Annotated in this window: 53 protein-coding genes (1 of these 53 running past the window's edge); 16 read left to right on the top strand and 37 right to left on the bottom strand. The window is 33.3% G+C overall.

Going from position 1 to position 57,671, the window contains the following annotated elements; genetic code table 11:
- Window positions 1-176 precede the first annotated feature (176 nt).
- Window positions 177-737 carry an HTH-type transcriptional regulator Hpr gene (locus ACFCYN_RS09610; RefSeq protein WP_056472088.1) on the top strand — a complete coding sequence of 187 codons (561 nt, stop codon included), beginning with the start codon at window positions 177-179 and terminating at the stop codon, window positions 735-737.
- Window positions 738-1,016: 279 nt separating this feature from the next.
- Here the strand turns inward: ACFCYN_RS09610 and ACFCYN_RS09615 are convergent, their stop codons facing one another.
- Window positions 1,017-1,106: a YjcZ family sporulation protein gene (locus ACFCYN_RS09615; RefSeq protein WP_097973758.1), complete on the bottom strand. Its 90-nt coding sequence runs from the start codon at window positions 1,104-1,106 to the stop codon at window positions 1,017-1,019.
- A 98-nt stretch (window positions 1,107-1,204) separates the two neighbouring features.
- Window positions 1,205-1,288: a YjcZ family sporulation protein gene (locus ACFCYN_RS09620; protein ID WP_098117180.1), complete on the bottom strand. Its 84-nt coding sequence runs from the start codon at window positions 1,286-1,288 to the stop codon at window positions 1,205-1,207.
- A 449-nt stretch (window positions 1,289-1,737) separates the two neighbouring features.
- On the opposite strand from ACFCYN_RS09620, the gene ACFCYN_RS09625 reads away from it, so the two are divergent.
- Window positions 1,738-2,559 carry a peptidylprolyl isomerase gene (locus tag ACFCYN_RS09625; protein ID WP_375948963.1) on the top strand — a complete coding sequence of 274 codons (822 nt, stop codon included), beginning with the start codon at window positions 1,738-1,740 and terminating at the stop codon, window positions 2,557-2,559.
- A 27-nt stretch (window positions 2,560-2,586) separates the two neighbouring features.
- On the opposite strand, the gene ACFCYN_RS09630 is transcribed toward ACFCYN_RS09625, so the two are convergent.
- The gene (locus ACFCYN_RS09630) at window positions 2,587-2,790 is read right to left on the bottom strand and encodes a sporulation YhaL family protein (RefSeq protein ID WP_056472082.1); all 204 of its coding nucleotides are present in this window, start codon (window positions 2,788-2,790) and stop codon (window positions 2,587-2,589) included.
- Window positions 2,791-2,858: 68 nt separating this feature from the next.
- Window positions 2,859-3,797 carry a 3'-5' exoribonuclease YhaM gene (yhaM, locus tag ACFCYN_RS09635; RefSeq protein WP_172445690.1) on the bottom strand — a complete coding sequence of 313 codons (939 nt, stop codon included), beginning with the start codon at window positions 3,795-3,797 and terminating at the stop codon, window positions 2,859-2,861.
- A 357-nt stretch (window positions 3,798-4,154) separates the two neighbouring features.
- Between yhaM and ACFCYN_RS09640 the strand changes: the two genes are divergently transcribed.
- Together ACFCYN_RS09640 and ACFCYN_RS09645 are read left to right on the top strand one after the other, a co-directional pair.
- Complete coding sequence (locus tag ACFCYN_RS09640; protein WP_098117177.1) at window positions 4,155-4,340, top strand: YhzD family protein; 186 nt, start codon at window positions 4,155-4,157, stop codon at window positions 4,338-4,340.
- A gap of 81 nt (window positions 4,341-4,421) precedes the next feature.
- Entirely contained in the window at window positions 4,422-5,717 is a 1,296-nt protein-coding gene (locus ACFCYN_RS09645) for an HNH endonuclease (RefSeq protein ID WP_375948966.1), read from the top strand.
- Window positions 5,718-5,956: 239 nt separating this feature from the next.
- On the opposite strand, the gene ACFCYN_RS09650 is transcribed toward ACFCYN_RS09645, so the two are convergent.
- The 4 genes from ACFCYN_RS09650 to ACFCYN_RS09665 all read right to left on the bottom strand — a co-directional run bounded on the left by ACFCYN_RS09650 (window position 5,957) and on the right by ACFCYN_RS09665 (window position 9,870).
- Window positions 5,957-6,745 (bottom strand): enoyl-CoA hydratase, encoded by a 789-nt coding sequence (locus ACFCYN_RS09650; RefSeq protein WP_375948968.1) that lies wholly within the window; start codon window positions 6,743-6,745, stop codon window positions 5,957-5,959.
- Window positions 6,746-6,817: 72 nt separating this feature from the next.
- The gene (locus tag ACFCYN_RS09655; protein ID WP_375948970.1) at window positions 6,818-8,305 is read right to left on the bottom strand and encodes a coproporphyrinogen III oxidase; all 1,488 of its coding nucleotides are present in this window, start codon (window positions 8,303-8,305) and stop codon (window positions 6,818-6,820) included.
- 168 nt (window positions 8,306-8,473) lie between these two features.
- On the bottom strand, window positions 8,474-9,343 hold the full coding sequence (locus tag ACFCYN_RS09660; protein WP_375948972.1) for a Cof-type HAD-IIB family hydrolase: 870 nt from the start codon (window positions 9,341-9,343) through the stop codon (window positions 8,474-8,476).
- A gap of 170 nt (window positions 9,344-9,513) precedes the next feature.
- Entirely contained in the window at window positions 9,514-9,870 is a 357-nt protein-coding gene (locus ACFCYN_RS09665) for a YlbF/YmcA family competence regulator (protein ID WP_172445695.1), read from the bottom strand.
- 173 nt (window positions 9,871-10,043) lie between these two features.
- On the opposite strand from ACFCYN_RS09665, the gene ACFCYN_RS09670 reads away from it, so the two are divergent.
- From ACFCYN_RS09670 to ACFCYN_RS09695, 6 genes are all read left to right on the top strand, one after another.
- A complete protein-coding gene (locus tag ACFCYN_RS09670; RefSeq protein WP_375948974.1) occupies window positions 10,044-11,138 on the top strand; it encodes a YheC/YheD family endospore coat-associated protein in 1,095 nt (364 codons plus the stop codon).
- An 18-nt stretch (window positions 11,139-11,156) separates the two neighbouring features.
- Window positions 11,157-12,242: a YheC/YheD family endospore coat-associated protein gene (locus ACFCYN_RS09675; RefSeq protein WP_375948976.1), complete on the top strand. Its 1,086-nt coding sequence runs from the start codon at window positions 11,157-11,159 to the stop codon at window positions 12,240-12,242.
- A complete protein-coding gene (locus tag ACFCYN_RS09680) occupies window positions 12,242-13,597 on the top strand; it encodes a YheC/YheD family endospore coat-associated protein (protein WP_216854220.1) in 1,356 nt (451 codons plus the stop codon). Before ACFCYN_RS09675 ends, ACFCYN_RS09680 begins: the two co-directional genes overlap by 1 nt.
- A complete protein-coding gene (locus ACFCYN_RS09685; RefSeq protein ID WP_375948978.1) occupies window positions 13,594-14,769 on the top strand; it encodes a YheC/YheD family protein in 1,176 nt (391 codons plus the stop codon). Before ACFCYN_RS09680 ends, ACFCYN_RS09685 begins: the two co-directional genes overlap by 4 nt.
- A gap of 77 nt (window positions 14,770-14,846) precedes the next feature.
- Complete coding sequence (locus ACFCYN_RS09690) at window positions 14,847-15,770, top strand: PucR family transcriptional regulator (protein WP_375948980.1); 924 nt, start codon at window positions 14,847-14,849, stop codon at window positions 15,768-15,770.
- A 131-nt stretch (window positions 15,771-15,901) separates the two neighbouring features.
- Window positions 15,902-16,999, top strand: a complete 1,098-nt coding sequence (locus tag ACFCYN_RS09695; RefSeq protein WP_172445700.1) for an ABC transporter ATP-binding protein — start codon at window positions 15,902-15,904, stop codon at window positions 16,997-16,999.
- A gap of 42 nt (window positions 17,000-17,041) precedes the next feature.
- On the opposite strand, the gene ACFCYN_RS09700 is transcribed toward ACFCYN_RS09695, so the two are convergent.
- The 8 genes from ACFCYN_RS09700 to ACFCYN_RS09735 form a co-directional block, all read right to left on the bottom strand.
- Window positions 17,042-17,293 carry a hypothetical protein gene (locus ACFCYN_RS09700; RefSeq protein WP_098117166.1) on the bottom strand — a complete coding sequence of 84 codons (252 nt, stop codon included), beginning with the start codon at window positions 17,291-17,293 and terminating at the stop codon, window positions 17,042-17,044.
- Window positions 17,294-17,367: 74 nt separating this feature from the next.
- Window positions 17,368-17,562 carry an alpha/beta-type small acid-soluble spore protein gene (locus ACFCYN_RS09705; protein WP_056472044.1) on the bottom strand — a complete coding sequence of 65 codons (195 nt, stop codon included), beginning with the start codon at window positions 17,560-17,562 and terminating at the stop codon, window positions 17,368-17,370.
- Between the two features lie 172 nt (window positions 17,563-17,734).
- Window positions 17,735-18,469, bottom strand: coding sequence for an amino acid ABC transporter ATP-binding protein (locus tag ACFCYN_RS09710; RefSeq protein ID WP_172445702.1), 735 nt, complete (start codon window positions 18,467-18,469; stop codon window positions 17,735-17,737).
- Between the two features lie 14 nt (window positions 18,470-18,483).
- Window positions 18,484-19,179 carry an amino acid ABC transporter permease gene (locus ACFCYN_RS09715; protein ID WP_098117164.1) on the bottom strand — a complete coding sequence of 232 codons (696 nt, stop codon included), beginning with the start codon at window positions 19,177-19,179 and terminating at the stop codon, window positions 18,484-18,486.
- The gene (locus ACFCYN_RS09720; protein ID WP_375949123.1) at window positions 19,166-19,963 is read right to left on the bottom strand and encodes an amino acid ABC transporter substrate-binding protein; all 798 of its coding nucleotides are present in this window, start codon (window positions 19,961-19,963) and stop codon (window positions 19,166-19,168) included. Before ACFCYN_RS09720 ends, ACFCYN_RS09715 begins: the two co-directional genes overlap by 14 nt.
- Window positions 19,964-20,253: 290 nt before the next feature.
- On the bottom strand, window positions 20,254-21,117 hold the full coding sequence (locus ACFCYN_RS09725) for a hemolysin family protein (RefSeq protein WP_375948984.1): 864 nt from the start codon (window positions 21,115-21,117) through the stop codon (window positions 20,254-20,256).
- Between the two features lie 398 nt (window positions 21,118-21,515).
- Window positions 21,516-22,829, bottom strand: a complete 1,314-nt coding sequence (locus ACFCYN_RS09730) for a hemolysin family protein (protein ID WP_375948986.1) — start codon at window positions 22,827-22,829, stop codon at window positions 21,516-21,518.
- Window positions 22,830-22,993: 164 nt separating this feature from the next.
- A complete protein-coding gene (locus tag ACFCYN_RS09735; protein WP_375948988.1) occupies window positions 22,994-23,410 on the bottom strand; it encodes a MerR family transcriptional regulator in 417 nt (138 codons plus the stop codon).
- Between the two features lie 304 nt (window positions 23,411-23,714).
- On the opposite strand from ACFCYN_RS09735, the gene ACFCYN_RS09740 reads away from it, so the two are divergent.
- The 3 genes from ACFCYN_RS09740 to ACFCYN_RS09750 all read left to right on the top strand — a co-directional run bounded on the left by ACFCYN_RS09740 (window position 23,715) and on the right by ACFCYN_RS09750 (window position 27,526).
- Window positions 23,715-24,647, top strand: coding sequence for an aminoglycoside phosphotransferase family protein (locus ACFCYN_RS09740; protein ID WP_375948990.1), 933 nt, complete (start codon window positions 23,715-23,717; stop codon window positions 24,645-24,647).
- 627 nt (window positions 24,648-25,274) lie between these two features.
- Window positions 25,275-26,369 (top strand): 3-phosphoserine/phosphohydroxythreonine transaminase, encoded by a 1,095-nt coding sequence (gene serC, locus ACFCYN_RS09745; protein ID WP_375948992.1) that lies wholly within the window; start codon window positions 25,275-25,277, stop codon window positions 26,367-26,369.
- Window positions 26,366-27,526 carry a phosphoglycerate dehydrogenase gene (locus ACFCYN_RS09750; RefSeq protein WP_375948994.1) on the top strand — a complete coding sequence of 387 codons (1,161 nt, stop codon included), beginning with the start codon at window positions 26,366-26,368 and terminating at the stop codon, window positions 27,524-27,526. The genes serC and ACFCYN_RS09750 overlap by 4 nt, the downstream gene beginning before the upstream one ends.
- Before the next feature lie 46 nt (window positions 27,527-27,572).
- Here the strand turns inward: ACFCYN_RS09750 and ACFCYN_RS09755 are convergent, their stop codons facing one another.
- From ACFCYN_RS09755 to ACFCYN_RS09800, 10 genes are all read right to left on the bottom strand, one after another.
- The gene (locus tag ACFCYN_RS09755) at window positions 27,573-28,763 is read right to left on the bottom strand and encodes an acetyl-CoA C-acetyltransferase (protein WP_375948996.1); all 1,191 of its coding nucleotides are present in this window, start codon (window positions 28,761-28,763) and stop codon (window positions 27,573-27,575) included.
- A gap of 51 nt (window positions 28,764-28,814) precedes the next feature.
- Window positions 28,815-30,233, bottom strand: a complete 1,419-nt coding sequence (locus tag ACFCYN_RS09760) for a sigma-54 interaction domain-containing protein (RefSeq protein WP_375948998.1) — start codon at window positions 30,231-30,233, stop codon at window positions 28,815-28,817.
- A gap of 81 nt (window positions 30,234-30,314) precedes the next feature.
- Window positions 30,315-31,091, bottom strand: a complete 777-nt coding sequence (locus tag ACFCYN_RS09765) for a 3-hydroxybutyrate dehydrogenase (RefSeq protein ID WP_375949125.1) — start codon at window positions 31,089-31,091, stop codon at window positions 30,315-30,317.
- A 30-nt stretch (window positions 31,092-31,121) separates the two neighbouring features.
- Window positions 31,122-31,778 (bottom strand): 3-oxoacid CoA-transferase subunit B, encoded by a 657-nt coding sequence (locus tag ACFCYN_RS09770; RefSeq protein ID WP_375949000.1) that lies wholly within the window; start codon window positions 31,776-31,778, stop codon window positions 31,122-31,124.
- Between the two features lie 12 nt (window positions 31,779-31,790).
- A complete protein-coding gene (locus ACFCYN_RS09775) occupies window positions 31,791-32,492 on the bottom strand; it encodes a CoA transferase subunit A (protein WP_172445712.1) in 702 nt (233 codons plus the stop codon).
- 42 nt (window positions 32,493-32,534) lie between these two features.
- Window positions 32,535-33,965 carry a GntP family permease gene (locus ACFCYN_RS09780; protein ID WP_375949002.1) on the bottom strand — a complete coding sequence of 477 codons (1,431 nt, stop codon included), beginning with the start codon at window positions 33,963-33,965 and terminating at the stop codon, window positions 32,535-32,537.
- Between the two features lie 361 nt (window positions 33,966-34,326).
- Window positions 34,327-35,202 (bottom strand): NAD-dependent epimerase/dehydratase family protein, encoded by an 876-nt coding sequence (locus ACFCYN_RS09785; RefSeq protein ID WP_375949004.1) that lies wholly within the window; start codon window positions 35,200-35,202, stop codon window positions 34,327-34,329.
- Between the two features lie 365 nt (window positions 35,203-35,567).
- A complete protein-coding gene (locus ACFCYN_RS09790) occupies window positions 35,568-42,497 on the bottom strand; it encodes an Ig-like domain-containing protein (RefSeq protein WP_375949006.1) in 6,930 nt (2,309 codons plus the stop codon).
- Window positions 42,498-42,850: 353 nt separating this feature from the next.
- The gene (locus ACFCYN_RS09795) at window positions 42,851-43,612 is read right to left on the bottom strand and encodes a metallophosphoesterase (protein WP_375949008.1); all 762 of its coding nucleotides are present in this window, start codon (window positions 43,610-43,612) and stop codon (window positions 42,851-42,853) included.
- A gap of 74 nt (window positions 43,613-43,686) precedes the next feature.
- The gene (locus ACFCYN_RS09800; RefSeq protein WP_375949127.1) at window positions 43,687-44,223 is read right to left on the bottom strand and encodes a maltose acetyltransferase domain-containing protein; all 537 of its coding nucleotides are present in this window, start codon (window positions 44,221-44,223) and stop codon (window positions 43,687-43,689) included.
- A 224-nt stretch (window positions 44,224-44,447) separates the two neighbouring features.
- Between ACFCYN_RS09800 and ACFCYN_RS09805 the strand changes: the two genes are divergently transcribed.
- Complete coding sequence (locus ACFCYN_RS09805) at window positions 44,448-45,071, top strand: LysE family translocator (RefSeq protein WP_375949010.1); 624 nt, start codon at window positions 44,448-44,450, stop codon at window positions 45,069-45,071.
- 304 nt (window positions 45,072-45,375) lie between these two features.
- Here the strand turns inward: ACFCYN_RS09805 and ACFCYN_RS09810 are convergent, their stop codons facing one another.
- From ACFCYN_RS09810 to ACFCYN_RS09835, 6 genes are all read right to left on the bottom strand, one after another.
- On the bottom strand, window positions 45,376-46,383 hold the full coding sequence (locus ACFCYN_RS09810; RefSeq protein ID WP_375949012.1) for a PTS sugar transporter subunit IIC: 1,008 nt from the start codon (window positions 46,381-46,383) through the stop codon (window positions 45,376-45,378).
- Between the two features lie 118 nt (window positions 46,384-46,501).
- Entirely contained in the window at window positions 46,502-47,893 is a 1,392-nt protein-coding gene (argH, locus tag ACFCYN_RS09815) for an argininosuccinate lyase (RefSeq protein WP_172445719.1), read from the bottom strand.
- Window positions 47,894-47,919: 26 nt separating this feature from the next.
- The gene (locus ACFCYN_RS09820; protein ID WP_375949014.1) at window positions 47,920-49,134 is read right to left on the bottom strand and encodes an argininosuccinate synthase; all 1,215 of its coding nucleotides are present in this window, start codon (window positions 49,132-49,134) and stop codon (window positions 47,920-47,922) included.
- A gap of 49 nt (window positions 49,135-49,183) precedes the next feature.
- On the bottom strand, window positions 49,184-50,170 hold the full coding sequence (gene argF, locus ACFCYN_RS09825) for an ornithine carbamoyltransferase (RefSeq protein ID WP_172447691.1): 987 nt from the start codon (window positions 50,168-50,170) through the stop codon (window positions 49,184-49,186).
- A gap of 303 nt (window positions 50,171-50,473) precedes the next feature.
- Window positions 50,474-50,911: a Dps family protein gene (locus ACFCYN_RS09830; protein ID WP_172445721.1), complete on the bottom strand. Its 438-nt coding sequence runs from the start codon at window positions 50,909-50,911 to the stop codon at window positions 50,474-50,476.
- 75 nt (window positions 50,912-50,986) lie between these two features.
- On the bottom strand, window positions 50,987-51,760 hold the full coding sequence (locus tag ACFCYN_RS09835; RefSeq protein WP_375949016.1) for a nucleotidyltransferase domain-containing protein: 774 nt from the start codon (window positions 51,758-51,760) through the stop codon (window positions 50,987-50,989).
- A 60-nt stretch (window positions 51,761-51,820) separates the two neighbouring features.
- Between ACFCYN_RS09835 and ACFCYN_RS09840 the strand changes: the two genes are divergently transcribed.
- The gene (locus ACFCYN_RS09840) at window positions 51,821-52,105 is read left to right on the top strand and encodes a YciI family protein (RefSeq protein WP_375949018.1); all 285 of its coding nucleotides are present in this window, start codon (window positions 51,821-51,823) and stop codon (window positions 52,103-52,105) included.
- 50 nt (window positions 52,106-52,155) lie between these two features.
- On the opposite strand, the gene ACFCYN_RS09845 is transcribed toward ACFCYN_RS09840, so the two are convergent.
- The 4 genes from ACFCYN_RS09845 to ACFCYN_RS09860 all read right to left on the bottom strand — a co-directional run bounded on the left by ACFCYN_RS09845 (window position 52,156) and on the right by ACFCYN_RS09860 (window position 55,184).
- Window positions 52,156-53,106 (bottom strand): aminoglycoside phosphotransferase family protein, encoded by a 951-nt coding sequence (locus tag ACFCYN_RS09845; protein WP_375949020.1) that lies wholly within the window; start codon window positions 53,104-53,106, stop codon window positions 52,156-52,158.
- Window positions 53,107-53,211: 105 nt separating this feature from the next.
- Window positions 53,212-54,150 carry an MFS transporter gene (locus ACFCYN_RS09850; RefSeq protein ID WP_375949129.1) on the bottom strand — a complete coding sequence of 313 codons (939 nt, stop codon included), beginning with the start codon at window positions 54,148-54,150 and terminating at the stop codon, window positions 53,212-53,214.
- 6 nt (window positions 54,151-54,156) lie between these two features.
- The gene (locus tag ACFCYN_RS09855; RefSeq protein ID WP_375949022.1) at window positions 54,157-54,474 is read right to left on the bottom strand and encodes an MFS transporter; all 318 of its coding nucleotides are present in this window, start codon (window positions 54,472-54,474) and stop codon (window positions 54,157-54,159) included.
- A gap of 164 nt (window positions 54,475-54,638) precedes the next feature.
- Window positions 54,639-55,184, bottom strand: a complete 546-nt coding sequence (locus ACFCYN_RS09860) for a GNAT family N-acetyltransferase (RefSeq protein WP_375949024.1) — start codon at window positions 55,182-55,184, stop codon at window positions 54,639-54,641.
- Between the two features lie 457 nt (window positions 55,185-55,641).
- Between ACFCYN_RS09860 and ACFCYN_RS09865 the strand changes: the two genes are divergently transcribed.
- Window positions 55,642-56,256 carry a DedA family protein gene (locus tag ACFCYN_RS09865; RefSeq protein ID WP_375949026.1) on the top strand — a complete coding sequence of 205 codons (615 nt, stop codon included), beginning with the start codon at window positions 55,642-55,644 and terminating at the stop codon, window positions 56,254-56,256.
- Window positions 56,257-56,312: 56 nt separating this feature from the next.
- On the opposite strand, the gene ACFCYN_RS09870 is transcribed toward ACFCYN_RS09865, so the two are convergent.
- Window positions 56,313-57,671: the 3' portion of a heavy metal translocating P-type ATPase gene (locus ACFCYN_RS09870; protein WP_375949028.1), read on the bottom strand. The gene runs 768 nt beyond the window's last position; only the last 1,359 of its 2,127 coding nucleotides appear in the window; its start codon lies beyond the right edge, outside the window; its stop codon occupies window positions 56,313-56,315.

Consider the following 57,671-nt stretch of genomic DNA (forward strand, 5'->3'; position numbering starts at 1 on the left):
ATATTATATGAGCATATCTTTTTTAAAGCCTAACACTTAATTATAATATAAAATTGTAGAATTTTATCAATGACTTTGTGAAAATTTTTAAAAATTCTAACTAAAAGTTCTTTATTTCTTCACATATTATTGGCATAATAATAAATAGATAGTTAAATAGAAAAGAAGGTGAATTGATGAAAACTGAACAAAAATTATACACAATGAAAGAAGCTTTGATTTTTAGTCAAAGAATTGCCCAAATTTCTAAAGCATTATGGAAGTCAGTTGAGAAAGACTGGCAACAATGGATTAAGCCCTATGATTTAAATATCAATGAACATCATATTTTAATGATCGCCTTCCACTTAAAGGGTGCCTCTATTTCTGAAATTGCTAAGTTTGGTGTAATGCATGTTTCTACAGCTTTTAATTTTTCGAAAAAGCTTGAAGAGCGTGGTTTATTAGTGTTTTCTAAGAAAGTAGAAGATAAGCGAAATACTTATATTGAATTAACAGAAAAAGGTAAGAATATGCTATTAGAAATACTAGGAGAATTTGATCCGGAAACAAATTCAGTTTTCCAAGGTACTCTGCCATTAAAAGAATTTTATGGTAAATTCCCAGAAAATATGGAAATTATGGCTATCTTACGTAATATTTACGGAAAAGATTTCATGGATATTTTTGAAACAACTTTAGGTAACATAGATAAAGAATTTATCGAAGAAGATAACCGTTTAATAAAAAAACCTTAATATCTTCTTAAATTGTTACAACCTGCGAGTTGATTTGTCCTTGTAGTTGTAAAATAAACTCAAATAGAAGCGGGGCAAGATTAAAAATCCTTCCGCTTTTTATTTCAACCATTTTTGTTCAAAACTTCACATAAAAAACCTCAATTATGCCTCTAACTCAGTCCAATTTATTTCAATTTTTATTATCTAATTATGTACAAATGTATCTATTTTATATCTGTAATAAAAACTCAACCGGAGGTACAATACCTCCGGTTGAATAATTGTCTTATTTACAAATTAGATGCAAGCTGCTCCTACGATAATTAATAAGATGAACAATACAACGATTAACGCAAATCCTCCACCATGGAATCCTACGCCCATCATTCACACCTCCTTTAGCTACATATCTTATCTTATGCGTGTAGTAAAAAATGGTCTGGGCAAATGTATAATAAACCTTCATTTTCGAAGATTTGTACTAACTACAAACATGAGCACCCAATAATGATTAGCAAAATAAACAGGATCACAATTAAAATAAATTCACGCGATGCTTTCCCTTCCATTTTTCCAACCCCCCTAAAGTAATTCTTAATAATATATAGACGAATGCCTTAAATGATTGGGCGAATGTCATGGTTGACTAGCCAATTTTAAAAAATAAATACATTCTATTGGTATGTCTTGGGAAAAATAAATTAATAAAGTTTTATTAAAATTTTTTCGTATTTCTTCAGTCTCATTACTTAACCTTGCTCTTATAAATACCTATTTTTTATTTAAAACTAGTTCAAGATTCCTTTAATTAGATTAATTTTTTATTAAAAAACATTCCAAATTATTCTTTTTTTGGATAAACTTTGTCACATTGTAGAAAAATATGTTATATTAAGTGAAGTAATTTCCAGTAAAAGGTATGTCTAAATACAGGAAAAATTAAGATTTATGCTCCATACTTAAATAAGTAAATTTTTTTTATAAAAAACAATTTAAATTATTATTAGGAGATGTTTAAATGAAAAAGATAATCGTATCTGCAGTTTTAGCTACCTCAGTATTCGGACTAGCGGCATGTGGTTCAGCTGGTATTAGTAATGATGTAGTTGCTACATCTAATGCGGGAGATATCACTTCAAAAGATTTATATGACAAAATGAAGGATACAGCAGGATTAGCAATGCTTAAGCAAATGGCTATTGAAGATTATTTAAAGAAAAACTTCAAAGTTAGCGATAAAGACGTTGATAAAAAATTCAATGATTACAAAACACAAAATGGTGACCAATTCAAATCATTTTTAGCTCAATACGGATTTAAAGATGAAGCAGCATTTAAAGATCGCGTTAAAGTTGATTTATTAACTGAAAAAGCTGCTGAAGCTTCAGTTACACAAGCTGATATTGCAAAATATAAACCTGAAATTAGAGCTAGTCATATTTTAGTAAAAGATGAAGCTACAGCTAATAAAGTAGAAAAAGACTTAGCGGATGGTGCAGATTTTGCGCAAGAAGCTAAAAAATATTCTACTGACACTGGTTCAAAAGATAAAGGTGGAGATTTAGGCTATTTTGGAGAAGGTGCTATGGTAGCTGAATTTGAATCAGCTGCATACGCTCTAAAAGTTGGAGAAATTAGCAAACCAGTTAAATCACAATTTGGATACCATATCATTAAATTAACTGGTAAAAAGACTGCTAACGAAAAAGACGCTCGCCAAAAGATTGCTGAGACTAAATTAAGCCAAGATAACTTCTCTGCATTTTCAGATGAACTTCTTAAAAAAGCTAAATTTAAAGTTAAAGACAAAGATTTAAAAAACCAAGATAAAAAATCATAAAAAAAACCTGCCATAATGGCAGGTTTTTTAATTTGAAGAAATCTCAGAGTTAATAAGTAACTGCTCTCTTCTTTCTCGTTCCTCTTTAATACGTTGTAAGTAAATCTCTCCCTCTTTTTCGATGAAAGCTTCATCTGCGTCTCTTTCTTGTTTAGAGGTGTATAGTACCATAAATCCACTTACAAAAATTCCTAATATAACAATGTACATCCAAAATGGTAAGATCGGCATTGATTTTCCTCCTTAGTAGACAAGCATTTGCTTCATTATATGGCTATTAAGGAGAAAGTATGATTATTTTAAAATTTTGGTTTATAAAAACTACGATTTTCTAGTGGGAAAATGCGCTCAGTATATTCACCTGGTTCAACTCTTTCAAGCGCACGATCTAACATATTCATTTTCGCATCAATATTGTCAATATAATGTAATATTTCCGCTTCTTTAATTAAAGGTAGCTTTGGACTACCATATTCATATTTACCATGATGGCTTAAAATAAGATGCTGAAGTACAGTAACTTCTTCTCCCTCAATTCCTAATTCAATCGAGGCATTACCAATTTCAATTGCCATTAGTGAAATATGACCTAGCAAATTACCTTCAACAGTATATTTTGTTGAAACCGGACCCGATAACTCTCTTACTTTGCCTAAATCATGCAATATAATTCCAGCGTATAGTAAATCTTTATTAAGCGAAGGATATAAATTCGCTATAGATTCACCTAATTGCAGCATACAAAAAACATGATAAGCTAATCCAGAAACAAATTCGTGATGATTTTTAGTTGCTGCTGGAAAATCAAGGAATTCTTCTTGATTTTTTAATACTAGATATTCAGTTAGTTTCTTAAGTTTTTCATTCGTCATATTATTGATGTAAGAAGTAATTTTCTCATACAATACTTCTTTCGAAACTGGTGCTCTCGCAAAAAAGTCTTCTGGATTTACCTCATCTGTGTCTTTTACTGGACGAATTTGGCGTAATTTAAGCTGAAGTTTCCCTCTATAATCGTGTAGCTCACCTTCAACCTTTACAATTGTTCCCTCGGCATAGGATGCTTCTTGCTCTGAAGAAATATCCCAAAGCTTCGCCTCTATATCTCCACTTTGATCTTGTAAAGTTAATGATAAAAAGGATTTTTGATTACTTGCTACACCTTTAGTAACTGCTTTAACAAATAAATACGTCACAAAACGTTCGCCAACTTCATGATCATATACTTTTTTATCCATAAGTACCTCCACTATGTATATGCTTCCTTCGCCATACTAAACAAAATTTACAAATTGTATAAATAGCTTAAAATATTTTGGAAAACCATTTTCTCCAAAATAAGAAAAAGGAAAATCAATTTATGTATTAGTCGTTTTACTTATCCTATTATACGTTAAAATAGCTACTTAGCCCAACAATGATCATACAAAAATTAAGACATATTCTAACAATTCTCAAGAACTTTCTATGAAAGGTGTATTTCAGAACTTTAAATTATCGCAGAATTTTTTTGCAATTCAAATTATTACTTTACATGCCTTTTCAATCTATGCCAAAATAGTAATATAGCAACTATTTAAGGGGAGGACTAGAACATGGGAACGTATCGAATTACTGCTTTTGAAAAAAGTGGAGAATCAATTGTCGATGAACAATTTGAAGCTAATTCTGACTTAGAAGCAAAAGATATTGGTAAAGAAAAACTTTCAGTAATTGGTGCACTTGATAAGACACACCGTTGCATAAGTCAAACTGGTAAACTCCTATTATTTCATCCGTAATAAGAAGCTGCGAAATAATGTTCGCAGTTTTTTTTTTATGTCATTTTTACTTAAGACAGAATATAATAGGAGTTTTCGTAAATGAAGAACAACAAATATCCATTCGTTGATGACATTCAAGATGTAATTAAAAACATAAAGCAATTTAATGAAGACATTAAAATAGATGTAAACCTTCAAATGAAGTTATCTCAATTTTCTCAATGGTATTATGTAAAAGAAATCGATTTGTTCGGCCCAAGTTCTTTTATTGCGTACAAGGATATGTGTTCAGATACTTATTTTAATTCAGATTTTCTTACAGAGATTGACCATAAAAAAACCGAAAATATATTAAAGCAGTGGTTTGTAAAACATCAAGTCAAATCTCTGTCAAATAGTCTCAAAGAAAATTTCTTTGACTACTCTATATTAAGAACTAACCACGAAATGAGTATATTAAAGACAGAAGCCAATGAACTATTGGACGAAATGTACGAAGAACTTTCTATATTAGATGATACCCCACCTATTAGAATATTCCCTATTTCATGTGAAAATCTCGAATTTAGATATGAGAGCATCGAAGAATTACAGGAGTGGTTTTTAGACGAATTACCTGTTAGGGGTTATCAATTTAAAAAAGGATTGAACACACCAAAAGGAGCAATCTTATTATTTCAATTCAAAGACCAAATAATTGCTTCTAGTAAATTATCTTCAATATTTGAGCGTTCTAATAAAGATAAAGAATATATCGGAACATTTGTATTCGATCCATCATCAATCTGTATTTTTAACCCTCTAAACTTGAATGATATGAAATTAATTTGGGAAGAATTTATTAATTTTTCAGAAGTACCACAAAATCTAGATAAACATAAATATGATGATTTCATGAACTTTCTTTATAGTAAAAATATAAGATACGCTTTAGACAATGAAATGGATGAGGAAACTTTTACTATTGAAGTTGAAAAAACATACGTTGATTCGCAAACTCCTGTTAAGGATGAGCCTAAAGCTAAATACAATTGTACAGTCATTACGAATATATCTAATCGTAATCGAACCGTTACAAAAAGAGCGATTGTTGAAGCAAATTTCAAATGTGAAATCGATGAATCTCATTCATTCTTTCGATCTAAACAAACTGGAGAAAATTATGTTGAAGGACATCATTTAATACCATTGGAATTCGAGGAAATGTTCGATTATAACTTAGATGTTGAAGCGAATGTTATAAGCCTATGTCCTATCTGCCATAAAAAAATCCATCATGCACCGATTGAAACAATTGAAAAACTGATTAAAAAATTATACAAAAACCGTAAAGAACGATTAAAGAATTCTGGTATAGAGATCAAACCTAAGACTTTATTAAGCTTTTATACTTAATAGTAACAGTACGTTTTTAAAGCTGCGATGACTGATCGCAGTTTTTTCTTTATTACTCCTCCTTACATCCATAAAGAAAACTCGCCGATTCGTGAGCCTTTAGGCGAAGACAGAGGGGTAGTTGCACTTATACTTATACCTAAAATTGGCATCTACGTCGACTGATCTCCACCGCCTTCCAATTTATACTTTCTTAATGTGCAAAAAAACCGACTATAATATAGTCGGCTTTTCAATCCTTATTTACCAGTAAAAATCGGTAATCTTTTCTGTAAAAACGCTTGAACACCTTCTTGATGATCAGCAGTTCTTCTCATAGCACTTTGTCCTTCTTTTTCAGCTAATAGCACTCTCTTTAAAACATCTAAATTTCCATTGCTGTAAATTTGTTTAGTTTGAATCATCGCACTCACTGGCTTTTGAAGGATACTCTTTACACGTTTGTTAATTTCTTGTTCGAAGTCACCGCTAATAACTTCATCAATTAAGCCAATTTCTAATGCTTGTGCTGAGTTTAGTTTTTTACCTTCCCAAATCAGTTGCTTAGCTTTTGTTTCACCTAAGCGTTTTTCTAAGAAGTAATGTGCACCACCATCAGGTATTAAACCAATACCGATAAAGTTCATTGCTAGAATTCCTGATTCATGAGCAAGAACAAAATCACTTGCTAAAGCAAAACTTAGTCCTATACCTGCAGCAGGTCCATGAATTGCACTAATAACGATTTTAGGTAAAGTGTATAATCTGACTACTACTTCTGAAATTAAATCCATTATCGGACCAAAAGCGGACTCATCAGTATTGCTTAGCATTGATTTTAAATCTCCACCTGAAGAGAAACCTTTGCCATTTCCACATAGTACGACTACGTCAACTTCTGAGCTTGCGATTTCATCCAATACATCTCGAAATTGTCTGAATGTATCTTCATTCATTGCATTTAAAACTTCAGGTCGATTAAATACTACAGTTGCAACTCGCCCCTCTTTTTTTAACAATACGTGTTCTACAGTGTTCGAAATAGACATAAAAAAATCCCCCTTAATTTCATAGTTAATGTAAACATTAAACATTGAAAGGGGATTTTCCTTTATTTTTCATTAATTTGATTGATTACTTTTCGAAAATAACTCATCTAAAATTTTAATTTTAGCATTCGTGTAATGCTCATAACCATCATTATATGATTTAGGATCCTTTGCATTTGCGAATCGAGTAATTTGACGAGTATTTGGATTGACAAACTTACTTGAAGCACCACAGCCTAGCCCAATTATTGTTTGTTCTTCTTCCATAATTAAAATATTATATAAACTTTCTTGTCCATCTACAGAATACCCAATGTTTTCAAGATTACCTAATATATTTTTTTGACGATATAAATAGTAAGGATGATAGTTATGTTTTTCTGTCCATACTGTTGCCTCGTTCATCATTTGTTGTACTTCATCACGATCAGCAACTTTGTATTTCTGCTTGTTTTGCGTCATTTCTGATGCTCTTTTAAATGATAGTGTATGAACAGTTAACGATTCAGGCATTAGCTTTTCAGTTTCATCTAAAGTATACTGAAATTCTTTTAAGCCCTCGCCAGGTAATCCAATAATTAAATCCATATTAATATTATTCATACCCATTTCACGAGCTAGATGGAATTTTGTTACTGTTTCTTCAACTGTGTGATGTCTTCCAATCGCTTTTAAAGTTTCTTGAATATACGATTGTGGATTAATACTAATTCGGTCAATATTCCATTTATTTAAAACATCTAATTTATCTGGTGTAATTGTATCTGGTCTTCCTGCCTCAACTGTAATTTCACGAACCTGCTTCATATTTGGAAATGATTCGTGCATTTTAGCGTACAGTAAATCCATTTCTTCAGCTGTAATACTAGTAGGCGTACCTCCACCATAATAAATCGTTGTAATGTTTATTCCACGCTCTTTTAAGAATTCACCGACTTTTTCCATTTCATAATGTAATCCATATAAGAATGAATCAACTGCGCCTTGTTTACCTTGAATCGCATAGGCTGGGAATGTACAATAAGCACATTTTGTCGGGCAATATGGAATTCCAATATAAATACTTACTTCATTTTGCAAATTATATAAATCAGGAATTACTTTTAATTGACGATCAACGATTGATTGCATTAAATCTATCTTTTCATCATGAATCAAGTAATCATTTCGTAACTCTTCATGTGCCATTTCCTTTGCCATACCAGACTTAAGCTTCGAATGAAGAAGCTTCGTTGGTCTAATCCCAGTTAAAATTCCCCACTTTTGCTGAATGCCAGTATACTCTTGTAGTAATGATAAAAAGACAAAATTAACAGCCTTCTTTTTAAATTTGAACGATTCTTTTTCGTCTTTACCGTTTACATAGCTCGTATTTGCTTGAAAATCAGATCCTAATTCACCTGAGACCTGTTTATTTACTTCATCTAAATCAAAACTTACTTCAATATCAGCATCTATTTTTTCTAACGATACATCACAGTCTTCAAAGAATAGTTGAGCTAATAGCTCCAACGGCCTTTGAAAACGACTATCCTCTAAACCTTTTATATATATTTTCATTTTTTATCACCTTTTTAAGTTATCACTTAAGTATAGAATTAAAGAGATAAGAGGTCAATATTTAGGACAAGGACAATGTATTATGTTTAAGTAAATAGTCGATAAAAAATAAACGTAATAAAAGCCTGATTTTCAAAGAGAAGTCTCCATGAAAGCCAGGCTTAATATCTATTTTTCAATTTTTAAATGTGTTTTTAAGAAAGGAAGTGGGAATTGTTTCCTGAAATGTTCTTTAATCATATATGGAACACCATTTTGATCATTTGATCTTGTAATCCAGTCTGCAACCTTTTTAATCTCCACAGGAGCATTTGACATTGCAACACCTAAGCCCGCATGCTCGATTAATGGTAAATCACTATAATTATCGCCTATTACAACCATTTCATGATAGGAAATTCCTAAGTGTTCACCTAATCGTTTTAAACCTGTATATTTAGAGATTCCTTTGCGAACAATTTCAATTTTTTCATCTTCCTCACAGAGACAATCTAGATGTGGATATTTCGTATTTAATTCACTTTTCACTTTGCTTTTCTCTACTTCATCAGAGAAATAACATTCTATTTTTAATGGAGAAATTGAATTTTCCAGAATACTATCTGAAAGGGATTCAACAAATTGAATCGGATAAAATACTGGATCTGCATTTGATAAAACTGCTTTCGCAACTAAATTTGATTGCAATTTTTTTCGATTTCCAATTGAAAAATGCTCATGTGACAATCGAATATTACAATCATACTTTTCTAGTTTTTTTACAATGTCATAAGCTTCTTCTTCTTCAATCCTTTTTTCAAAAAGCGGCTCATCAAGCTTAGAAGAAATAAAGGCGCCTGAGTGCGAAATCAAAAGATTATTAACCTTTAATGCTTTTGCAATCTTTTTTGTAGCTTGGAAATTTCTACTTGTAAATAAGGTTACGTAAATCCCTTTATCTTGAACGTATTCAATAGCTTCTTTCGTTTCTTTTGAGAGTTTTCCGTTTGATTGTAATAAAGTACCATCTATATTAATTGCAAGTAACTTATAAATCACTTAATCTCCCCCATTTCGCGAAGAAATACCTTACTAGAATATATGACATGCTTCGTTCAATTAGAACATTGCAGATTGTTATTATACCCTTCCTTATACTAAAAAAGACTCCATAAATATGAAGTCTCTCTTATATTCAGAACAGTAATCTCCCTGTTCTTCCTCTCGTCTTACATTTCCATTAATGATTTATAAAATTCTTCTAATGGATTCATGACGATTTTATTTACATCTTGAATAACTAAATTTAATCTTTGTTCCGTTTGCATTAAGTTTGCAATTAATGGATTTTGAGACACTCTTGCAACTATTTCTTGGCCTTTTGCATTTTCTTCAGGTGTTACTGCTTCACCTTGATACATTTTTTGTTGCATAGTTTTTTGGAAATTTTGAAATTCCATAAATAATGGTTTCGCAGTTGGATCAGCTAATACTTGTGAGTATAGTGATTGTAAATTTTTAAATTCTGGTTGCTCCTTAAAAGCGTTTTGTAGTGAGTATGCAATATCATAAATGTTTACTGCCATGTTAACTACCTCCTATAAACTTTTGTATCTCCACTATAGCAAACATTCTATTATATGTCAGTCTTTCAAAAAACAAATCAAACTTTCTACCTTAAAATTTCTTAAAGACATTCACCAACTGGGCGAATATCACATAGTATACAACGACATTATTTTGGAAAGGAGGAGAATCATTGCAATCTTTTCCTAAAAATCAAGAACCTCAATCTTTCGTAGTAGTAACTGATTCGATCAATGAAGAATCATTAAATCCGCTCGGCTCCATTACAACACTTTGCGAGGAGTTATCAGAGTTATGCGGGGAATCTGAGATCGATTTTTATGTAACTACTTTCAAAAAGCTATTTACGAATGAATTAAAAGGTTATAAACGCTCAGAAGATGGCTGGACTTTAATGAATGTACCTCCCGCATCAATCATTCATAATCGCATTCATTCGAGGAAGCTTGAGCGTTCTAAAGAATTTAAATTACTAAATTCTTCTCTAACAACTCAGCAAATACCTTTTTTTAATGCACGTTTCTTAAATAAACTTGAAGTTTTTAAAGCATTAATTGACTCTGCCTATATAAAACCATATGTACCGTACACTGAGGAATGTATTTCAGCAGAACAATTAGAACATTTCATCCAAAAATATGAAACAGTTTTTATTAAGCCGATCCACGGCAGTCAAGGAAGAAATATTCTTAGGGTCACAAAAGAAAAGGAACTATTTCGGTTAAAAAATAGTCAGAACTCTGAAGTAGAACTAGAATTTCAATCAATACATGAAGTATTTCAAATCATTAAACAGCAATTAAGTAAGCGTAGTTGTATTATTCAAGAAGGCTTACCTTTAATCAGTAAAGATAATCGACTTGTTGATTTTAGATTTTTATGCCACAAAAATAAATTCAATAATTGGGAAGTAACTTCAACTGTAGCAAGGATTGGTCATCCAACTCAGTTTGTCAGTAATTTAGCTCGAGGCGGAGACCTTCAAAAAATTGATGAATTTTTAAGTCAATATTTACCCAAAAAAGAGCGCGTTCACTTTAAAAAATTATTAGTTGAATTAGCGATTGAATGTTGTAGGTGTATAGACTCCTCCTTTGATGGATTATTCGCTGAGTTTGGAGTGGATCTTGCTATTGATAACCAATTCAATCCTTGGGTCATTGAATTAAATTCAAAGCCATCTAAGGATTTACATTTAACGGACCCAATTCAAAAAATTAGACCTTCAACAAAGGCTATTTTTTCTCTTGTTCAATCATATTTATAAGTACAAGGAGTGAAAAGAATGAGAATAGGTTATTTATCTCTTAAAGAAAGACAAGAAGGTGAATACGTACAGCACATGGCAAAGGAAGCAAGTAAACTAGGTTATGAATTCGTTCAATTTACCCCTTTTAGTATTCAACCAGCTTCAGAAGAAATACTTGGCTGGAAGTATATTGCAGAAACAGAACAATGGGAGAAAACAACATTTGAAATTCCAAATTATATTTATGATCGTTGTTTTTACTCTCCTAACATTAAAAGTAAGCAAGCAAAACCAATTGTTGATTGGCTAAAGAAACGTAAAGACATCACCTTTTTAGGATATGGACTACCGGGAAAATGGGAAACTTATCAGGCGCTTGCAACTGATGAAAGTCTAAATCCATATATACCAAAAACAAAAAAGTTATTGCATTTAGCGGTATTTTTTGAAGAGCTTAGAAAAACACGTAAGCTAGTTATTAAACCAATACATGGATCAAGAGGAATAAATATTTACTTTGTTACTTTAAGTCCATATTCAATTAGCGTTTCAACTCAAAAACAAAATGAAGTTGTTGAAACAGTATACGATACAAGAGATGAATTTTTTGAATGGCTACAACCTCTTGTCGAATCAAAAAACTATGTTTATCAAAACTATTTAGACCTTCAAACAAAATCACGCGAAGCATTTGATTTACGCGTTCTTTTACAAAAAAACGAAAAAGGCGAGTGGCAAGTTGTTGGTAAAGGCATCCGAGTAGGAAAAGCAAATTCAATTATTGCAAACTTAAGTGCTGGCAGTAATGCAGTTCCATTTGATGAGTGGATTACTCAATTTAGTCAAAGAACTGCACTAATTTTACAACAAGATATTGAAACAATTTGTAATCAATTACCGATTGTACTTGAGAAGAATTTTCTTCCATTATTTGAAATAGGATTAGATTTAGGAATTGATTCAAATCAAGCAATCTGGATTTTAGATGTTAATTCAAAACCAGGAAGAAAAGTTTTAATCCAAACTGATCCTTCCATTCAACAAAAGCTCTATTCGGCACCAATTCAGTATTGTCTACACTTACAATCGAAATCTAAAAGTGAAAGAAGTGAAATTAAATAATGAATGAAGTTTATAAAATCGTTACTCATCGACAGAGTAAAAACCTAGTATGTATACCTGAAAAACTTACAACATCAAGAAATATTGAATATATTGCTTTTGGTCAAAAAAAATACCCTTGTCAACTAGTTACGATGAATACACTTCAAAATACCATTTCAATATCAGAGCATTTAATTGAAATGCTCTGTATCCCTTTTGAAGGAACTATTGAGCCTATTATTATTGGGAATACGCTGCAGCTCGGTCCACTAGTTGGAATTTTTACAGCTGGCTTTACTGAGTCCCTCCTTCGCCCAATTGGCGATCGAAGCTTTATGTTTGCAAATTTAATAGCCGAAAATAATCAAAAAAACAGCTTCATATTTGTATTTGGCACACATGGAATTGACTGGGAAACAGAAACAATTCAAGGTTATTTCTTTACAAATAAAAGATGGATTAAAGAAGTAGTTCCTTTTCCAACCGTGATTTATAATAGGCTTCCGAATAGGAAAGTCGAAGTTCATAAATCAATTAAACGAGTGCGCCAAAAACTAGAAAAAGAATATAAAATCCCTTGGTTTAACCCAGGATTCTTCAATAAATGGGATTTATATTTAAAATTAAGAAATGACGATTCAGTTGCACAGTACTTACCTAAAACATTAAAGTTTAATAATTTCGATACAATTGAAGAGTTATTATCCAAATATCATTTTGTGTATGTTAAACCCGAAAACGGTAGCCTCGGATCGAGAGTAATTTTAATACGCTACCAGCGTGAAGAAGGTATTTATTATTGTAGGTATCGTGATTTTGAAACAAACAGACTTCAAAAATTCTCGACACTTCAATCCTTAATTAATCATGTTTTCCGTAATATGAAAATACATGATTTTATCGTTCAACAAGGTATTTCATTAATTCGATATGAGCATCAACCTGTTGATTTTCGAGTTCATACAAACAAAGATGCTTTAGGAAAATGGCATGTAACTGTAATTGCTGGGAAAATAGCAGGAAAAGGTAGTACTACTACTCACTTAAATAATGGTGGTCGCGTGAAAACTCTTGAAGAATTATTTGATCAAGAAAAAGCTAAAAGGATTCATGAAAAATTATCTACTGCAGCTTTAAAAATTAGTGAATCTTTAGATCGTCAAGTTGACGGTCACATCGGAGAAATTGGATTTGATATCGGTGTTGATAAAGATGAAACAATTTGGCTTTTTGAAGCGAACTCTAAGCCTGGTAGATCAATTTTTTCAAATCCAAGCTTCCAAGAAAATGACAAACAAATAAAAAAACTTTTTTTAGAATATGCTACTCATTTGTCCAAACAGGGAAATGAACTCGAGGCTTCAATGAAATGATTTCTGTTTTTTACCATCTTGATACAAATACTTGGTCGCATGATCACTTAGAATCAAAGTTTTCGATTGGACACAACCACCTTCCTATTTTAGCATTGCAAGATAACGCTTCAAATTCCATTCAATTTCATGTTAAAAAAAATGGATCACATTTAGGCCCAATTATCGGCATTTTAACGAATGAAGAACGACTACCTTTTAGCGGAAATATTAAAACATTTAAACGAATTTGCAAGAAGGTATTAAATAACGGCGGTATTCCAGTTATCTTAACGCCTACCGCCTTTTCTAATCATTCAGTTACATGTTATACATTTTGTTTTAAAACAAAAAAATGGATTAAACTATTTTCCCCTTTACCAGACGTAATTTACAATCGAATTCCATCTGTACAATATGAATACAATGATGATTATAAAGAATTTCGAGAAAAAATTTCTGAGTTAAACATCCCTTTTTTTAATGAATCATATCTTTCAAAAATACAAACAACTGCAATCTTATCCACTAACGAATTTTTAAAAACATATATTCCGAAAACAATTGAATTAATAAACGAAAAAGATTTGTTTTTCTATTTAAAAAAATGGAAATTCCTTTATATTAAAAAGCATAATTCTTCAAGAGGATTTGGCGTGTTTAAGCTTTCCTTGAAAAGTGATAATGAAGTCATCATCCGAAATGCTTTTCATGTAGAATTAGTAAAATCAATTAGTGATTGTTGGAAATTTCTTAGCTCTTTAAATGAGGATTTTATTTGCCAACAAGGTATAATAAGCGAATTACCAGATGGTAGAAAGTTTGATCTACGAATTCTTGCACACAAAAAAGAAAATAATTTCATTCTTTCTGGTATCGGAGTAAGAGTTGGTACATTTAATGGCATTACAACTCATGTACCTAGAGGTGGCAGCATTATTTCAATCGAAGAACTACCAATTAAATTAAACTATGAATTATTACAGGAAATCGTTAGACAAACAGGAATTGCATTAAATAATAAAGAGGCACATTTTTATGAATTCTCAATGGATATCGGTATTCAAAATAACCAATATTATATTTTTGAAATAAACTCTAAACCAATGGTATTTGACGAAATCTCGATAAAAGAACAAGGACTTGAAAACTTAATTCATCTATTTTATGAACTTTCAAATTTCAAACAGTAGTTTGTATACTACTGTTCTTTTTTATTTTAAATAACAATGTTAAACTTAAATGAAAAATGCTTTGAAAGGTAAATATTATGATTGATAAAATTAAGATGTTATTTGGAAGTGAGTCCGTTTCGGTCACACCAGATCAGCATACATATATGGATTACTTGTGGTTTTCTACAGAAAATCAAGAAATTTTTGGGATTAAACAAAGTTCTATATCTGAGGAACAACATAACCTATTGGAATGTCTTTTTACAAAATTAGAATCCGATGCAATTATGATGCCATCTGCACAAAGCGAGTGGTTTCAATATTTATATTTCAATAAAGGACATAATCCTTTATTATTCGAAAATGAAAACACTCTCCCTTCCTCCATTCGATTTATTCATTTTTACAGCAATCAACTTTTTACAAATAAAATTGAGTTTGAAGATGCAATCAATGCTTTTTTTCATAAAGATGTAATAGTCGTTTGGAATTCTGCAAAGGAAGGGGTTATTATTGAAAAAATAATTGATCAACCATTTAATAAAGAATTTCTAGAGCATATGCAAGAAATCATTGCAGCTGACTTATACCATGATGTAACTTTTCTTGTTGGAAAACCCTACTCACCATTAGCGAATTTATTTCTTTATTTTGACATAGAACACCAATGTTTTAAAAAAGCTTTATCTGTAAAAAAACAAAAACATATACTCTGGTTTTCAAAAGAGATGCTTTACTATATCCTTTCCTTTTTGCCAGATGATTTACAGAAAGAATTACCTAATCTATTTTTGAATGATATGAAAATTGATGATCCAATTCTTTCAACTGTAAAAATTTATCTTCAACAAAATCTAAATGTTACGGCTACTTCAAAAAAAGCTTTTTTACATCGGAATACTGTTCAATACCGTCTTGATAAATTTTCAGAACAAACAGGAATAGATTTAAAGCATTTTGAGGATGGTCTTGTTATATTTCTAGCTATTCGCCTACTTGAGTTAACAAATGAAAATTAACAAAAGCTTTTTTTGTGCACCTTGTACAAATGAAGCTATTTTTTTTGTGTACCTTTGCCATTGTTGGAAAACGTTTAAATGTTTACAATTTAATTAATGAAACCGATTACAAATATTTGGAGGTAGTAACAATGGCAGAATTAAAATTAGATCATATTTATAAAATTTATGACAATAACGTAACGGCTGTAAAAGATTTTAATCTTCATATTGAAGACAAAGAATTTATCGTATTCGTTGGTCCTTCTGGATGTGGTAAATCAACAACACTTCGTATGATTGCTGGTTTAGAAGATATTTCAAAAGGTGATTTCTTTATTGATGGGCTTCGTGTAAATGACGTTCAACCAAAAGATCGTGACATCGCTATGGTATTCCAAAACTATGCTCTTTATCCGCATATGACTGTATATGACAACATGGCTTTCGGATTAAAATTACGTAAATTTGATAAAGCTGAAATCGATCGACGCGTAAAAGACGCTGCTCGAATTTTAGGACTTGAAGAATATTTAAGTCGTAAACCAAAAGCACTATCTGGTGGACAACGTCAACGTGTTGCTCTAGGACGTGCTATTGTACGTGATGCAAAAGTATTCTTAATGGATGAGCCATTATCTAACTTAGATGCTAAATTACGTGTTGCAATGCGTTCTGAGATTTCTAAATTACATCAACGTCTACAAACAACTACTATCTATGTAACACATGATCAAACTGAAGCAATGACAATGGCTACGCGCTTAGTTGTAATGAAAGATGGTATTATTCAACAAGTTGGTACGCCTAAAGAAGTTTACGATCGTCCTGAAAACGTATTCGTTGGTGGATTCATCGGTTCACCTGCAATGAACTTTGTTTCTGGTAAAGTTGAAGATGGTCACTTTAACTTAGGAAGCAAAAAAATTGCTATACCTGAAGGAAAAATGAAAACATTACGCGATAATGGATATATTGGAAAAGAAGTTACTTTAGGTGTTCGACCAGAAGATTTACATGATGAGCCAGTGTTTATCGAAGCATCTCAAGGTACAGTTCTTGATTTAAAAATTGAAGTAGCTGAGCTTCTAGGAGCTGAATCAATGCTTTACACTAACTATGAAGGCCATACTTTAGTCGCAAGATTAGATGCACGCTCAACATTTACACATGGTCAAATTATTAAATTAGCCGTAGACATGAACAAAGTTCATTTCTTTGATAAAGAAACTGAATCACGTATTCGATAAAAATAAATAAAATAACGCAGTACCGTTTGAATCGGTACTGCGTTATTTTATTTTCTCTATAATTTTTAAAAAGCCCTCGTTACAATCTGGACAATTAAACATATGGGTACAATACTGATTTGAATTTTGCTCAGTTAATCCATCAGATTTTGCTGAAATATCATAATCTAAGTATGGACTGTATTTATCTTCGTAATCAACTGCTCTTCCTTTATCTTCACAATGATTTTCACAAATAGGACATTTTAATTTATATTGCTCAATTCCATTACATAGTGGACAAATACCATCCATTATTAACACTCCTATTATGTATTCTTCATTAAGAAAGGATGGAGATTAATCTCCATCCTTATTAGCCATAGATATTATTTTGAATAACCACCTAAGCTTTGCTCAGCCATTTGAACTAAACGTTTAGTGATTTCTCCTCCTACAGAACCGTTAGCACGAGCTGTAGAATCAGGACCTAAAGTTACTCCAAACTCAGAAGCGATTTCATACTTCATAGAATCTAATGCTTGTTGTGCACCATTTACTACTAAGCTGTTGTTGTTTGCCATGTTGTCTCACCTCCTTATGTAAGTGTAATGATAGTATGACTCTAATCGATTAACATATGTATGTTTAGCTAATGTAAATTTTGGAAAAAATTTTTTTATTTGTTTATCGGCTTTTTCACATAAAAAAAGCACTAGAAAGCGCTCTAGTGCTGGGTTTCTCTTAATTCTTGGATTACTGTATTAATTGTAAAAATTGTTTTGTTCTTGCATGCTTAGGATTTTCTAATACATCACTTGGATGACCTTGCTCAATAATGTATCCACCGTCCATAAAAATAACTTCATCTGCAACATTACGAGCAAATTTCATTTCGTGTGTAACTACAATCATTGTCATACCATCTTCAGCTAATTCCTTCATTACTTTCAATACTTCTTGTACAAGCTCAGGATCAAGCGCTGAAGTTGGTTCATCAAACAAGATAACTGTTGGCTCTAAAGCCAATGCTCTAGCGATACCTACTCGTTGCTGTTGACCACCTGAAAGCTGATGTGGTAATAGATTGATTTTTTCTTCTAAGCCCACTTTTGTAAGTAAATCAATAGCTTTCTTTTTCGCTACATCCCTTTTTACTTTTTGTACCGTTACTAGCCCTTCCATTACGTTTTCCAACGCTGTTAAATGTGGAAATAAATGATGCTGTTGAAAAACCATACCTGTTTTACTTCTTAATGAGATAATTTCTTTTTTAGTCACTTTATTCGAAAAGTCAATTGATTGGTCGTCAATTGTGATTTTCCCATCAGTTGGATGCTCTAAAACATTTATACATCTTAAAAATGTAGTTTTTCCAGATCCAGAAGGACCAATAATTGCCGTAACCGTACCTTTTTCTACATTTAAGCTAACATCTTTTAATACTTCTAGTTCGCCAAAGCTTTTTTTAATATTTTCTAGTTTTATCATCTACTCTTCCTCCATTACTTAGCAACATAGCGTTCAACTCGAGCTTCTAATCGACCTTGAATGACTGAAAGGAAGAAGCATACGATCCAATAGATTATTGCAGCTTCTGTATAAACAACTAAAAATTTATAGTTAGTTGCAGCTATTTCCTGAGCTGTTCTAAACATCTCAGTTACTAATATTAATGAGGCCAAAGACGTGTCTTTTACTAAACTAATAAAAGTATTTGACAATGGTGGTAATGAAACTCTCGCAGCCTGCGGAATAATAATACGTTTCAACGTTTGATTATATGTCATGCCTATTGAATAAGCAGCTTCCCATTGGCCTTTATCAATAGACTGGATAGATCCTCTTATAATTTCAGAAGCATATGCCCCAACACTTAATGAAAAACCAATAATTGCAGAAATATAAGGTGATATTGTTACATGTAGAGTAGGTAATCCATAAAAAATAATAAATAATTGAACTAATAGAGGCGTTCCTCTAATAATGGAAACATAAAATCTCGCTAAACCATTTAAGAATTTATTACCTGATAGACGGAAAAGTGCGGTAATAAATGCTAATATTATACCTACTATAAAAGTAATAATTGTTAATGGAATAGTACCGATTAAAGCAGTTTTAACCATTGGAAGGAAAGAATCCTTCGCAATGGTTAAATTGTCAATCCACTCTGGGCTGAGTATATTATTTAAGTCCATCTTTACCGAACCATTTTGTAACTATTTCATCATACTTTCCGTCTTTTTTCATATCTTCTAGTGCTTTGTTAACTGCCTTTACTAATGATTCATCATCTTTACGGAACATAAATCCACTGTTTGAAGCATCATTTTCTAGAGCAGCAATTTTTACTTTGTTGTCACCAGTTTCTTTTAAATAATTTTGAATTGATAACTTATCGTTGATTGTTGCATCAGCACGACCCGATTCAATTAATTGAATGGCTTGGCTAAATCCTTCAACTCCTACTAATTTAGCTCCATATTTTTTAGCTAAATCTCCGTAGTTACTAGTTAAAGATTGAGCAGCATTTTTTCCTTTAATGCCATCAAATGAGTTAATTTTTGAATCTGATTTTACAACTAATGCACCTGAAGAAGTTATATATGGATCAGAGAAATAATATTTTTTCTCACGATCTGCTCTAATACCAACTTCATTTGCAATGATGTCAAAACGTTTTGCATCTAATCCTGCAAACATTGCATCCCATTGTGTTTCATAAAATTTTGGTTTTACGCCTAAACGTTTAGCAACTTCATTCGATAAGTCAACATCGAAACCTGTTAATTTACCAGATTTATCATGGAACGTGAATGGTGCATATGTACCTTCAGTACCAATTTTTAACTCTCCACTATCTTTTACTTGAGTTAATAAATCTTTTCCTTTTGCAGTATCTTCTTTTTTATTTGAATTGCAGCCTGCCATAAAACCTGCTGCTAAAACTAACGAACCTAATGTTAAACCAATTTTCTTAATATTCATTCTTTAATCTCCCTTAACCTTATCGGAATTGTTTGTTTTGAATTGTGTGTCTTAAATATATTGCATGTATTAAAAAATTACAACAAAAAAATCTCATATTTTTATTATTTTTCTTTTTATCTTTTTAATTCTTTTTTTTGTGATTGAATATTTCAATCATAAGAACTTCCAATTTCTACTATTCAAAATTTTTGTAAGGAATGTTCAGTACGTGTAATATTCTGAAATTAAGTACTTATTCTATTCTTGAACTTACAAACCTACGAAAAATAAAACTCGGTTCACTAAGAACCGAGTTTACTTTGTAAATTTGTATTATTTACTTTTACAATTACACTTTGAATTCTTCTATTTTGAACTTCTTGAATTGTGAAGGTTAAGTTTTTATATTGGAGTAATTCTCCATTTTGGGGAATATGTTTAAAACTTTCAAATAACCAGCCACCTAATGTTAAATATCGACTGGTAGGTTTTTTAATTTTAAACCTTTGAAAAAAACTGGATAATTCAATCGAGGCTTGGAATTGGTATTCATTGTCATTTATTTGGAAAAAATCATCATCTAAATCGTCAAACTCATCCCTTATTTCACCAACAAGTTCTTCGATTATATCTTCCATTGTCACTATTCCTGAAGTGCCTCCAAACTCATCAACTACAATAGCTAAATGTACGTTTTGTTTTTGAAGTATTTTTAATACCATTGAAATTTTCATTGTTTCCATCACAAATATTGGCTCTCTAATCAGTTCATTAATTTTAACAGTTTGATTTTGAATTAATTGAGTTAAAAATTCCTTTTCAGAAATAACTCCTACAATGTGATCGATATCTGGATCATATACTGGAATTCTCGAGTATCTCTCATGCAAAAATATTCCATACACTACATCTAAAGATTCATTCATGTCAATCGCAATAACATTTGTTCGAGGTGTTAATATGTCGCTTACTTTTTTTTCTTTAAATGTAATTGTTCTTAAAAATAATTCATCTTCGTACAAATTAGACTGTTCACCATCGTTGTTAATCAAAAAGCTCGGAGCGTGATTTTGAAGTTGAGCATTCTGATTATTACTACTAAAAAATAAGCGTTCGATTAAGTTAAAAAAATTCAATATTCCTTTACCCGAGGGAGCATCAGACAAGCACTTCACATCCCTAATTAAAGATTTTAAACATTAACTATCGACAATCCTTTACAAATATTTAATTTATATGTATTCAAAACAGGAAATTTTATGCAAAAAAAAGCCTCTTTCTTAAAATAAGAAGAGGGGGAAAAATGAGGTATTGTACGAAACGATTAAAAAATAAGCTGATTGAAATAGTTAAAATCCAACTATAACTAGAAGGTTCTCTCCTTGTAACTTAGAAAGAAATAGTACTTCTGTACAAATCAACTTTACAATCTTATTTTATACTAAATATAGACCAACGGGATTAGTAATATGTTAACGTTTTGTGAAACATTGTACAATGTACCTTAACTAAAAAAAGAAGGTATAAAGATTTAACTCTTTATCCTTCTTTTTTATTGATATTATTATTTTGCTGCTTCTATAAATTCATTTTTTTTTATTTCAACAAGTTTTACTTGATGTGAATCTAATTCAACAACTTTAAATTCAAAGTCCTCAAATATAATCGATTCACCTTGTTGAATATCGTGGTTTTGAGTTAAAATCCAGCCACCAATTGTGTCAACATCATCTTCTACTACGTATAGTCCGAATAAGTCATTAATTTCAGTGATTAACACTTTTCCGTCTACAATTTTATGAGAGTCTGATATATGTTGAACAGCAGGCTTTTCATCATCATCATATTCGTCACGAATTTCTCCAACAATCTCTTCAAGTATATCTTCCATTGTTAATAATCCAGCAGTTCCGCCATATTCATCATACAATATTGCAAGCGGAATACGTTTCTTTTGCATTAACAATAATAAATCGTGAATTGCGATCGTTTCAATTACCTGAATTACTGGTCGCGTGTAGTTAGCGAAATCATATGATTTTTCAACTTCACCATCAAGATAACGGATAAAAAAGTCTTTAACATTTACTATGCCTAAAATATCATCTTTATCCTCACCAAAAACCGGGTAACGTGTATATTTTTCATTTTTAATTATTTCAATTTGTTCTTCAATTGGGTCTTCCGCATATAAACCGATAATTTCAGTACGAGGGACCATAATTTCTTTTGCAAGTCGGTTATCGAACTCAAAAATATTATTTAAATATTTATACTCAGCTTGATTAATTTCTCCGCTTTCAAAGCTTTCTGATAAAATAATTCGTAATTCTTCCTCAGTATGAACTTCTTCTGATTCTGATGCTGGCTTAATACCAAATAATCCTGTAAAAAATCTTGCAGAACCATTTAATGCCCAAATAAATGGATAAGCTATTTTATAGAAAACAATAAGTGGAGTAGAAAGTATTAGTGTGATTGATTCAGCTTTTTGAATAGCAACCGTTTTTGGAGCAAGCTCACCAATTACTACATGAATGAATGTCACAAGAGTAAAAGCTAGGATAAACGAAATTGTTTTAGTTATCGCATCGTTTAATCCAAAATAATTTACCACTGGGTGCACTATATGCTCAAATGTTGGCTCACCTAAAACCCCTAATGCTAAAGCTGTGACCGTAATACCTAATTGACAAGCTGATAAATATTCATCCAAACTCGTCGTAACCTTTTTAGCAGCTACTGCACCTCGCTTTTTTTCAGCTACTAGTTGATCAATTCTACTTGATCTAACCTTCACGATCGCAAACTCTGCTGCGACGAAAAAAGCTGTAAGTGCGATTAATACTGCAATCATAAACAAGTTAACTATGTCCAATGACGAACTCGAGTTTTAATACTCGAGTATTCACCTCCTGAGATTTTCAATCTACAAAAATATAAAAATATTATTTTACTTACTTAATAGATTACCATAATTTAGTAAAACATACTTATTTTATAGCTTTAATAAATTGTTAAGTTTTAATATTAATTTAGTCATTATTTTACAAAATGCTTTAATGTTTGAAATAACGGTGATGTATGATGTGACAATGAATCTACTAAAGCATTTTTTTCACATTCATTCATACTCGAAATAACAGGTACTAACTGAGCTAATTTAGCTTCAAGCTCAATAATTTGATTTGATATTTGTTGAATTTGTTCAAAAACACAATTTTTTTGATTATAATTAGTTTGCAATAAATCTTTTATCTCTTCTAAGGATATTCTCATTTTCTTACAATGTTCAATAAATCTGAGAGTCTCAATTGCCTCTGTGGAATAATATCGATAATTTGATACAGATCGTTTTGCTTCTAGTAACCCTAATTTTGTATAATAATCAATTGTTCTTTTTGAAACTTGAGCTATTTCAGCTAACTCCCCAATGCGATACTCGATCCCAAGTGACAACCCTCCCCATTTTAAATAGTATTACTATTATATAATTTAGAAAGTATACAGTCAAACGTTACAGTTCGACGAAAAAAAGTATAAAAATACATATTATGATTGGTTTGTGAGTAATCTTTGTTGTTTTTTAAGAAAATTAGTTTGAGGTTTCCTCTGTGGGGTCTCAGGTTCCCCATATTTCCCATAAGAGTCAAGCATACTAAGTTGAACTAAACATATGAATACAACATTTATAAGGAACAAGATAAAAATACAGTGAATTGAAAGTATTTTCTAGTAATTTATAAAAATAGGAGGTGTAATTTTGAAATTAAATGATCGAATAATACTAAAAGTTCCATTTTTGCAGTCTGCTGTATCTATTTCGCAAGTAAAAAAAGGATTTTCATTTGAAGAGAAATGGAAGGTTAAAAATGATTTAGGTGAAGAGTTGTTTATCAAAATTTATGATTTTGATCGTACTAGTCATGTTAAATTGCTTAATACATATTTAGAGAACTTTTATGAAATTGGTTCAATTATTCCTAAACCGATTCATTTAATTGAGTTGAGTGAAGAAGCTCTCACAATACACGCTGTCGAGTCTGTTGATGGATTAGATGGTGAGGAATATTTACAAACGATCGCTAAGGAACAACAGTATCAATTAGGTTTACAATCTGGAAAGGAATTACTTAAAATTCATTCATTAACAAATCCAAGTCAAAATCAATCTTGGGAAGATATCCGACTTGCTAAATTCAATCGATATGTCGATTTACTGAAGGAATCTACTATTTCATTTCCGGGACTCGATTTTGTTCTGTCCTTTGTTGAGGAAAACAGACACTTATTAAAAAATCGTCCTATTACTTTTTTACATGATGATTTTCATCCAGCAAATTTACTTTTTAAAGATGGGCAACTAAAAGCGGTAATTGATTTTGATCGATTTGAATGGGGAGATCCTTATCATGATTTTCACAAAGTTGCTTTATTTACAAAAGATATAAGCCTTCCGTTTGCAATTGGGCAAATTGATGGATATTTCTCGAACAATCCCCCTGATGATTTTTGGACTTTGTATGCACTCTATGCTGCAATGATTATTCCATCAGATATTATTTGGTCTTATAAGAATACACCGCATTTAACTGATTCAATGTGGAAAAGGGTTCGAATGATTTTAGATGATCATAGGAATTTTAATATATCTATTCCAGGTTGGTACAACGAAAAGAGTAGCCTTCTTCGATAAGACTACTCTTTTCGTGTTGAAAAAATGAATTTATCAATTAATGTCCAACATGTTTTCATAATTATGCTTATTTACTTATGAATCTGTTATGAGTACGTATTTTCCATCATATTGCTCTTTTTTTAACTCATAGACCCTTTATGAGTTAAAAATTGAGATCATAAAAAAGAGTAGCCTTCATTAAAAAGCTACTCTTTGTTCATTCACGAGAGTCAAATAAACTAAGAAATACATCCGTAATCTTAGGATCAAATTGGATTCCTTTATTCCTTTTTATTTCTTTTAAGCATTCTTCTACGGGCATTCCTTTCCGATATGAGCGATTTGAGTTCATATCATCATTACTAACTGCTGCACTACCTCGAAAATGGTAGGGAAATAGTTCATAAAGTGGATTAAAACGATTTATTTTTTATTTAGCATTCATATATATTAACTATTTACTTCTTCCGTTCAATAGCGCTCCTTTCATCACACTTAAAATTAAACCTACTCAAACTGATCATTTCATATAAGACTTATAATTTTTGTGAAAATTTTGTGATTTTATTTCATTCTTTATTGACCAACGTATTACGGTAGTTTAAAGTTAGAATATTAAAAAAATAAGAAGTGAGGATGATTGTTATGGAACGTGTTTTTAATTTCTCTGCTGGTCCCTCTGTCTTACCGCTTCCAGTATTAGAAAAAGTACAAAAAGAGCTTGTTTCTTTTGGAAGTTCTGGAATGTCTGTTATGGAAATGAGTCATCGTTCTGCCGAATTTGAAGGAATTATTAAAAAATGTGAAAGCTTATTACGTGAAGTTTTAGAAATCCCAGCAAATTATAAAGTTTTATTTTTGCAAGGTGGAGCTTCGACTCAATTCTCAATGGTTCCACTTAACTTAATGAAAAAGTATAAAAAGGCTGCTTTTATCAATACGGGTTCTTGGTCTAAGAAAGCAATCTCAGAAGCAAAAAAATATGGTGAAGTTGAAGTGATCGGTTCTTCTGAGGCTAAAAATTTTTCATATATTCCTAATTTAGAAGCTTTAGATTTAAACGAACCATATGACTATGTACATATAACGTCGAATAACACAATTGAAGGGACAAAATACTCTACTTACCCTAATACAATTTCTCCACTAGTTGCAGATTTTTCTTCAAATATACTTTCCGAACCAATTGATGTCTCTAAATTCGGTTTAATCTATGCGGGTGCTCAAAAGAACATCGGCCCTGCAGGTTTAACGATTGTTATTATTCGAGATGATCTGATCGGTCATGCTGATAAAATTTGTCCAACAATGCTCGACTATAAAACACATGCGGAAGCATCTTCGCTTTATAACACACCACCCACATTCAGCATCTATGTAGCGATGTTAGTTTTAGAATGGATAAAAGAATCTGGCGGATTAAATAGTATTCATCAAAATAACCTGTTAAAAGCTCAATTATTATATGATTTTATCGATCAATCTGACTTGTTCTCTTCTCCAATTGAAAAAGAGAGCAGATCGCTTATGAATATTCCATTTACTTCGACTACTGATGAATTAAATAAACAATTTCTTGCTGAGGCAAATTCAGCTGGTTTTGTGAATCTTGAAGGTCATCGATCAGTAGGAGGTATGCGAGCTAGTATTTATAATGCGATGCCATTAGAAGGTGTAGAGAAATTAGTTCAGTTTATGAGTCGCTTTGAAAAGAAAATCGTAGAGGAGATAGTAAGATGATAAAAATACAAACATTGAATAATATTTCTGAGCATGGTATTAAAGAATTTCCTTTAGATCATTATACGATTAACAATAATTTAAATGAACCTGATGGAATTTTATTAAGAAGCCATAGTATGCATGAGATGAGCATTCCAAGTAGTGTAAAGGCAATCGCAAGGGCCGGAGCTGGCGTAAATAATATTCCAATAGATGAATGTACTTCAAGAGGAATTGTCGTATTTAATACGCCTGGTGCAAATGCAAATGCAGTTAAAGAACTCGTTTTGACAAGTTTATTTCTTTCTTCTCGCCGAATTATAGAAGGGATTGAATGGACTCGTTCTTTATTTGGTGAAGAAAATGTTTCCAAAATTGTAGAAGCTGGTAAAAAAGAATTTGCTGGAGCAGAAATCGCAGGTAAGAAATTAGGGATTATTGGTTTGGGAGCAATTGGCGCACTTGTAGCAAATGATGCTCTTGCATTAGATATGGAAGTATATGGTTATGACCCTTACATTTCTGTTGAAACAGCTTGGCGATTATCTAGAAATGTACAGCGAATTGATAATTTGGAGCAAATTTTTTCAACATGTGATTATATAACAATTCATGTTCCACTTACAGCTGAAACAAAAGAATTTGTAAATGAAAAGCTGTTATCAGTCGTAAAAAAAGGAGTTAAAATACTTAACTTTTCACGTTCTGAATTAGTGGAAGATACTGCGATCGAATATGCGCTAAATAATGGTACTGTAGGAGTTTATGTAACTGATTTCCCAAATGGAAAAGTAATCGGTATGAAAAATGTCATACCAATCCCTCATTTAGGAGCATCAACAGCTGAATCAGAAGAGAACTGTGCGCGTATGGCTGCAAAACAACTAAAAAATTACTTAGAAACAGGTAACATAAAGAATTCAGTTAACTTCCCAAATGTGGAATTACCTTATACAGGGAAGAAACGAATTACGATTGCACATAAAAATATTCCTAATATGGTCGGACAAATTACTGGATTACTCGCAAAATATCATGTAAACATCGCCGACATGCTAAACCGAAGTAAAGGTGCTTTTGCTTATACGATGATTGACCTTGATGATACATTCAATGAACCGGTCGAGCAATTATTAAAAGAAATTGAGGGCGTTATTTCGGTAAGAATCATCTAAATAGAAATAAAACGGTAGGAGCAAATTTTGCCCTACCGCTTTTTATTTATTCGAAGCAATTTTCAATAATTGTAGCAACACCTTCTCCGCCACCAATGCATAGTGTTGCTAGACCATATTGTGTTTCTCTTCTCTTCATCTCATGAATCAATGTAACTAGTATTCTAGTTCCACTCGCACCAATTGGATGACCTAATGCAATCGCTCCACCATTCACATTGACAATCGCGTCATCAAATCCGCATTCCTTCAACACAGAAAGCGATTGCACTGCAAATGCTTCGTTTGCTTCAATTAAGCCAATATCACTTAATTCGATTGATGATTTTTCAATTGCTTTTTTAGCTGCAAAGGCCGCTCCAATTCCCATAATACTAGGATCAACGCCTGCACTACTATTCGCATTAATTTTTACTAACGGTTTAATTCCAAGTTCTCTTGCTTTACTTTCACTCATCAATATAACAGCAGCTGCGCCATCATTTATTCCAGAAGCATTTGCCGCTGTAACTGTTCCATTTTTATCGAAAGCCGGTCTTAATGTTGAAATTTTCTCTACTGTCGCACCAAATTTAGGATACTCATCTTCTTTAAAAATGATTGGATCCTTCTTTCGTTGTGGTATTTCAATTGCAACAATTTCATCTTCAAATTTACCAGCCTTAATCGCCATTTCAGCTTTTTGTTGACTATTTACCGAAAACTCATCTTGCTTTTCTCTAGAAACTTCATAGCGAACCGCTAAGTTTTCAGCAGTGTTTCCCATGTGATAGTCATTAAATGCACACCAAAGTCCGTCTGCAATCATACTATCAACAATTTTCTGATTACCCATTCTATAGCCATCTCTTGCACCTTTTAGCAGATATGGAGCTTGACTCATGTTCTCCATACCTCCAGCAACGATAATATCAGCATCTCCTGCTAAAATCGCTTGAGTCGCCAAATGGACTGATTTTAAACCTGAACCACAAACTTTATTTATTGTCATTGCAGAGACAGTATTTGGTAGTCCCGCCTTTAAAGCTGACTGCCTTGCTGGATTTTGGCCTAAACCAGCCTGTAGGACATTTCCCATGATTACTTCATCAACCTGATTCTCTTGTAAACCCGCTCTATTAATCGCTTCTTTAATCACTTTAGCACCTAGTTCTACTGCACTTACATCTTTCAATGTACCACTAAAATTTCCAATTGCAGTTCTAACAGCGCTAACAATTACAACATTCTCACCCATTTTATTTCCCCCTTTTATTTTATCCTTTTGAACTAAACCACCTTTAACGAATTAATTTTTAATGTGATAAGCTTTACATTTTTCATAAAAAGTTGACTTGCTTATTTCTAATAATTTCGCAGCTTCAATCTTATTACCTTGAGATTCAACTAGCGCTCTTTTAATAGCATCCTTTTCGGTCTCTTCAACCATTTCTTTTAGCGATTTTATGGAAATTTGATTAATGAATTGGGATGTATTTTTTTCTACAGCAAATGTATTTTTTTGATTGATCGGATTATCGTATAAATAAAGAGGTAATTGCTTTGGTGTAATCACTTTACCATTTAGGACATTTATGCATCTCTCAAGTACATTTTCTAGTTCTCGAATATTTCCTGGCCAGTGATGTGACTTAAGAATTTGAAAAACTTCATTTGAAATTTGAATACCGTTTCTATGAAATTTCCTTTCGAGTTTTTTTATTAATGAATTTGCAATGAGAGGTAAATCATTTATCCGTGATCTAAGTGGAGGGATATCTATTTTAATTACATTTAAGCGGTAATACAAATCCTGACGAAATTCCTTTAAAACGACCATCTTTTCAAGATCTCGATGAGTAGCAGCAATCACTCGTACATCAATGGAGATTGGAGAACTTCCACCAACTCTTTCTATTTCTCTTTCCTGAAGTACTCTAAGTAATTTACTTTGCATATGCAATGACATATCACCAATCTCGTCTAAAAAAATCGTTCCTCGATTTGCTATCTCAAATTTCCCTTTTTTCCCACCTCTTTTTGCACCTGTAAATGCTCCTTCTTCATAACCAAAGAGCTCTGATTCTAGTAAATGCTCTGGAATTGAAGCACAGTTTACTCGTACAAACGGAAAATTCCTTCTTGGACTTGCATCGTGAATTGCATGTGCAAATAATTCTTTACCTGTACCTGATTCTCCAAAGAGTAAAATGGCTGATGAACTTGCAGATACTTGCCCTGCCAATTTTTTTGCAGCGTTGAAAACAGGAGTTTCACCAATTAATTGATTGAAGCTATATTTACTACTTAACTCTTTTTCAAATTTCTTTTTATAATAATTTAATTCCTCTACTATTGGTTCTACTTTTTTAGAATACTCAATCCACTCTTGTGCATTCCTAAACATAACTGTTCCAACTGCACCTACTAATTCATCCCCTACATAAAGTGGATATCGATTTGCTACCATCTCTGTGTTTTTGATTGGATGTATTTCAGCAACCTCTGCTTGACCAGTTTTAGCAACAATATGCATTCTTGAGTTTTCAATAACTTCATGGACAGCCATTCCAATCACTTCATCTGCAGAGCGTCCAACAAACTCACAATACGATTCATTCATATATAAAATTCTGCCATCACGATTAACTACGACAATCCATTCAGTTGCTAGATTAATAATCTCTTGTATCCATTCAAACGGAAGTCTTTCTAACATACTATTCATACGATACCTCACTTTAAAAGTAGGATACAGGTAAAGCGAAAAGCAGGAACACGTCCCTGCTCTTCCTACCTTTTTTGTGCCCTACTGCACTGTATATCCTGCATCTATTACATTTGCTTGTCCTGTGACCCCGCCAGTGTATTCACTAGCGTGAAATACTGCATAGTTTGCGATTTCTTTTACTGAAAGTAATCTTTTTTGAGGTACTAATGGATAAATTACTTCTTCAATTACACTTTCAAGTGGTACATTCCTTGATTTTGCTAAGTCAGCCAATTGGTTTTGAACTAGTGGTGTGTCAACATAACCTGGACAGATTGCATTAACTGTAATCCCATCACAAGCACCTTCTAATGCAGCCACTTTTGTTAAACCAATTACTCCATGCTTCGCTGAATTATAAGCTGCTTTACCGGCGAATCCTATTAATCCATTGATCGAAGCCATATTAATAATTCTGCCATACTTTTGCTTTTTCATGATCGGAAATACATGTTTGATGCTGATAAATGGTGCTGTTAACATAACCTTAACAAGTAATTCAAATTTTTCTGTAGGAAAATCTTCAATTGATGAAACGTATTGTAAACCTGCATTGTTTATTAAAATATGTAACTCACCAAATTGATTGATTACTTTATGAATTGTGTCAATTACTTGTTCTTCATTTGTAACATCACACGCATAACCGATCGCATTAAACCCTAATTCTCGTAATGAAGAAGCGGACTTTTGAACATTTCCTTCGTTTAAGTCGGTTAAAACAACTGTTGCTCCTTGCTCTGCAAAGGTTTTAGCAATTTCAAAGCCAATTCCACTACCAGCACCAGTTATTAGTGCAACCTTCTCAGAAAGCATTTGCTGCATTTGTTTGCCTCCTTTAAAAGACTAGTTCACATTATTTAGTAAGATTGGACTAATTGTGAATGTAGCTTCAGTCTTTTCAGTAATTTCTTGAATCGTTGCTTCTCCTACACACTCTACTAAAACCATGCCTTTGTTTGTAAAATCAAAAACTGCTAATTCAGTAATTAGTCTATGAACTACGCTTTTTCCAGTTAAAGGTAAAGTACAAGCTTTTTTCACTTTACTTTCACCATATTTATTAACATGCTCCATGACAACAACGATTTTCTTCGCACCATTTACTAAGTCCATCGCACCGCCCATACCTTTTACCATTTTCCCTGGGATCATCCAGTTTGCAAGATCACCAGTTTCAGAGACTTCCATACCACCTAAAATTGCTAAATCGATATGGCCTCCTCTAATCATTGCAAAAGATTCAGCACTATCAAAATAAGAAGCCCCTTTAGCAGCAGTTACTGTTTCTTTTCCTGCATTGATTAAATCAGCATCTATTTCAGCTTCTGTTGGATATGGTCCAATACCTAATAAACCATTTTCAGACTGTAGCATTACTTCAATACCTTCTGGAAGATAGTTTGCTAACAAAGTAGGAAGTCCAATTCCAAGGTTTACATACATGCCATCTTGAATTTCCTTAACCGCAGTTTGAATAATTAATTGACGAATATCTTTCATGTTATTAGCCTCCTATACTCCTGTAGTCATTCTACGTTCAATGCGTTTTTCGTATGTTTCGCCATGGAAAACATGTTGTACATAAATGCTCGGTGTATGAATTGCATCTGCATCAAGTTCTCCAACTTCTACAAGCTCTTCAACTTCGGCAATTGTAATTTTTCCAGCCATCGCTGCAAGTGGATTAAAGTTACGAGCAGTTTTTCTAAACACTAGATTTCCTTGCTTATCAGCTTTCCAAGCTTTAACAAATGCAAAGTCACCTACGATTCCCTCTTCTAATAAATATGTTCTTCCGTTAAAAACTTTATGTTCTTTTCCTTCTGCAATTGGAGTTCCTACGCCTGTAGCTGTGTAGAATCCTGGGATTCCAGCGCCACCTGCACGAATACGCTCTGCTAAAGTCCCTTGAGGAACTAGTTCTACTTCAAGTTCTCCACTTAAGAACTGTTTTTCAAAAATTTTATTTTCTCCAACATATGAAGAAACCATTTTTTTAATTTGTTTATTTGCTAGTAATAGCCCAAGTCCCCAATCGTCAACTCCACAGTTGTTACTTACGATTGTTAAATCCTTTGTCCCTTTATCTCGTAATGCTAAAATCATTTTTTCAGGAATACCGCAAAGTCCAAAGCCACCGACAATAATCGTAGCTCCATCATGAATTTGTGAAACAACCTCTTCTACTGAAGTAATTACCTTATTCTTGCCCATTATTTTGCTCCCTTCAAAAGTAAGATTAGTAGTTTAACATTCTTAAACAAGTCCTGTAAGTTTAAATACTGCAATGATTAAGAATACTGCAACTGTTTTAATGATTGTTATTGCAAAAATATCTTTATATGACTGGCGATGTGTTAAACCAGTTACAGCTAATAATGTAATGACTGCACCGTTATGTGGCAAAGTATCCATACCACCTGATGCCATCGAAATAACCCGATGCATAACTTCTGGCGGAATATTATATTTGTTAATTGCTTCGATATACTTTTCAGACATTGCACTGAGTGCAATACCCATACCGCCTGATGCAGAACCCGTTATACCTGCTAATGTTGTAGTCGTCACTGCCCCATTTACTAATGGATCTGAGAATGTATGAGAAATTCCTTTACTGACTAATCCAAAACCTGGTAATGCAGAGATTACTCCACCAAAACCATACTCAGCACCAGTATTCATAGACGCAAGTAGTGCTCCGCCAATGCTTATATTAATGCCTGATTTTAAATTTGTTCGAATATTTTTGTAGCCATAAATCATCGCTGAAAGGATCCCAATAACGAGGGCACATTCTACTGACCAAATACCAACAACTGCAGTAATATCAACAACCCCAAAAGCTTCTAAACCAATCGATTTAAAATCAAATCCATTTGGATACCATTTTGGGAAAGAAACAACGAAAAATTTATTTGAAAATCCAACTAATAATAGTGGAACGAACGCTAAAATTTGTTTTAAAACTGGTGTAGGAGTATTTATATTTAATGAAGGAACTTCTGTTTGAGTTTCTTGTGTAGCAGCTAATTCCCCATTAAATCCTAAATAACCTTCCCCTGCTTTTTCTGCTTTCCTACGTCTTGATTCTAAGTACCAAAGACCGACTGCAAGTACAAAAACAGCAGCTAAAATCCCTAAAAATGGTGCCGCATAAATATCCGTTTTAAAAAATGTAGTCGGGATAACATTTTGAATTTGCGGTGTACCAGGCAATGCATCCATCGTAAACGTAAATGCGCCAAGGGCAATTGTTCCAGGAATCAATCGCTTTGGAATATTGCCTTCACGGAATAAGTTTGCAGCAAATGGATAAATTGCAAATACGACAACAAACAAGCTTACTCCACTATATGTTAAAATTGCACCCATTAATACAATCGCTAAAATTGCTCTTTTTGCTCCTACTAATTGAATAATTGTTTTTGCGATTGATTCAGCAATTCCAGACATTTCAACGATTTTACCAAAAATTGCTCCAAGTAAAAATACAGGGAAATATAACTTTATAAAGCCAACCATTTTTTCCATAAAAATATTACTAAAGAATGGTAGAACATAACTTGGCTCAGTTAAAAGTACTGCAAATAAAGCACAAATTGGGGCAAATAAAATAACAGAAAACCCACGATAAGCTACAAACATTAAAAGTCCTAATGCTAATAAAATAATGATGATTTCCATAATAACCTCCTTGTTATCTTTTCGAATTGGCGCTTCATTGACAACGCTTTCATTCAAACTAGTGAACTAGTTTAAATGCCACTATTTACTGAATTTTGCTCCTTTCAAACAGAATGTTCTTCTGCTTTTATACAAGCAAATAGTGTGCCAAGTTATTATTGGATTTTACTAAGACCGTATTTAATATTTTTAGGACTTAATCTACTCTACATTTATTTATTTTATAAAACTATTAATATTAGCTCAATTTATAATTTTCTAATAATTTTAAATGGAGTTTTTCCGAAGTTTCGGAATTTCACTCCAATAAAATTCCGAAAACCTGGAAATTCCAGAAATTCGGAATTTTTTTTTGAACATTCTATAATGAACTAAACTGATGAATTAAACTCTTCATCCAATCATGTACTTCTAAAAATTGAAAACCTTCTTTTCTAGCTTTCTCGTTACTCAAAGACTGATCACTATATGCATCAAATGGCGACTGATGTTCACTCGGACCATTAGAGCTGATAATAGCCTTTTTTCCAGTTTCCTTTTCACATATATTTACAATCTCTTTAAATGTAATACTACCATTAGAGCTCGCATTAAAAGGACCACTTTTAATCGATTCATTTTCACCTAACCAAAGTAAAAACTCAGCGGTTTCATCAGAATCGATAAAGGTCATCTCTTTGTTTAAATCAGAAATTATCATTTCTTCATTATTAGATATTTTATTAACGTGGAAAAGCAATCTCTTAGTATAATCATCAGGTCCTAATACGACTGGAAATCTAGCTGCAAACACTGGAAAACTTGCTTCCTGAAATAAAACAGCTTCACAAAGGCGTTTCCCTTCCGCATAAGAATATTCATTCTCTTTGTTATACACAACTGGATAATTAAAAGGATCAAAGTCACTTTCCACATGATTTAAGCCAGTATCATAGACTGCTAATGAAGAAGTAAAAATATATTTTTTAACATGCTTTGTTAGTAGTTTAATAATTTCTTTCGCTTCAATTGGAGTATAACAAATATTATCATAAACAAGATCCCAATTATGATTACTTAAACTTGTTAAAGTCTCAGGATTTCGTCGGTCGATTACAAAGCGATTAACTTGATCACCGAAGCTATCTTCCGTAATTCCCCTTGTCGCGATTGAAACGTCATACCCTTTTTCGATTAATTTATGAACAAGTCGTTTTCCGAAAAATCTTGTACCACCTAGCACTAAAACTTTTTTCATTTTTTGAACCCCCAAAGAAAAAATACACATACTAACAATTCGCCATAAAATAACAAAATACCTTCTAATAAAGGAAACTTCTTTTACCGAATTAAGTTTTCTATCTGGCTGGTTTTGTAATTTTGCCATATTCAATCAAAAAGAGAATTTTCAATAGCTCAATTTAGATTGTTCAATTCCTGAATTGAAATCGTCCATGTCTTTAATACACCTTTAAAAGAAAAAATAGTGAAGGCTTCTTCAATTTTACTCAAGGAAGCCTTCACTATTACTATAATGTTGTTTTATTCTAATCTAAAATAAAGTAAGCATAGTTTTGTAATAGGAAGGGGACTATGAATTTTCAATCCCCTTTTTAAATTGTCTTACTTTACAGTAACCTGACGTGATACTGTCCCGCTCTTATTACCAGCTTTATCAACTGCATAAATCGTAATTGTTACTTTACCAGCTTTTTGTTTTGGTAATTTCGCAGCAAATGAACCATTACTAGATGCATTTACATTCGCAACAACCTTCGTACCGATTGAAATAACAATTTTCGCATTTGCTTCTGCTTTACCGTTTACTTGAATACCTGTCGAACTTACAGATACACTTGAAATCTCTGGTTTATTCGGAGCTGTGCGGTCTAATACAGTTGTTTTCGATGCAACACTTTCATTTCCAGCTGCATCTTTAGCTGTTACATAAAGAACTGTTCCTGCTTTTTGCTTATTTAATGAAATTTTATATGTTCCATTTGAAGCTACTTTTCCTGTTCCAATTACTTTTGTACCATTCTTGATCGTAATTGTAGCGTTTGCTTCTGCTTTACCAGTTAAAACTACATCGTTGTCATCAATAGCATTAATAACTGGTGCTGTAGGTGCTGTTCTGTCTAATACTGTTGTATTAGAAGCCCCACTTACGTTTCCAGATCCATCAGTAGCTGTTACAGTTAAAGTTGTTCCTGCTTTTAGTTTACCTACTTGGATTTGGTAAGAGCCGTTTGCATCTGCTTTTCCTGAACCGATTACATTGTTACCAACTTTTACTGTAATTGTTGCATTTGCTTCTGCTTTACCAGTTAATGTCGCATCTTTATCACTAATTGCATTTACCACTGGTACTGCAGGTGCTGTTTTGTCCAGTACTACAACATCGAAAACATTACCTTCATTTCCAGCTTGATCTTTTGCAGTTACTGAAAGGATTGTTCCTACTGCTTGTTTTCCTACTTGAACTACAAAATAGCCGTTTGAATATGCTTTACCTGTTCCAATTACTTTATCTCCATTTTTTACGATAACTGTTGCGCCTGCTTCTGTACTACCTGTTAATTCCGTATCATTATCACTGAATGAATGAATGACAAGTGTAGCAGGAGCTGTTTTGTCTAATACAGTTGTATTAGCATCTTCACTCACATTTCCAGCTGAATCTTTAGCAGTTACTGTTAGAATTGTTCCCGCTGTTTGTTTACCTACTTGAATTTCAAATAATCCGTTTGCATCTGCTTTTCCAGATCCAATTTCGCTATTACCATTTTTTATTGTAATTGTTGCATTTGCTTCTGTTTTTCCAGTTAGTACTGTTTCATTATCACCAATAGGATTAATGATAATAGAATTTGGTGCTGTTTTGTCTAATACTGTTGTATTAGAAGCTGCACTTTCATTTCCTGCTGAATCTTTAGCAGTTACTGTTAAAATTGTACCTGCTGTTTGTTTACCTATTTGAATTTCATAAACTCCGTTTGCATCTGCTTTTCCAGTTCCAATTTCCCTGTTACCATTTTTTACTGTAATTGTTGCGTTTGCTTCTGTTTTACCTGTTAATACTGTTTCGCTATCTGCAATTGGATTAATAGTTGGTGCACTTGGAGCTGTTTTATCTAAAACCTTAACAGTTGTTGGTGTGCTCACGTTTCCTGAAGCGTCAGACACCGTTACTGATAATTCAGTACCTCCAGCAAGCGGGCTAATTTCAATATAGAATTTGCCTGCTTTGTTTGCGTCCTCTATACCGATTACTTTTCCATCTGCTTTCACGGTAACCGTTCCATAGCCTTCTACTGTTCCTGAAATTTGCGTATCATGGTCAGTAACTGTATTCACAATCGGTGCAAGTGGGGCAGTTAAGTCAGTAACAGAAACCGTTACTTCCTTGCTTGAGTTTCCTGCTGCGTCCGTTGAACTTACATATAGCGTTGTACCTGCTTTTTGCGGAGCAATCGTAACGGAATAGTTTCCATTTCCATCCGCTTTTGCACTTCCAAGTACGCCATCATTATTTCGTACAACTACATTTGAATTTGCTTCAGCTTTACCTGTAACGGTCTTATTGCTATCTCCTACTTTGTCAACAACTGGTGCATCTGGTGCCACGTTGTCGCTCACTGTAATTGATGTTACTGGGCTGACTTTGTTGTCATCATTCGTTGCTGTAATACTTAATACTGTTCCAACTGTTTGCTTACTGATGGATAAGCTGAAATCGCCAGCCTCATTTGTTTTACCAACTGCAACGACATTCTCACCGTTCTTCACAGTGATTGTGATGTTTGGATCTGCTTTACCTGTGATAACATTGTCCCCGTTACCTAATCCTTTGACAACTGGTGCGTTTGGAACTGGCACCACTTTTGTAGTCAAACTTACAACGTTTGATACACCAGCGTTTAAGCCACCTGTAATCGATACTCGGAATTGATAATTCGTGTTTTCATTTAAACCAGTTACGGTTACTTTGCCATCCGTCACAGACAATGTACCGTCCGTTGTTGCCGTTTGCCAGCTTGATCCATTATTTGAAGACTGCTGGATTTTAATTGCTGTTGCATCCACTGCTGGGTTCCAAGTTAATGTAGCTTTGTGTGCACTACTATCCACGTTTTTGAATGTATTTACGCTTGATGCGATGCCAAGTACGTTAAAGTAGTCAGTTGCATATTTTCCATCTACCATTTCTTTTGGTGTAATCGTCGCATCGAAATTGGTTTTGTACAGGTTACCGACAAGGTAGTTCATATCGGTGCTATCCACCACACCGTCTTGGTTCAAGTCTTCCGGATTGAAAGCCGGACCTGCTTTTTTCACGCTGTATTTCTTTGCTAGAGCTTTTACGTCGAGAACATCAATCACGCCGTCTCCGTTTAGATCACCGGCTGGACCATTCGGTTGCCTAGATACAGCTCCGATATAGCCGCTATACGAACCGACATCGTCGCCCCATGGAGTCTGTGTATTCATTGTGATGGTCTGAACGCTCTTTAAGTGCCCTGGTGCTTCGATGATTACTTTAAATGGGTCTTTTGAAATCGGAATGTTTAAGATATTGACATACCCTTTCGAAGTAATCGTTCCTGGGTACTTAGAACCATCCGAAAGTAGTGCATATGCTTTTGCATTTAGTGTTATATAGTCCATCGTTACGTTGTTCGCAAAAGCTTGAAGCCTAACAAAAGATTGAACTGAATTATGCGTCGGAAGAACTTGGAAGTTGTTCACTCGACTAAGCGCTGTAATGTTTGTCGGCTGCGTTTGACCATACTGCATCATGCTGAAGTTGGTCATTACATCATCCTCAACCATATTTCCATATAAAATGTTAGCCGGCCCTTGCGGATCATCGTTCTTCACTTTTAAGGTTACTTTCAAAAATGGCATCTTATCGCCGCTGAATCCTTTGAAATCTTCTCCGCCGCTTAAATGAGCGCCCACATTGATCATTGTTTTAGCTCCATAAAGAGGGTCAGCCGTTGCAACAGGCGTATCCACATTTACCTTCACGCCATGATCATCTGCCCATTTTTGGAATTCAGGCGCTACCGTCACCCCTTGCAAATCGTATACATCTTTCCAGTACGTTGCATTATATGTCCCTGACATCATTTGCTGAACATTGTGAAGATTCAGTGTCATCGTGACTGTATCATTCAGAGTCACTTTTTGTTTGTCATACGTCGGCACCATATACGGTGTGCCTTTTTTAACAAATGCATACTGATGGAAATCATTTACTATTTCCGCGTTCCCTGCTACATCATTAGGGAAAAGTGTTACGACTGCCGGACCGTTTTCAATGTCCGATTTTTCAATCCCAAATTTCGTATCCCCATTTGCATCTGTTGGGAATGCTGCATCCGGATCGTCAATGCGATTATAGTAATAGAACAAGGTGTTATTCGATTGGGTGATGCCTAGAGGAGCCAACTGAGCGGTTCCTTCATCGTATAAGTTAGCATGAACCCAAAACGCATGATAGGTATTACCTTCTTGTTTTTCATCCGTAAAATCTGAATCACTCAGCTCGTACACGCCTGGAGCATGGTCTTTATAAGTCAATTTCGGCAATTGGTTGTCCACTATAAATGGCATCGACTTCTCATACGTTTTCGCATACATATTTGTCGTATCAGTTGCGCGGATTTTAATCGTGTACTGACCTTCTGGCAATGATGCTTTTGTGAACTGGCTTGTCAATTCTTTCGACGGATCTCCGATAAATGGATAGTAGTTACTTGCATCAAAAGTAGGCATAACTAAAAACTGGTCCGTTGGTGCTGTACTTGCACTAATTGGCGATGGATATGTAGCTCCAAGTGCGTTGCCGTTTTTATCATAAATTACCGCCCAGACATATGTCATCGGGCTGTTTAATGAGAAGCCGATATTCCTTGCACTGCCAAGATTAAAAAATGAAGGGATGACCGGCTTTCTAGTAGTGGCCGCATTGTCGTCCATCATCAAGTTGCTGATTCCTTTTTCCACCGAACGAACAGCCAATGGCATACGATACGTTTCACTTGGATCATCATGGTTTACAATGTTCAAATATCCTTCGTATCGACCATAATCTGCATTACTTGGTACGTTCACGGTTGCTGTAAAGCTTGTTGTTTCTCCTGCTTTTACTGTTACTGATGGTGAACTTGTTGTCACTGTAATGCCGTTTTTAGTTGCATCACTTACTGATGCATTTGGTTTAATAAAAGTTGCAGATATATCAAACGTTTTGTTAGAGTTTCCTCTATTTTTTACTTTCACTGTTCGATTACTCGTATTGACCGCACCGTCTTTTCTATACACTGCGCCAAACGTTAATGAACCTTTTTCGTAATTCATGTTCACAGTATTACCACTACTATCAATGTTTGAAGTTGTGTCTTGTGATTTAAAGCTCACGTCACGTTTTACTGCTTTCACTACATTGACTAAACCAGCACCTTGTTCATATACAGAGTAATCTCCGTCTAGATTTCCAGAAGTGTTCGACAACGCTGCTTTTACGTCAGCTGGTGTGTAGTCTGGGTGTGCTTGTAAGATTAGCGCAGCAATTCCTGCGACATGTGGCGCAGCCATCGATGTACCTGATATACGAGCGTACGCGTTACTATAGTCTACTTTGTCTGGGCTATGAACGAAATATGGATAAGTTGAGTACACTGATACACCTGGTGCAACAACATCTGGTTTAATATCATATGTCGAAGCGACTGGTCCCCTAGAACTAAAGCTTGCCAAGTGGTTTCCTTGGGTATTCGTTGAACTTACATTCGCAAAAGTGATTGTTTTTGTGCCTGCACTACGTAAACGTTCACCATCAGCTTTAGTCATACGGAATGTTGGTATAAACCCATCATCACTTGCTAAGTAACTATCAATGTCTCCATCAATATTGTTACTCATTATTGCTGCAACCGCACCTGCTTTCGCTGCGTTTGTTATTTTTTCAGCTAACGTGATTGAACCTCGTGTAATAAGTGCAACTTTTCCGGTTAAATCGATTGGATTACCGTTCGCATCTTTAAAATCAGCTGCTTGTGCTAAACCAACATCAACGAATTGATAAGTTTTATTCTCAAGATCTGATAAATGATCGTTATAACCTTTTCCAAGTAACTTGAAGTTAGTAAATGTTTCATTCCCTACTTTTGCTGATGTAGTCGGGATACTTACCGGGAAATCACTTGCTCCAACCGTAATTGCAAGCGCTGATGCACCTGGCGTACCTAATGTGCCTTCACCCGGACCTGAGTTCCCTGCTGAAATTACACATGTTACACCAGCAAGAGTTGCGTTATTAATTGCCACAGCTTCTGCTGATAAAGGATCATTACTTGGTGCCCCAAGAGATAAGTTGATAACTTTCATACCATCTTGTAAAGCTTTGTCAATCCCACCAATAATCGCATCTTGAGACCCTGAACCGTAAGGACCAAGTACACGATAATTATACAAGTTTACACCTGGTGCAACACCTTGTGCTGGTAACTCTATATTATTTTTCGATTGAGCTGCAATCGTACCTGAAACGTGTGTACCGTGGAACGTATAATACGGTTCTCCACCATCACCTTCAGGTTTGCCAGCTTTTACCCAATCTTCAACTGTTGTTTCCATTGGATCAGCATCGTTGTCAACAAAATCCCATCCTTTAACTGTTGTTGGATCGATTTTGCTAGCATCTTCTCCACTTTTTGCACGGTAGCCTTTATATACGTCTGTTAAATCTGGATGATTGTAGTCAATCCCTGTATCAATTACCCCTACATTGATTCCTTTTCCAGTAGTACCTTCTTTATGCAAATCTTCAATACCTGGTAATGGAATGTAATTTTCTGGTAAATTATTCTCACCTTGTTCACTTTGCGCAGAAGCTTTCAGTTCACTTGGGTCAAGCTTTACTATGTCATCGTTTAAAACACGACTTACTACACCAGAATCAAATAATTTCTCAACTAAGTTACCTGGTAATGTCATTGCCACCCCGTTTAATGCATGTGTGTATTCACGCGTAATTTGAACGGTAGCATCCCCAACTTTGTCTGTTGTTTCATTAGATACTTCATTTGGTGCGATGCTTAATGAAGATACTGCATTTACTGAATTTGTTTTACTTGCACTATTATTTAACTCGTTTACAAATGACTTGAATGTAGCTTGTGACGAGTTAACTGCGCTATTTTCTGCGCTTAGTGTCGTTTTTTCACCAGCCACTTGTTTTTGTAGGACACTTATTTTTGCTGGATCCTGTGTAAATTCGACAATAACCTTAACCGGTTTTGAGCTTTTCGTATCAATCTTTGGCGAAATCTTTACTTCGCTTTCTGTTGATATTTTCTTTAATGCGTTGATTTGATCAGCTGTTAAGTTAGGCGTCGTTGTGTTTTGTGTAACTGAGCCCACTACCGTTTTTTGTGTGCTGACATTTGGTGCGGCAGCCAATACATTAAACGGAATCAGCGACGTCACAACAAGTGCACTGATTGACGTTTTCGCTAAATTTACTTTGAAGTTTCTTTTACGCAAATTTTTCTCCCCCATTTTTATAATCTTTTGACAATTTTCTTTCTTTTTTTTATTTTAACGCTAGAAAACGACATCGTAAATTGGGGGAATATCATCAATTCAACTATAAAAAAGTCAGAAAATAAGTCCTATTTATAGCACTAATTACGATTAACCTAAATAAAACTATATTTTCCGCTAATTATTACTTGGGGGAAATTTGTCTTTTTTTATGTAAAAATCAAAACTTGCAAAATATTTTAATAATTATTATAATTTTCTAATTCGACCAAATTTTTACATAAATGTAAGTGGTTCGTGTTTTAATCAAGGATAAAAAAAAAAGATGCCAATGCATCTCATTTCTAATGACTTTATATACTCTTTATCTCAATATAATGAGTTTCAGGACGTGCACTTAATCTAAGTGGTATTTTCGTCGTTCCATATCCATTACTTATTATTTGAGTCATACCATTATACTGGTGTGTCTTACCTTTCTCATACGGCCCGTATCCAAAAATTCTAATTTGCCCTCCATGCGTATGACCGCTTAAAACAAGTGATACTCCATGTTCAATCGATAATAACTTTAGTACTCTAGGATTATGACTAACTAAAAGTTTAAATGTATCTTGTTTAACACCTTGAAAAGCAAGATCAATGTCCACCTTCCCCGTTTTCAAATCATCTACACCAATTATTGCCCACTCACTTTGTTGATGTCTTATCATTTCAGCTGCGTTTTTTAATACAACGACATTCCATTTATTAAATATTGTCTCTAAATCTTTCTTATTAATTTCGATATCATTATTACCCCAAACAAAATAGACCTTCCCAAGACTACTAAGCTTCTCTAAATTTTGTTCGATTCGTTCAAGTGGCACACCTTTTTCAACCAAATCTCCACCAATAATGACAAGATCGACTTGATTTGTCATTCGCTCTATAATAGAAGAATGGACTTTTCTTCTATGAATATCAGAAATAAAAAATATTCTAATTGGCTTTTCAAGAGATGTATTTGAAAAAGAAAATTCATGTTTTCTTACTATATTTAAATGGGCCTCTATAAACATATAAATTAATAACAAAAAACCTAGTACTATACAAATGAGTAAAATCGTAATCATATAGCCCTCCATTTCCAGCAGTGAAAGAATTGTATATACGCTGTGTACTTTTCAAAAAGGCTTTTTCGTAAATGTTACTTAATTTCCTTAATTATTCTAGCTGGATTCCCTCCAACAACTACATTATCAGGAACATCTTTTGTTACTACTGCACCTGAAGCGATTACTACATTATTTCCAACTTTAACTCCTGGATTAATAATCGCTCTACCTCCAACCCAAACATTATCACCAATTGTAACTGGCTTGCCATATTCCGCTCCACTAGCCCTTTCAACTGGATCAAGTGGATGTGTAGCTGTATATATATGGACACCAGGTGCCATAAAACAATTTACTCCAATGTGAACGGGGCATACATCCAAAATGACACAATCAAAGTTGGCATAGAAATTTTCACCTACATGAATATTGTAGCCGTAATCACAACGAAATGTAGGCTCAATATATATACTATCACCAGTCGAACCAAATAACTGCTTTATTAAATTTTCTCGTATACTACTTTCTGTTTCAAGTGTCAAATTATACTCACGAGTTAAGCTTCGAGCACTAATTCTCTCCTCAATCAATTGTAGATCCCATGCTAAATACATCTCACCGTTTATCATCTTTTCTTTCTCAGTCAAAAGAAATCATCCTCTCTTCTAATGCAAGAATAAGTTGATGAAGAGAATAACTCAACCTTGTTATTACCTCTATTTCTACTATCAATTCTTGCTCTTTTAAGCCTTTAAATTCCCTTATATCTCAAACTGCTACCTCTGCACTTCCTTCCCCTAATATGTTAAAGTTAAAATATTAAACTCGAACATATTTTATTGGAGGTATTAAGTTGGATTTAACGATTTACTTATCATTTATAGGAGTGTCTTTATTATTAATTATAGCACCTGGGCCAGATAATATATTTGTGATGGCACAAAGTATTTCTTACGGGAAAAAAGAAGGAATCGCAACGGCATGTGGTCTTTGTTCTGGTGTGACAATTCATACTCTTGCTGCTTCGATTGGATTATCTGCCATCTTATATAAATCAGATGTCGCTTTTTCCATTTTAAAATACTTAGGTGCTTTTTATTTACTTTATTTAGCTTATCAGGCATTTCGTTCAAGTAATGAAGTAGGTTCATTTACGAAACCAAAAAAGCAAACTTTACCTGCTTTATACCGTCGTGGTTTTTTGATGAATGTACTGAATCCTAAGGTTTCATTATTCTTTTTAGCATTTTTACCTCAATTTATAAACAAGAATGGTATGGCAGTTCCTCTACAAATGATTATTTTAGGTTTAACTTTTATGGTATTAACACTAATTGTATTTTCTATTATAGCTATTTTTGCAGGTAGCTTAGGTGAAAAATTGTTACAAAATGAGAAATCTTCTAAAGCTATCAATCTAGCACAAGGTATTATTTTTACGGCAATTGGATTAAAACTATTTTTTATGGACCGATGAAAACGTATTTTAAATTGAACAGAAAAATGAGTACTTTAATTAGTACTCATTTTTCTATTTGTTTGGAAGTAAAATTTATCTATTTACTCTTATCTTATTGGTTTTTTATATGATGTTGTTCTGTTTTAGTTAATTCACATTCTATTTTATTATTATTTCGTTTAATTTAGTAGGTTTCCCTCAAATATTCATAATTCATGATCCTTTATTTGCAGAATACCCGATTTTAATTTCAGTTTTCACTTTTTTATTTGCACTTTTCATCATTTCATTTGCACTCCATCATTCAACACATACCTAGAATTTATAAGATTTTCAGTTCCCCTGCTTTTATCATACCTGCTTGTTTTAAGAGCATATACACGATATACGAAACGATTCCTGGAACTAATATGTATGTCACAACCATGGGTATAATAGCTGCACTTCCATATGTTGCTAATAAATTCATTGGGGCAACGAGTGCACATAAGCCTAATCCTGCAATTTCTTTTGGTGCTTCTATATGAAATAAGAATACAGATATTGGCCCAGCCACAGCACTTGCAATTATAGTCGGGATAAGAATCTTTATATTTCTAGTTACATTCGGTAGCTGTAACTTAGGAGTGATGATTAATAAACCAAGAATACTTCCTGGATCGTTCTCTCGTGCAGAGATAATTGCTAAACCAACAAACTGTGCTGCACATCCTGCTAATGCAGCTCCTCCAGCAATCCCATCTAGATTTAATGCAATTGCTAGTGCGGCAGAAGAGGCAGGTGAAACAATCAATATTCCCCACACAACTGCTAACACAATAGAAGAAATAATAGGTGAACCTTCAGTCGAGCCTTTAATAAAATTCCCAACTGCTATTAATATGGGCGAAATCCATTTTGATAAATATAATCCAATTAATCCAGCAATTAAAATTGAAAATAGAGGTACAACCATTAAATCTAGTTTCGTTTTACCTTGAATGGCTTTTCCAATTAAAATAGCAACTAAAGCTGCCAATAATGCTCCGACTGGTTCTCCCATTTTAATGGTCATCGCCGTATCTACCATCAATAAAGCTCCAGAACCTATTATCGCAGCGGCCATTGCGGAAAAAATTATCAGCGTACCAGAGCCTAATAAAACTGCTATTCCTGCTCCAATAGCTGGTGCCATTAATAACTTAGTTGAAAAGCCAATTGTTATTAACGATTCAAAATGAAAAATCTTTCCAATACTCTCCAGTAATGAACCGATACCGATCATGACAAACACGGCGTGTGCAATGCCTTCTGATGCTCTAAAAACACTACTTTTTTCTTGCGTACTCATATTATACCTACCTTTTTTTAGTAACTACTTCTAGTATTTGCTAAATGAATAGAAAATTATTTATTAATAGAAGCACAAAAAAAAACGTCCAAATGGTTGGACGCTTTCAATTAGAAAATTATACCATATTTGTCGAAAAACTTAAACACTCTTCAGCTTTCATTATTTGTTTCCAAACTTCATTCGTTGAAGTTCCACCTTCACTTATTCTTGCTTCCATAACCGTTTTTGGATTTAATGTATGATAAATATCCTCTTCAAACACTTCATTAATTTCCTTATATTCTTCTAGTTTTAATTCCCCTAGAAATTTATGATTCTCGATCGCATATAAAACTGTTTTTCCAACAATTTCGTGCGCTTGACGGAATGGAATATTTTTTCTAACTAAATAGTCTGCAAGGTCGGTAGCATTAGAATAATCATTCTTAACAGCTTCATACATGCGATTTTCGTTTACTTTCATTGTATCGATAATCCCTGATAGTAATTGCAATGATCCCACAACTGTGTAAACAGTGTCGAACATACCTTCTTTATCCTCTTGCATGTCCTTGTTATAAGCTAAAGGTAGTCCCTTTAAAACAGTTAATAATCCGATTAGGCTACCATAAACTCTTCCTGTTTTACCTCGAAGTAATTCTGGAACATCTGGGTTCTTTTTCTGCGGCATAATACTAGAGCCCGTACAAAAAGCATCATCTAATTCAATAAACTGAAATTCTTGACTAGACCAAATGACAAACTCCTCTGACAATCTAGAAATATGTGTCATCAGTAATGATGCATGTGAAAGGAACTCTATGATAAAATCACGATCGCTTACTGCATCTAAACTATTATGGTAAATGTCGCTAAAACCAAGCAATTCAGCAGTTCGATAACGGTTAATTGGGAATGTAGTTCCAGCTAATGCACCTGCACCTAATGGCGAGATATCTACTCGTTTTAAGCTATCTTTGAAACGGCTCTTGTCACGTTCAAGCATCCAAAAATACGTTAGTATATGATGTGCAAACGAAACAGGCTGTGCTCTTTGTAAGTGCGTATATCCAGGCATAATTGTATTTACATGTTTTTTTGCTTGAGAAACAATTTTATTTTGAACGTCTTCAATTAATTGAATAATGGAGGTCGTATTATTTTTTAAAAATAGATGCATATCCGTTGCAACTTGATCATTTCGACTACGACCTGTATGTAGTTTTCCACCTACAGGACCAATTTCTTCAATTAACAAACTTTCGATATTCATATGAATATCTTCATTTTCAACACTAAATTGAACTTCATTTTTCTCAATTTTTTTTAAAATCTTGTTTAAACCATCTATTATTAAACCAGCTTCATTTAGTTCAATAATGCCACATTCGCCAAGCATAGTCGCATGCGCTATACTACCAGCTATATCTTCCTTAGCCATTAATTGATCAAATTTAATTGATGCTGTAAATTCTTCTACTAATTGATTTGTATCCTTCGTAAACCGTCCGCTCCAAAGCTTTGACATAGCTACCTCCTTATTCCAAAACAATTTTATTTACTTAAAACAGTACTTTTATGTGTCACTTCGCTATATACCTTCGTTGGTAATCCCCATAATTTAATAAATCCTACAGCTGCATTGTGATCAAACATGTCACCCTTTGAATAAGTTGCAAGCTCTTCATTATATAAACTGTTTTCAGATTTTCTACCTACTACTGTATGATTACCTTTAAATAATTTCACACGAACAACACCTGTTACCGTTTCCTGTGTTGTATTAACAAACGCATCTAAAGCTCCCATTAAAGGTGAATACCATAATCCATCGTAAAGCATTTTCGAAAACTGTTGTTCGATATTTACTTTAAAGTTTGTTACTTCTCGAGGCAGTGTTAGGAACTCTAATTCTTTATGTGCATTGATTAAAATTAATGCTGCTGGGTTTTCATAAACTTCACGAGATTTAATGCCTACTAATCTATTTTCAATATGGTCGATTCTTCCAACACCGTGCTTTCCACCTATGCCATTTAACTGTTCAATTAATTGAACTAAATCAATAGGTTGACCGTTCAAGGCAACAGGAACACCTTTAGTAAACTCAATTTCAATATATTCAGGTACGTCCGGAGTATTTTCAATCGCATTCGTCCAATCAAAAGCTTCTTCTGGTGCTTCATTCCATGGATTCTCTAATACACCCGCTTCACATGCTCTTCCCCAAATATTTGCATCGATTGAAAATGGATTATCTAAATCAACTGGAATTGGCACACCATTTTCATTTGCATACTGTATTTCCTCATCACGAGTCATACCCCATTCACGAACAGGTGCTACTACTTTAAGATTTGGATTTAAAGCCATTACTGAAACCTCAAAACGAACTTGGTCATTTCCTTTTCCAGTACAACCATGGGCTACTGCAACTGCCCCTTCTTGTTTTGCTACTTCAACTAATAATTTTGCAATTAAAGGTCTTGATAAAGCAGAAGATAGAGGATATTTACCTTCATATAAGGCATTCGCTTTTAGAGCAGGAACAATGTACTCATTTGCAAATAAATCTTTAACATTGATCATATATGACTTAATTGCACCTAAATTTAACGCCTTTTGACGAACGGCTTCTACATCTTTTCCTTCCCCTAGATCAAGACAAAGCGCGATTACATCATAGTTATATTTTTCTTGTAACCACTTAATACAAACTGAAGTATCTAATCCACCTGAATATGCTAAAACAATTTTTTCATTTTCCATGTTATTACCCCCGATAGTCGAATATAAAAAATATAATAGATTATTAGAATTATAAATTACTCATTAAAGCAACAAGGATCGCTTTTTGAGCGTGAAGTCGATTTTCTGCTTCATCAAATACTACTGAATGCTTACCATCAATTATTGAAGCAGTTACTTCTTCCCCTCGATGTGCAGGTAAGCAGTGCATAAATAAATAATCTTCTTTTGCGTTTTCTAATAAGTGATCATTTACTTGATAAGGACTAAAATCTTTTAAACGAATTTCAGTTTCTGTCTCTTGCCCCATACTGGTCCAAACATCCGTAATAACAACGTCCGCTCTACTTACACCATCGATTGGATTATTGACTACTTCAATAACACTTCCATTTGTTTTTGCAACATGCTTCATTGATTGAAGTACAACTTTATTTGGCTCATACCCTACGGGACAAGCAATTGTTAAATACACACCAAGCTTAGCTGCCCCTTCAATTAACGAATGGCAAATATTATTATTCCCATCTCCAACGTAAGCAATCTTCAAACCTTTTAATCTACCTTTATGTTCAAGAATTGTTAAGAAATCAGCCAATATTTGAGCGGGGTGATGTAGATCTGTTAAGCCATTGATAACTGGAATTGACGAGTGCTCAGCAAACTCCGTTAACATTTCATGAGAGTTCGCACGGATCATTACGCCATCTACATATCGAGAAAATACTTTAGATGTATCATGAACGGATTCACCTCTGCCCAACTGTAAATCCTTGCTGCTCATAAAGATTGCATGACCACCTAATTGCATCATAGCGATTTCAAAAGAAAGTCTTGTTCTCGTTGAATTTTTTTCAAATATCATCCCTAATACTTTGTCTTTTAAATAAGGATGCGCCTCTTTCGCTTTTTGCATATTTTTCATCTCTAATGATTTTTCAAGTAAGAATAATAATTCACTAGATGAAAACTCACTAATCGTTAGAAAATTTTTCCCTTTAAAATCCGACCATTTAACAGAGCTAAAATTCCCTTTTGTAACATTTCCCTTCGGCATTTGTGTATAGCTAGTTTTTTTCACATGATTTTCTTTCAATACTTTACTCATAAATCCATCCCCTTTTTTAGAAGCTCAGATTCTTATATAATGAATGATTATACACAAATATAAATAATTATACAATTCATTTTTTTGTTTTTTTTGGTAATTTCCCAAGACAAATGAACCGCACCTAAAAAATACCTTGATACCACTCACTTCATATTAAAAAAACAACTAGAAAAATCACTTAAAATAAAAAAAGGCGAACTAACCAAACCCCATTTATGAGTCGGCCAATTCACCTTTACTAATATTTATTCATTTACCAAGAAATGACTTTAACATCCAAAGCATCTTTTCTATTTCAGCAATTTTACCTAAAAATAAATCAGCTGTTTCTTGGTCATTACTTTCTTCTGCTATTGAAATCACATCACGTGATTCTTGTACAATTTTTTCATAGTCCCTAATTAAATCCGATACCATTTCTTCTGCAGAAAAAGTATGATTGCCTTCTTTGATCGTAGCGGTTTCTAAATATTCACGAAGTGTTGCAATTGGTTTTGAACCTATTGTTAAAATTCGTTCACCTAATTCATCTACCATTACTTTTGCATCATCATAATACAATTCAAATTTTTCATGTAGAGTAAAGAAATTCTGTCCTTTTACATACCAATGATAATTATGTAATTTTACATATAACACATTCCAGTTTGCGAGTTGCTGATTTAATAAACTTTCTAAGTTCGTCAATTTCGTTCACACTCCATTTCGGCTATTCTTTGTTAAAATACATAGAAATTTTTCCCAAAAGGAGTGAGTTCTATTCTATTCTTTCCATGATTCTTCAAGTGTATTTCGAAATAATTCATTGAAATCACTCATATTTACCTTACTGAATTCCTTGATTTCCTTAACATATTCTTCAAAAAATTGGATTTTATTTTCAATGAACTCATTTAACACATCTTTTCTTGGCTCTAAATCAAATTCGTCACCCTGTTTTTTTCGGATTAATAACTGGTTTACTTCGTCTAAAAATCCCTTCTCTAAACCTTCAATTTCTAGTAAGTCATCAAACAAAATTGGAGGGATTTCCTTATATTTCTCAAGCCACATACAAGCCAAAATCGGTCTTAATACATAAAAATACTTTTTTATTTTCACTTCTTGACCTTGTAAATAATCTCGGTAATTACCTTTGGCCATGTGGAGGTAATGGTAAATACATGCTTTTTTAGAAAGCATTTCATTACCAATTTTCCTTAATTCTTCTGAAAGTGTTAAATCATCTAAATAAACAATTGGTGATCGTAACCATTCTAATAAGGCCGGATTGGATTTCGCAAAAAGATTAAGTGCCTTTTTTATATCCCACCCACTGAAGTCAAGCAAATCATTAATTGGATATTCTATGACATCACGTTTTTGATCAATACTTAAATACCAATCTTTGCGGTGAACATAAACAAACCTTACATCATAGTCACTATCTTTAGATGGAAAACCCCAAGCCCTACTTCCAGACTCAACTGCAAAAAGAATCTTTACATCATGTTCAATTTCTATTTGTTTTAGTTTTTCAGTTATGATTTCCCTCATGATTATCACCTTCATTACATGCTATAGTATAACTAGTATAAACGATTGGATGTGTGATGAGTGGAAAACTTTATTTATGTTTTAAAACCAGTTCGATCAACTTTTTTAAACGATTCCACAGAGGAAGAAAGAAGTATCGTATCAGAGCATTTTCATTATCTTCAAAATTTAAATATAGAAAAAACGGTGTCACTAGCAGGCCGAACAGAAAACGCTGAGTTTGGAATTGTCATATTGCATGCAGAAAACTTACAACATGCTGAAGGTATAATGCAAAATGATCCAGCAGTTAAAAAGAAAGTTATGACTGCTGAATTATATCCTTTTTTAATTGCACTAAATTAATAAAATAAGCATCGAAATTGACTAATCTAGCCACTTTCGATGCTTTTTATTTAATGATTAAAATTAAAAAATATCTTTTCAAGCTCTTTAAAACTAGCAGCTTTCTTAGCCGCATCAGACTTCTCTTGATAAAAACTAATATTACTAAATCGATGTAGTAATAAATAAATCATTAATTCATTTTGAAATTCTTCACTTAATTCATTTTCGAAATATCCATAGCTTTCTAGGAAGATTTTATTTAGTCCCTCGTATGGATAAAACATAAATGCAATTGGTCCAAGCAAATCATATTTAGCGTTACCTACAAAGCAATCAGCAAAATCAATTAAACCAGTAAATTTCCACATACCATCTACATTATTCATGATTAAATTGAATGGAGTGTATTCTCCAGTTAATAGTACGGTCTGCTCATTGTCTTGAATTGTTTTACGAACAACATAACTTTGTAATTGGCTAAATAACACTTCATTCATTCCGTTATTTCTATGATGAATTTCTAATTGCTGTAATTGATTCGATAAAAATTGATTCCAATCTTCATAGTCTTCTTGTCTTGAAGTAATCGTTGCTTCATGAATTTCTCTAATTATTTTTCCTAAATCAAACGCAATTTGCTTTTTCTCTTCTAGCGAGAGCTCATCAAAAATATCGATTAACAGTGTACCTTTTAGTTCACTCATTATTAAATAATTCCAGCCTTCAAATTGTCCTGTGGTGATTATTTGAGGAATATCAACAGAAAAAGTTCGGGCATTTAAAAACTCAAGAACTTGCTTCTCCTTTATAAACTCATCATTCACATAGGATGGATATAATTTAATAACGATTCTACCATCTACACTAAAAACGATATTCCCACCGTACGAAAATCGATTAAGCCTCTTGTAATCTATATTTTCCAAATCACAAATTTTGCTAATCTTACCTTCCCAAAAACAATTTTTCCCACGCATTATTTTATATTTATCTTTTGTTATTTTATAAAGATAGGTCATATTAACACCTCTTAAATCTATTCTCTATCATTTAATTATCAGTTGACGCTAACAAAAATACAAGCTTAAGAAACACAAAACAATTTTTCATATAAGCTATATTTTTTACGCAGTAAGATTTTGGTTTAAGACCGCCTTTCTTTTAATATTAAGTACAAATAAAGTAGCGACTAAACAAAAAATTCCTGCTGCAATAAAGATTGATTGATATGCGTTTAACCAAGAATAAACTAGACCCCCACCATATGCTGCCGCTCCAGCACCTAATTGATGCGCCGTATAAATCCATCCATAGATGACGCCAACTTTTTCTTTACCAAAGTGATCCGTTGCTAGTTTAATCGTTGGAGGTACTGTAGCAATCCAATCCATTCCATAAAATATAGCAAAAGCACTTAAATAGACTAATGAATTTGTAGAGAGTGCAAATGGAAGAATTAATAATGATAAACCTCTTAAACCGTAATACCAAAATAATAACCAACGATTATCGAAGCGATCTGAAATATAGCCAGATAAAGTAGTTCCAATAATATTAAAAATCCCCATAAATGCTAATATACTAGCAGCAGTAACTTCTTTGTAACCATAATCAATACAAAGGGATATAAAATGCGTACCGATTAAACCACTTGTTGAAAAACCACAAACAAAAAAACTCCCTGCCAATAACCAAAAAACTTTCGATTTAACACCTAATTTTAAACCATCAAACGCTGCCTTCACTGGATTGATGTTGTTTACTTGTTTCTTATTACTTTGTTCTGCCCCTAATGGCAAAACTCCAATATCTGACGGATCACCCTCCATAAAAATCCAAAGTAAAACATAAACAAAAACACCGAAAAAGAAGATTGTTAATACTGCACTTCTCCACGAATAGTTTTCAACGATATATGCCATCAACGGTAAAAATACAAGCTGACCAGCAGCAGAACTAGAAGTTAAAAGTCCTAGTGCCAATCCTCGCTTTTTTTCAAACCATGTCGTAGCGACATAAGCATTTAATACCGTTAAAAATGTACCTGCACTAAGTCCAATAATGACTCCCTAAATAATAAATAAGTGCCATATTTGCGTCATAATTGTTGTTAATAATACTGCTACTAATAATGCACCCATCCCTATTAACAACACACTTCTCACATTAAACTTTTGATATAGCCCTGCTATAAATGGACCAGAAAACCCAACGAGAGTAATACAAACCGCAAATGCTCCTGAAATTGATGCCCTACTCCATCCGAATTCTTTTTCAAAAGGAATCATCATCACTCCAGACATTGTATTTGTCACCGCTGCAATAAGAACAGATAGGAATGTAACGATTAATATAATCCAAGCATAATGTATTTTTCCGTTCTTCAAACAAACTCCTCCTTCTATACAAGACCATCGTTTTATCTCTATTCATAACAAACTTATTAAGTCATTTAAATCGAATAGGATCGTTTAAAGCATTATTCTTCTTCCATATCTTTCTGCACAAATAAGCGCTAGCATATTTAGCTAACGCGTTTAAATTAATTTATTTACTTTTGCCACTCATTTTTCAACATACTATATACTGCTATGTCATAAAACTTTTCTCTAATTTGTTGTGCCTCTCTTTGAACTCCCTCATGCTTAAATCCTAAACGCACTGGAATCGCTCTACTCTTTTCATTTTCTACAGCCGCTCTAATAACGACTCTATTTAAATTGAGCTCTTCATAACAATATGTAACTAAACCTTCTACAGCACGGCTCATGATCCCTTGTCCTTGCATCTTTTCACTGAGCCAATAGCCAATTTCAGTCGTTTGATTTGACCAGTCAATATAATGCAACCCTAACATACCAACTAACTCATCTTTATAAAAGATACCCGTTTCAAACCCATTATTATCAGCAAATTTTTGTAGCCACATCGGTATAATTGATCGTTGATAATCCTCAATCACTGGAATATTTTCAGCCCAAACTAACCACTCTTTTAAGGAGTTTTGATTTTCTTTTAGCGCTTCTACTAATTCTTCTGCATATTTTGGTGTTAATAAATTAATTGAAAGATCACTACTTAATTGTACTTTAAACATTTTTATCCCTCCTGATAAGAGCTGCGGTGAGTATTACCTTTGTCTCAAAGTTTCTATATTAATACTTTATTAAAGTGCTAAATCAATTCTGCTTTTTTATGGGTCTACTTTACTTCTCCATAAACTGTTAAAATCCTCTAGCAAAAAAATTCAATTTCACTAGTTTTTCTGCTGATTTTACACATTGCATATCTCAGATTGAATAGACTATTAAAATACGCTTTACTCTATATTTACGTCATTAACTTATTCGTAAAGTCCTCGAACTTATTTTTTAATTAATTCAAATTATTCTTACATTATACTAAATGTACATTTAATATGGTGAACTATTTATTATATTTATGTAACAACTTTCACAATAACTTGCCTAAATTAGTAGTTACATAGTATATTTTTTCACAAGGAATATTAAAACTTTCTAATCAAAAAAAAAAAAACAAATTGAGGTAATTTCATGCAAAATTGGATTATTGAAACGATGGATACTTTTGGTTATTTAGGTATCTTTTTATTGATCGCATTAGAAAATATCTTTCCTCCTATCCCATCCGAAGTTATTTTAACGTTTGGCGGATTTATGGCAACACAATCTTCACTTTCAAATATCGGAGTCATTTTCTTTTCAACTCTCGGTTCAGTAGTAGGCGCAGTCATCCTTTATTGGTGCGGTACATTATTAGATGTAAAAAAGTTAGAAAAAATCGTAGACCGCTGGGGTCATATTTTACGTTTAACTAAGAAGGATCTCTATAAAGCAGACGAGTGGTTTGCCAAATATGGTGTATGGACTGTCTTTTTCTGTCGTTTAATTCCATTAATTCGTAGCCTAATTTCGATACCAGCTGGAATGTCACGAATGAATTTTTGGATCTTTTTGTTATTTACTACTCTCGGTTCATTAATATGGAACACTGTCTTAGTGTTAGTCGGAGCGTCAGTTGGTGCTTCTTGGGAGAAGATTGTAGAGTATATGGATGTATATTCTAGTATAATTTATGGGATTTTAGGGATTGGAATAGTAATTTTTATTTTCCTATATATCAAAAAAAGAAAACATGCCACAAAATAATCAAAGAAAAACTCGAGACATTTAATCATAAGTCTCGAGTTTTTTATTTTTCCTTATTATCTCTGTCTTAAGACTCTCATCGAATTTAATACAGCTAAAACAGTCACGCCAACGTCTGAAATTACCGCTTCCCACATTGTTGCAATTCCAATCACGCCAAGTAATAAGAAAAATCCTTTTACAGCTAAAGCGAAAAAGATGTTTTGCCATACGATTTGTCTTGTTCGTTTCGCAATTTTTATTGCATCTACTATTTTAGAAGGTTCATCTGACATTAATACTACATCCGCTGCTTCAATAGCTGCATCAGATCCAATTCCACCCATTGCAATACCAACATCTGCTCGCGCTAGAACTGGTGCATCATTGATACCATCACCTACGAACGCAATTTTTTCCTTCTCAGATTTCATTTTCTCGATTAGCTCAAGCTTTTCAACTTTTTGGTGTGGAAGAAGCTCTGCATAAATTTCGTCTATTTTTAATTCGTCACCGATTTTTCTTGCAACAGAAGTAGAATCACCCGTCAACATCACAGACCTTTTAATACCAACTTGCATTAGCTCTGAAATAGCTTTTTTCGCATCATCTTTTAGTTGATCTGCGATGACAATTGAACCAACGTAGTGCTTATTTTTTGCTAAATAAACCGTAGTACCAACTTCTCTAGTTGGTTCATATAAAATTGAATGACTCTCCATTAGTCTTGAATTACCTACTAAAAGTTCGTCTTCATTAAACATAACGCTGATCCCATGTCCGGCAATTTCAGTGTAGTTGGATAGCTTTCCTTCTACAATTTCTTTACCGTATTTTTGGCGAATTGATAATGCAATAGGATGATTGGAATAAAACTCTGCATAAGCAGCTAATTCAAGTAGATCGTCTTTTGAATAACTTCGGGCAGGTACAATTGTACTTACTTGGAATTGTCCTTTCGTCAAAGTTCCTGTTTTATCAAACACAATATATTTTACATCATTTAATGCCTCTAAATAATTACTTCCCTTTACTAAAACGCCTGACCTAGAGGCTGCACCAATTCCTCCAAAAAAACCTAATGGGATTGAAACGACTAAAGCACATGGACATGAAATAACTAGAAAAATTAATGCTCTATATACCCAATCATATAATGTTTCACCAGGAATAATCACTGGAGGGATAATCGCAATAATAGCTGCTGTAATTACGACGATTGGTGTATAGATTTTTGCAAATTTTGTTATAAAATTTTCTGTTGGTGCCTTTTTATTTGTAGCATTTTGAACAAGCTCTAGAATTTTCGATACAGTTGATTCATTAAATTCCTTTGTTACTTCAATTTCTAATAAACCTTGGACGTTTATAAATCCACTTAATACTTCATCACCTTCAATTATTTCTCGCGGTAATGATTCACCTGTTAATGCTGA

It is taken from the genome of Gottfriedia sp. NPDC056225 (assembly GCF_042267765.1).
Classification (GTDB): Bacteria; Bacillota; Bacilli; order Bacillales; family Bacillaceae_G; genus Gottfriedia.

Bases quoted from the DNA above. Each gene is read 5' to 3' on its own strand.
- ACFCYN_RS09770 (WP_375949000.1), bottom strand. From the start codon at position 31,778: ATGAAAGATATTCGTCAATTAATTATTCAAACTGCGGTTAAGGAAATT.
- ACFCYN_RS09610 (WP_056472088.1), top strand. From the start codon at position 177: ATGAAAACTGAACAAAAATTATACACAATGAAAGAAGCTTTGATTTTT.
- ACFCYN_RS09835 (WP_375949016.1), bottom strand. From the start codon at position 51,760: ATGAGGGAAATCATAACTGAAAAACTAAAACAAATAGAAATTGAACAT.
- ACFCYN_RS09820 (WP_375949014.1), bottom strand. From the start codon at position 49,134: ATGGAAAATGAAAAAATTGTTTTAGCATATTCAGGTGGATTAGATACT.
- serC (WP_375948992.1), top strand. From the start codon at position 25,275: ATGGAACGTGTTTTTAATTTCTCTGCTGGTCCCTCTGTCTTACCGCTT.
- ACFCYN_RS09705 (WP_056472044.1), bottom strand. From the start codon at position 17,562: ATGGCAAACAACAACAGCTTAGTAGTAAATGGTGCACAACAAGCATTA.
- ACFCYN_RS09630 (WP_056472082.1), bottom strand. From the start codon at position 2,790: ATGCCGATCTTACCATTTTGGATGTACATTGTTATATTAGGAATTTTT.
- ACFCYN_RS09700 (WP_098117166.1), bottom strand. From the start codon at position 17,293: ATGGATGGTATTTGTCCACTATGTAATGGAATTGAGCAATATAAATTA.
- ACFCYN_RS09625 (WP_375948963.1), top strand. From the start codon at position 1,738: ATGAAAAAGATAATCGTATCTGCAGTTTTAGCTACCTCAGTATTCGGA.
- ACFCYN_RS09860 (WP_375949024.1), bottom strand. From the start codon at position 55,184: ATGTTTAAAGTACAATTAAGTAGTGATCTTTCAATTAATTTATTAACA.
- ACFCYN_RS09775 (WP_172445712.1), bottom strand. From the start codon at position 32,492: ATGGGCAAGAATAAGGTAATTACTTCAGTAGAAGAGGTTGTTTCACAA.
- ACFCYN_RS09765 (WP_375949125.1), bottom strand. From the start codon at position 31,091: ATGCTTTCTGAGAAGGTTGCACTAATAACTGGTGCTGGTAGTGGAATT.
- ACFCYN_RS09695 (WP_172445700.1), top strand. From the start codon at position 15,902: ATGGCAGAATTAAAATTAGATCATATTTATAAAATTTATGACAATAAC.
- ACFCYN_RS09655 (WP_375948970.1), bottom strand. From the start codon at position 8,305: ATGAAAATATATATAAAAGGTTTAGAGGATAGTCGTTTTCAAAGGCCG.
- ACFCYN_RS09620 (WP_098117180.1), bottom strand. From the start codon at position 1,288: ATGGAAGGGAAAGCATCGCGTGAATTTATTTTAATTGTGATCCTGTTT.
- ACFCYN_RS09810 (WP_375949012.1), bottom strand. From the start codon at position 46,383: ATGAGTACGCAAGAAAAAAGTAGTGTTTTTAGAGCATCAGAAGGCATT.
- ACFCYN_RS09645 (WP_375948966.1), top strand. From the start codon at position 4,422: ATGAAGAACAACAAATATCCATTCGTTGATGACATTCAAGATGTAATT.
- ACFCYN_RS09750 (WP_375948994.1), top strand. From the start codon at position 26,366: ATGATAAAAATACAAACATTGAATAATATTTCTGAGCATGGTATTAAA.
- ACFCYN_RS09865 (WP_375949026.1), top strand. From the start codon at position 55,642: ATGCAAAATTGGATTATTGAAACGATGGATACTTTTGGTTATTTAGGT.
- ACFCYN_RS09715 (WP_098117164.1), bottom strand. From the start codon at position 19,179: ATGGACTTAAATAATATACTCAGCCCAGAGTGGATTGACAATTTAACC.
- ACFCYN_RS09755 (WP_375948996.1), bottom strand. From the start codon at position 28,763: ATGGGTGAGAATGTTGTAATTGTTAGCGCTGTTAGAACTGCAATTGGA.
- argF (WP_172447691.1), bottom strand. From the start codon at position 50,170: ATGCCGAAGGGAAATGTTACAAAAGGGAATTTTAGCTCTGTTAAATGG.
- ACFCYN_RS09845 (WP_375949020.1), bottom strand. From the start codon at position 53,106: ATGACCTATCTTTATAAAATAACAAAAGATAAATATAAAATAATGCGT.
- yhaM (WP_172445690.1), bottom strand. From the start codon at position 3,797: ATGGATAAAAAAGTATATGATCATGAAGTTGGCGAACGTTTTGTGACG.
- ACFCYN_RS09785 (WP_375949004.1), bottom strand. From the start codon at position 35,202: ATGAAAAAAGTTTTAGTGCTAGGTGGTACAAGATTTTTCGGAAAACGA.
- ACFCYN_RS09650 (WP_375948968.1), bottom strand. From the start codon at position 6,745: ATGTCTATTTCGAACACTGTAGAACACGTATTGTTAAAAAAAGAGGGG.
- ACFCYN_RS09760 (WP_375948998.1), bottom strand. From the start codon at position 30,233: ATGAATAGTATGTTAGAAAGACTTCCGTTTGAATGGATACAAGAGATT.
- ACFCYN_RS09780 (WP_375949002.1), bottom strand. From the start codon at position 33,965: ATGGAAATCATCATTATTTTATTAGCATTAGGACTTTTAATGTTTGTA.
- ACFCYN_RS09640 (WP_098117177.1), top strand. From the start codon at position 4,155: ATGGGAACGTATCGAATTACTGCTTTTGAAAAAAGTGGAGAATCAATT.
- ACFCYN_RS09680 (WP_216854220.1), top strand. From the start codon at position 12,242: ATGAATGAAGTTTATAAAATCGTTACTCATCGACAGAGTAAAAACCTA.
- ACFCYN_RS09615 (WP_097973758.1), bottom strand. From the start codon at position 1,106: ATGATGGGCGTAGGATTCCATGGTGGAGGATTTGCGTTAATCGTTGTA.
- ACFCYN_RS09685 (WP_375948978.1), top strand. From the start codon at position 13,594: ATGATTTCTGTTTTTTACCATCTTGATACAAATACTTGGTCGCATGAT.
- argH (WP_172445719.1), bottom strand. From the start codon at position 47,893: ATGTCAAAGCTTTGGAGCGGACGGTTTACGAAGGATACAAATCAATTA.
- ACFCYN_RS09800 (WP_375949127.1), bottom strand. From the start codon at position 44,223: ATGATAAACGGTGAGATGTATTTAGCATGGGATCTACAATTGATTGAG.
- ACFCYN_RS09665 (WP_172445695.1), bottom strand. From the start codon at position 9,870: ATGGCAGTAAACATTTATGATATTGCATACTCACTACAAAACGCTTTT.
- ACFCYN_RS09710 (WP_172445702.1), bottom strand. From the start codon at position 18,469: ATGATAAAACTAGAAAATATTAAAAAAAGCTTTGGCGAACTAGAAGTA.
- ACFCYN_RS09675 (WP_375948976.1), top strand. From the start codon at position 11,157: ATGAGAATAGGTTATTTATCTCTTAAAGAAAGACAAGAAGGTGAATAC.
- ACFCYN_RS09795 (WP_375949008.1), bottom strand. From the start codon at position 43,612: ATGATTACGATTTTACTCATTTGTATAGTACTAGGTTTTTTGTTATTA.
- ACFCYN_RS09690 (WP_375948980.1), top strand. From the start codon at position 14,847: ATGATTGATAAAATTAAGATGTTATTTGGAAGTGAGTCCGTTTCGGTC.